The organism is Nostoc sp. ChiVER01, assembly GCF_034531155.1.
In the GTDB taxonomy this organism is placed as follows: domain Bacteria; phylum Cyanobacteriota; class Cyanobacteriia; order Cyanobacteriales; family Nostocaceae; genus Nostoc.
Window position 1 is genome coordinate 362,310 of the sequence record NZ_JAVRBS010000004.1, and the last position, 44,918, is coordinate 407,227.

Annotated in this window: 36 protein-coding genes, 2 tRNA genes and 1 pseudogene; 20 read left to right on the forward strand and 19 right to left on the reverse strand. The window is 42.3% G+C overall.

Translation table 11 applies throughout. The annotated features are described in order from the left end of the window. Nucleotides 1–934, reverse strand: a 934-nt coding sequence (locus RMY00_RS08395; RefSeq protein ID WP_322647096.1) for a FecR family protein, incomplete at its 3' end; no start/stop codon positions are given. A gap of 555 nt (nucleotides 935–1,489) precedes the next feature. Here RMY00_RS08395 and RMY00_RS08400 point away from each other — a divergent pair. Continuing rightward, nucleotides 1,490–2,959 (forward strand): hypothetical protein, encoded by a 1,470-nt coding sequence (locus RMY00_RS08400; protein ID WP_322647097.1) that lies wholly within the window; start codon nucleotides 1,490–1,492, stop codon nucleotides 2,957–2,959. Nucleotides 2,960–3,000: 41 nt separating this feature from the next. On the opposite strand, the gene RMY00_RS08405 is transcribed toward RMY00_RS08400, so the two are convergent. After that, nucleotides 3,001–3,819 (reverse strand): sulfurtransferase, encoded by an 819-nt coding sequence (locus RMY00_RS08405; RefSeq protein ID WP_322647098.1) that lies wholly within the window; start codon nucleotides 3,817–3,819, stop codon nucleotides 3,001–3,003. 153 nt (nucleotides 3,820–3,972) lie between these two features. Here RMY00_RS08405 and RMY00_RS08410 point away from each other — a divergent pair, with 153 nt between their 5' ends. The 4 genes from RMY00_RS08410 (at nucleotide 3,973) to RMY00_RS08425 (ending at nucleotide 8,863) form a co-directional block, all read left to right on the forward strand. Next, a complete protein-coding gene (locus RMY00_RS08410) occupies nucleotides 3,973–4,887 on the forward strand; it encodes a tRNA (5-methylaminomethyl-2-thiouridine)(34)-methyltransferase MnmD (RefSeq protein ID WP_322647099.1) in 915 nt (304 codons plus the stop codon). A 599-nt stretch (nucleotides 4,888–5,486) separates the two neighbouring features. Then, on the forward strand, nucleotides 5,487–6,725 hold the full coding sequence (locus RMY00_RS08415; RefSeq protein WP_322647100.1) for a two-component system response regulator: 1,239 nt from the start codon (nucleotides 5,487–5,489) through the stop codon (nucleotides 6,723–6,725). A gap of 159 nt (nucleotides 6,726–6,884) precedes the next feature. Next, the gene (glmU, locus tag RMY00_RS08420; RefSeq protein ID WP_322647101.1) at nucleotides 6,885–8,237 is read left to right on the forward strand and encodes a bifunctional UDP-N-acetylglucosamine diphosphorylase/glucosamine-1-phosphate N-acetyltransferase GlmU; all 1,353 of its coding nucleotides are present in this window, start codon (nucleotides 6,885–6,887) and stop codon (nucleotides 8,235–8,237) included. A gap of 203 nt (nucleotides 8,238–8,440) precedes the next feature. Beyond that, on the forward strand, nucleotides 8,441–8,863 hold the full coding sequence (locus RMY00_RS08425) for a DUF29 family protein (RefSeq protein ID WP_322647102.1): 423 nt from the start codon (nucleotides 8,441–8,443) through the stop codon (nucleotides 8,861–8,863). Here RMY00_RS08425 and RMY00_RS08430 read toward each other — a convergent pair. From RMY00_RS08430 to RMY00_RS08440, 3 genes are all read right to left on the reverse strand, one after another. Continuing rightward, on the reverse strand, nucleotides 8,854–9,807 hold the full coding sequence (locus tag RMY00_RS08430; protein WP_322647103.1) for an isoaspartyl peptidase/L-asparaginase: 954 nt from the start codon (nucleotides 9,805–9,807) through the stop codon (nucleotides 8,854–8,856). The genes RMY00_RS08425 and RMY00_RS08430 overlap by 10 nt on opposite strands. Then, on the reverse strand, nucleotides 9,807–10,001 hold the full coding sequence (locus RMY00_RS08435) for a DUF2256 domain-containing protein (protein ID WP_322647104.1): 195 nt from the start codon (nucleotides 9,999–10,001) through the stop codon (nucleotides 9,807–9,809). The genes RMY00_RS08430 and RMY00_RS08435 overlap by 1 nt, the downstream gene beginning before the upstream one ends. Nucleotides 10,002–10,465: 464 nt before the next feature. Then, entirely contained in the window at nucleotides 10,466–13,387 is a 2,922-nt protein-coding gene (locus RMY00_RS08440) for a GAF domain-containing protein (RefSeq protein ID WP_322647105.1), read from the reverse strand. Nucleotides 13,388–13,745: 358 nt separating this feature from the next. Here RMY00_RS08440 and RMY00_RS08445 point away from each other — a divergent pair, with 358 nt between their 5' ends. Together RMY00_RS08445 and RMY00_RS08450 are read left to right on the forward strand one after the other, a co-directional pair. Beyond that, nucleotides 13,746–14,471: a PEP-CTERM sorting domain-containing protein gene (locus tag RMY00_RS08445; RefSeq protein ID WP_322647106.1), complete on the forward strand. Its 726-nt coding sequence runs from the start codon at nucleotides 13,746–13,748 to the stop codon at nucleotides 14,469–14,471. A gap of 269 nt (nucleotides 14,472–14,740) precedes the next feature. Then, a complete protein-coding gene (locus RMY00_RS08450) occupies nucleotides 14,741–15,874 on the forward strand; it encodes a quinone-dependent dihydroorotate dehydrogenase (RefSeq protein WP_322647107.1) in 1,134 nt (377 codons plus the stop codon). Between the two features lie 26 nt (nucleotides 15,875–15,900). Here the strand turns inward: RMY00_RS08450 and RMY00_RS08455 are convergent, their stop codons facing one another. Beyond that, a complete protein-coding gene (locus RMY00_RS08455; protein ID WP_322647108.1) occupies nucleotides 15,901–16,629 on the reverse strand; it encodes a hypothetical protein in 729 nt (242 codons plus the stop codon). 323 nt (nucleotides 16,630–16,952) lie between these two features. On the opposite strand from RMY00_RS08455, the gene RMY00_RS08460 reads away from it, so the two are divergent. The 8 genes from RMY00_RS08460 (at nucleotide 16,953) to gorA (ending at nucleotide 23,135) form a co-directional block, all read left to right on the forward strand. Further along, nucleotides 16,953–17,082 (forward strand) — tRNA-OTHER (locus RMY00_RS08460). Nucleotides 17,083–17,142: 60 nt separating this feature from the next. After that, nucleotides 17,143–17,264 (forward strand) — tRNA-OTHER (locus RMY00_RS08465). Between the two features lie 37 nt (nucleotides 17,265–17,301). Next, nucleotides 17,302–18,903 carry a TROVE domain-containing protein gene (locus RMY00_RS08470; RefSeq protein WP_322647109.1) on the forward strand — a complete coding sequence of 534 codons (1,602 nt, stop codon included), beginning with the start codon at nucleotides 17,302–17,304 and terminating at the stop codon, nucleotides 18,901–18,903. Nucleotides 18,904–18,923: 20 nt separating this feature from the next. After that, a complete protein-coding gene (locus tag RMY00_RS08475) occupies nucleotides 18,924–19,139 on the forward strand; it encodes a hypothetical protein (protein WP_322647110.1) in 216 nt (71 codons plus the stop codon). Further along, nucleotides 19,132–19,257 carry a hypothetical protein gene (locus RMY00_RS08480; RefSeq protein WP_322647111.1) on the forward strand — a complete coding sequence of 42 codons (126 nt, stop codon included), beginning with the start codon at nucleotides 19,132–19,134 and terminating at the stop codon, nucleotides 19,255–19,257. Before RMY00_RS08475 ends, RMY00_RS08480 begins: the two co-directional genes overlap by 8 nt. A gap of 498 nt (nucleotides 19,258–19,755) precedes the next feature. After that, nucleotides 19,756–20,058: a LysM peptidoglycan-binding domain-containing protein gene (locus RMY00_RS08485; protein WP_322647112.1), complete on the forward strand. Its 303-nt coding sequence runs from the start codon at nucleotides 19,756–19,758 to the stop codon at nucleotides 20,056–20,058. Nucleotides 20,059–20,480: 422 nt separating this feature from the next. Next, nucleotides 20,481–21,149: a DUF3105 domain-containing protein gene (locus RMY00_RS08490; RefSeq protein WP_322647113.1), complete on the forward strand. Its 669-nt coding sequence runs from the start codon at nucleotides 20,481–20,483 to the stop codon at nucleotides 21,147–21,149. Between the two features lie 639 nt (nucleotides 21,150–21,788). Further along, nucleotides 21,789–23,135, forward strand: coding sequence for a glutathione-disulfide reductase (gene gorA, locus RMY00_RS08495; RefSeq protein ID WP_322647114.1), 1,347 nt, complete (start codon nucleotides 21,789–21,791; stop codon nucleotides 23,133–23,135). A gap of 171 nt (nucleotides 23,136–23,306) precedes the next feature. Here the strand turns inward: gorA and RMY00_RS08500 are convergent, their stop codons facing one another. Both RMY00_RS08500 and RMY00_RS08505 read right to left on the reverse strand, forming a co-directional pair. Then, complete coding sequence (locus RMY00_RS08500) at nucleotides 23,307–24,911, reverse strand: 2-isopropylmalate synthase (protein ID WP_322647115.1); 1,605 nt, start codon at nucleotides 24,909–24,911, stop codon at nucleotides 23,307–23,309. Between the two features lie 95 nt (nucleotides 24,912–25,006). Next, on the reverse strand, nucleotides 25,007–25,528 hold the full coding sequence (locus RMY00_RS08505) for an NYN domain-containing protein (RefSeq protein WP_041565194.1): 522 nt from the start codon (nucleotides 25,526–25,528) through the stop codon (nucleotides 25,007–25,009). 739 nt (nucleotides 25,529–26,267) lie between these two features. Between RMY00_RS08505 and RMY00_RS08510 the strand changes: the two genes are divergently transcribed. Further along, entirely contained in the window at nucleotides 26,268–28,628 is a 2,361-nt protein-coding gene (locus RMY00_RS08510; protein WP_322647116.1) for a serine/threonine-protein kinase, read from the forward strand. A gap of 114 nt (nucleotides 28,629–28,742) precedes the next feature. On the opposite strand, the gene RMY00_RS08515 is transcribed toward RMY00_RS08510, so the two are convergent. The 8 genes from RMY00_RS08515 to RMY00_RS08550 form a co-directional block, all read right to left on the reverse strand. Continuing rightward, nucleotides 28,743–29,201, reverse strand: a complete 459-nt coding sequence (locus RMY00_RS08515; RefSeq protein ID WP_322647117.1) for an aspartyl protease — start codon at nucleotides 29,199–29,201, stop codon at nucleotides 28,743–28,745. Nucleotides 29,202–29,306: 105 nt separating this feature from the next. Continuing rightward, the gene (gene secA, locus RMY00_RS08520; RefSeq protein WP_322647118.1) at nucleotides 29,307–32,099 is read right to left on the reverse strand and encodes a preprotein translocase subunit SecA; all 2,793 of its coding nucleotides are present in this window, start codon (nucleotides 32,097–32,099) and stop codon (nucleotides 29,307–29,309) included. Between the two features lie 288 nt (nucleotides 32,100–32,387). Then, nucleotides 32,388–32,963: a cytochrome C gene (locus RMY00_RS08525; RefSeq protein ID WP_322647119.1), complete on the reverse strand. Its 576-nt coding sequence runs from the start codon at nucleotides 32,961–32,963 to the stop codon at nucleotides 32,388–32,390. Nucleotides 32,964–33,276: 313 nt separating this feature from the next. Beyond that, nucleotides 33,277–34,185, reverse strand: a complete 909-nt coding sequence (locus tag RMY00_RS08530) for a MoxR family ATPase (RefSeq protein ID WP_322647136.1) — start codon at nucleotides 34,183–34,185, stop codon at nucleotides 33,277–33,279. 73 nt (nucleotides 34,186–34,258) lie between these two features. Continuing rightward, on the reverse strand, nucleotides 34,259–35,338 hold the full coding sequence (locus RMY00_RS08535) for a bifunctional riboflavin kinase/FAD synthetase (protein WP_322647120.1): 1,080 nt from the start codon (nucleotides 35,336–35,338) through the stop codon (nucleotides 34,259–34,261). Nucleotides 35,339–35,925: 587 nt separating this feature from the next. Next, nucleotides 35,926–36,822 (reverse strand): MBL fold metallo-hydrolase, encoded by an 897-nt coding sequence (locus RMY00_RS08540; RefSeq protein ID WP_322647121.1) that lies wholly within the window; start codon nucleotides 36,820–36,822, stop codon nucleotides 35,926–35,928. 287 nt (nucleotides 36,823–37,109) lie between these two features. After that, on the reverse strand, nucleotides 37,110–37,907 hold the full coding sequence (gene surE / locus RMY00_RS08545) for a 5'/3'-nucleotidase SurE (protein ID WP_322647137.1): 798 nt from the start codon (nucleotides 37,905–37,907) through the stop codon (nucleotides 37,110–37,112). Between the two features lie 265 nt (nucleotides 37,908–38,172). Continuing rightward, nucleotides 38,173–38,325: a hypothetical protein gene (locus RMY00_RS08550; RefSeq protein WP_322647122.1), complete on the reverse strand. Its 153-nt coding sequence runs from the start codon at nucleotides 38,323–38,325 to the stop codon at nucleotides 38,173–38,175. A gap of 77 nt (nucleotides 38,326–38,402) precedes the next feature. On the opposite strand from RMY00_RS08550, the gene pheS reads away from it, so the two are divergent. The 4 genes from pheS (at nucleotide 38,403) to RMY00_RS08565 (ending at nucleotide 40,892) form a co-directional block, all read left to right on the forward strand. Beyond that, a complete protein-coding gene (gene pheS, locus RMY00_RS08555) occupies nucleotides 38,403–39,395 on the forward strand; it encodes a phenylalanine--tRNA ligase subunit alpha (protein WP_322647123.1) in 993 nt (330 codons plus the stop codon). Nucleotides 39,396–39,560: 165 nt separating this feature from the next. Further along, on the forward strand, nucleotides 39,561–40,178 hold the full coding sequence (locus tag RMY00_RS08560) for a Uma2 family endonuclease (protein WP_322647124.1): 618 nt from the start codon (nucleotides 39,561–39,563) through the stop codon (nucleotides 40,176–40,178). A gap of 175 nt (nucleotides 40,179–40,353) precedes the next feature. Next, entirely contained in the window at nucleotides 40,354–40,551 is a 198-nt protein-coding gene (locus RMY00_RS36115; protein WP_416212052.1) for a DUF6883 domain-containing protein, read from the forward strand. Beyond that, nucleotides 40,551–40,892 (forward strand): DUF4926 domain-containing protein, encoded by a 342-nt coding sequence (locus RMY00_RS08565; RefSeq protein ID WP_322647125.1) that lies wholly within the window; start codon nucleotides 40,551–40,553, stop codon nucleotides 40,890–40,892. The genes RMY00_RS36115 and RMY00_RS08565 overlap by 1 nt, the downstream gene beginning before the upstream one ends. 154 nt (nucleotides 40,893–41,046) lie before the next feature. Here RMY00_RS08565 and RMY00_RS08570 read toward each other — a convergent pair whose 3' ends face one another. The 3 genes and pseudogenes from RMY00_RS08570 to RMY00_RS08580 form a co-directional block, all read right to left on the reverse strand. Further along, complete coding sequence (locus RMY00_RS08570; protein WP_322647126.1) at nucleotides 41,047–42,261, reverse strand: chromate transporter; 1,215 nt, start codon at nucleotides 42,259–42,261, stop codon at nucleotides 41,047–41,049. 277 nt (nucleotides 42,262–42,538) lie between these two features. Beyond that, nucleotides 42,539–44,425 (reverse strand): S9 family peptidase, encoded by a 1,887-nt coding sequence (locus RMY00_RS08575; protein WP_322647127.1) that lies wholly within the window; start codon nucleotides 44,423–44,425, stop codon nucleotides 42,539–42,541. A 312-nt stretch (nucleotides 44,426–44,737) separates the two neighbouring features. Continuing rightward, a pseudogene (locus tag RMY00_RS08580) lies at nucleotides 44,738–44,918 on the reverse strand (hypothetical protein); the annotation flags it as partial.

Sequence of the window (44,918 nt, forward strand, 5' to 3'; positions counted from 1 at the left end):
GAGTTGAAGTGTTGGGTGATTTTTCAGTTGAGGTTACAGATGTTGTCTGAGTTGAGGTGTTGGGTGATTTCTCAGTTGAGGTTACAGATGTTGTCTGAGTTGAAGTGTTGGGTGATTTTTCAGTTGAGGTTACAGATGTTGTCTGAGTTGAAGTGTTGGGTGATTTCTCAATTGGGCTATTAGGACGAGTTAGCTGCATTTCAATTACTCCCTCGCCTTTTACCGATGGCTGTGCTTTCAAAGCCGCAGTAGTTTCAGCTTGAACACTAATGATTGCTGGATCATGATGTATAGGCACAGGACTTTGCCTGTTCAAATCAAGTTCTCGAACCAGTTGGCTCGTTTCATAAAAATTTCTCAGATCAAAATCATATAAGTTTTGAAATTCCCCTTTAATTAGAATTATCATCTGTCCTGCTTCTAGCACCTTAGTTTTAGAACCTTCCTTGTTAGAAACTTCAATGCCGCTATTTGTAAGCGCACCCACAATTGTGGTGTCTGTTCGTTGGTCGTAGCGTACAAATAATGCTGAACCACGAATTGCTGCTGCTGCACTTGGCGTTTGTATACGTGTTTGTCCCCTTCCTGGCGGGATGAGTAGCAACACAGTTCCATTTGAAAGTTTAAAGTCACGAGTCTTCGGCAAAAATTGAAATAATGCCTGTTCTCCAACTCGTGCCAAAGAGCCATCATTGAAACGCAAATCTGCTAGGGAAGCTCGACCAGTTGACAGCCCGTCTCCAGGAATCATTGCATCTAATTTGCGTGCAGGACGTTTCTTGAGTTTATCTTTGGGTATCAGTTGTACGATATTCTGGAGGTTTTGAATCTCTGCTCGTGTTAAAGGGGTTATAGCATTTACTTTATTTGGCAAAGGCAGTACCATAACTCCCCATAAACCAATCACTAACAATGGAAACGATTTATAAAACATAGTTTGATAACTTGTAATTTTCAACTATTACCAAAAAAATTAAAGTCCGAGCTTTTGATAATTTTTATAATATTTTTTTATTTAATAAACTTATCTGTACTTTAGTTTAAATTTAATAGATAAAAAATAGATAATAAATAAAATATGTGTTTAGTTGATTTAAGTTTTTTTCATGAAACTAGCATTAGATACAAGAAAGCCTGCGGCAGATTTAAAGGTTAGTACTTGCTTGATATTAACAATTAGATAGGAGTACAATCCATTTTAATCATACAGATCAGCTACAGGGACAAAAAGTTGTTAAAGATTTGTTGTAAATGACTCACTGTCTGTATTTCACTAAATTTGAGCATCAGTTGTAACTGTATCCGATCATCTCAGTTTTGCAAAAGAATCTGGGGAAAAATCCGAAAAGCAGCAATTCCAATTTGTAGTTTCAGTATATACCTACAAAGCTAAGATAGATGTACTCAATTGTATATTATGAGTTGGAACTTCTGATACAGCTTGTGGGTCTACATACATTTGCTTAATGCGATCAACGCAATCTAACAGATGCGACTCAAAAACTGGAATAATTTGTTTTTTTGTATTTTGTTAGTTTCCAGTGCTGGAAGCTGGCGTTGCATTAGAGTAGATGCGGCAGAATCTGCAAATACAGATATTTGGCATTCTAAAAATTTAGCAAGCACACAGGTAAATTATCAGCCATGTCAGAATTGGAAGCAAGAAGTAATTAACTCTTTGTGCAAGCAGTCCAGTGAGCCACATCCTTCAAACTCGCAGATGCCGTTGAACAAGAGGCAAGGGAGCAGAGAGCAGAAAGCAGGAGAGATAGTAAGTATTGGGATTCGACCCTACCTGTTGCGCCAGCTTCCCGTAGGGTACGATAACCAATTAAGAGAAGTGGGGGATTCAGACTCATGTTCCCTTGTCCCCTGCCCCCTTGCCCCTGCGTCTTTGTTAAAGCTAGCGCAGCAAAGACCCGAAACTACTCAACCCCCAGACACAACCAAAGAACCAGAAGATACTCAAAAGCAAAATGACCCGCCACAGTTAGAATCGCAGCCAGGTAATTTGCCTACATCTCCTCCAGACTCAAAAGAGGAACTTTTGAATGCACCTGAGATAAATCAGTCTCAAAGGCTAGAGAGGCTAATGCAGCTGCTACAGTTGTCAAAACAGCCACCTGAATCTGATAGCGATCGCGAATTGGGGTTGCGGGTGCGGTTACGACCCTTAGAACAGCCTACTTTTCCACCAATAGAACAACCCGTAATTAAGTTTAAACCTATAGGCTATCTACAAGGGCATATAGCCTACTTTCAAACGAGTAATATTTTTTCTTCAAAGGATATTCCCATAGAAGATGGCTTAATTTTTTCTGGACTGACGTTAGCCTCTGCATATTTCCCTTTAGGAGCTAAAACTTTTTTAAATGGCTCAATTGATGGAAATCTCATTCGTTATATCAATCAGTCACAATACGATTACAACCAGTTGAGATTTAATCTCGGTATTTACCAGCAGCTATCGCAGCGAATGTATGGAGAAGTTAGTTGGAGCAATCAACAGTTATTTTATGCCAACAACAGCGATCGCCTGGATAGCTTCAAAGCAGGCGATCGCTTTCTAAATGAGAATTCCTTTCAAGTATCTCTAGGACGGCGAGATCCTTTAACTTCAAAATTAGTACTAAATAGCTTTTACGAATTGAGTGTAAATTTTGCTGATCCCCAAAGTCGCGATCGGATAATCAATTCGTTTTGGGTGTCTTTGAACTACTACTTGCAAAATCCCCTCCAGGTTGGTATTGATTACCAGGTGAACTTTTCGGACTTTACACAGCGCGATCGAGAAGACCAATTTCATCGGCTATTCGGACACTTAAATTACCGAATATCTGATACCAGCAATATGAGTGTGCAGGCTGGAGTGAGTCTAGGTAGTTCAACCGCCGAAAACATTGATTTTGATGGCTGGTTTTTCACTATTAATTACAGTTTGCAATTAGGTCAGTTTTGAAATTTGTCATTTGTTATTTGTCCTTTGTCAAAAACCAATGACTAATAACTAATCCAATCACTCCAGCTGCCAGCATAAAGTTTACCCTTGCTAATACCAGCTAATTCTAAAGAAAGTAAATTTACGCAAGCAGTAACGCCAGAACCGCAATAAACTAAGATTTCTTCAGCTGTTTCTAGCTGTTCCCAGCGACGGCGTTGTTCTGGTTGAGACAGTAGGTAGCCGGAAGAGTCTGTAACTTCTTGCCAAGGATAGTTGACTGCACCGGGAATATGTCCAGCAATTTTATCAATTGGCTCTCGTTCGCCTCGGTAGCGATCGCTTTCTCTTGAATCTACTAATACTACCTCATGGCTATCTTTCCGGCTTTTTACCTCTGTAATATCTACCACCTTTTCTGTTTGTACTTCAGCTATAAATGTACCCATTCGAGGTTGAGGAATAACATCTGTAACAGGATAGCCAGCTTTTTGCCATCCAGCAAAGCCTCCATCCAGTACTGCTACTTGTTCATGCCCTAGATAGCGCAAAAGCCACCATAGACGAGCTGCGAAGGCAAAGCGCGAATCATCATAAGCTATAACTAAACTTTTTTGGAAATTTACCCCAATCGCGGCTAATTTGTTAGCGATATCATTGGGGTTAGGCAAAGGATGTCTTCCACCATGTTTACCCACTGGACTGGAAAGATCCTGATTCAAATCTAGGTAATACGATCCGTTTATATGAATTGTTTGGTACTGTTGTTGCCCTAGTTGGGGATCGGCTAGAGAAAAGCGACAATCCACAATAACAACTTGCGGATCTTCTAGATGTTCAAACAGCCAAGCTGGAGAAACAACAAATTGAGGGTTGGGCATAGGGTATTGGGAATTGGGTAAAATAGTTCTTCTTTTGGCGGTTCTGAGTAAATAAGTTAGATTTCACACTCAGCACTGGCTCAACGCCCAGCTACCGCTAACAGCACTCATTACTCCTGAAAGGCATTGGTCATTATCTAGTTTTTTTATAAAATGTCAGACTTAGAAAATTTTACACCTAAGTTAACAGCAGATGGCTCTTTCACCTTTGTCTCTCAAGAGTTTGGTGAATCCTTTCACAGCCACTATGGTGCGAAGCAGGAGAGTTTTTTCAAGTTTGTAGAACCTACTAAACTGACTACAGCCGCCCAAAAACCAGTTTTGCGACTATTAGATATTTGTTATGGTCTAGGATATAACACAGCTGCTGCTTTACAGACAATTTGGGCAGTGAATCCTAGCTGTTTTGTGGAAGTAATCGGTTTAGAACTGAATCCAGCAGTGCCACAAGCTGCGATCGCTCATCACTTGTTCGACAATTGGAACTATAACTATATTGAAATTTTGTCCCAGCTAGCAAATGATCATCAAGTGCAAACACCTCGTCTAAAAGCAAAGCTATTGATTGGGGATGCTAGAACTACGATAACCCTACTACGTCAGTCGGGTTTTTGGGCAGATGCAATTTTCCTCGATCCCTTTTCACCACCTCAATGTCCTCAATTATGGACTGTTGAATTTATTAAACAACTGTCATTGTGTTTACATCAAGATGGTTTATTAGCCACCTATTCTTGTGCTGCTGCTGTACGCACAGCACTTTTGTCTGCTGGTTTGGCAATTAGTTCTACCCCACCAGTGGGAAGGCGATCGCCTGGTACTGTGGCAGCCCATTCTAAAAGTGCTGAGTCTAAAGACTACTTAGCATTCCCTATATCACAACCTGAAAAAGAACACTTGCTAACCCGTGCTGCTATTCCCTATCGCGATCCTGAATTAAGCGATTCAACGGAAGTCATAGTGATGCGGCGGCAACAAGAGCAACAAGCCTCTTCACTCGAACCTACCTCCCATTGGCGAAAAAGGTGGCTATTGGGAACACAAGGCAGAGATTTTATCGGAACTTAGTTTGTAGTTTGGTTGAGATGTCTAAGACGGGCGTAGCTACGGCAATTGAAATAGAGACAAGGAATCAGCAGGGAGGAAGAGGAATGATTCAGATGAGAATTTGACACTTCTCTTTTTTGGCAAAAATTCTGATTTATTTTCCAGATACTCAGGCAACGCCGTTTTTACAAGCCAATACGCTTAATTTTTTGGTAGCATTCTATACTACATCATATTTGACACTAATAAAATACTGCTATAACTGAGTAAGTAAAAAGCTATACATTTAATGATTACTATAAAGACTCAACATTCAAAACCGGGTATCTCGAGAAAAAACAAGGAATTACAAGGATTTTTAGCGCCGCTAAATGAAAAAATATCCGTAAAAAACCTGATTTAAAATTTCTGTTAATTAATCATACTGGAATTAGAAGCAAAAAAATTGACAGCAAGATCCCCCTTGTTTGTAATATAAAAGATACATGCTGCGAAAAACTTAGATACGTAGCTTGACATAATGCATAATCCCTATTAAAACTCTGGCTCAGATATAGTTGAATATTAAATTTTTTTGAAATTTAACACTGTTAACTTGTGCAAAAAACTGGAGTGCCTTTGTGATTCAATGGAAATCCAACCATACACGCTTTACAGAAGAAATTGTTAGTGGGCCAAACCCCATTAGCACAGTGAAGAGTATCGGTTCAAATCATGCCGTAGAATCACAAAATAATGTGGAGGCTTATTCTTTAGGCTTATCTCAAGAAGACCTAATGCTTAAAGAAGATAACCAAGCAGTGTCTTCTTGGATAAAAGTTGATGTTAATTGTGGCGATGATTCATTGGTTTCTAGAACACTACAAACTAAAGGTTCTAAAGTGAATGGGCTTGATTTAGATCCGGCAAAGGTTTTAGTAGTTGACGATCATGCCGCCAGTCGTATGACTGCTGTTGCCCTCTTGGGTATGGAAGGATACGAAGTGATTGAGGCGGATAGCGGTTCCACTGTTGTAGGGTTGGTAACTCAAAAACAACCAGATTTGATTTTGCTGGATGTGATGATGCCAGGCATGGATGGATTTGAAGTGTGCCATTTACTCAAACAGGATGAGCAAACTAGGCTAATCCCAGTGATTTTTATTACGGCCCTAAATGACAGGCGATCGCGTATTCGAGGAATTGAAGTTGGGGCAGACGATTTTCTCACCAAACCCTTTGATCGTGTGGAACTGGCGGCGCGTGTAAAGTCTTTAGTGCGGCAAAAGCGTCTGAACGAAGATTTAGAACATGCCGAACAAGTACTATTTTCGATTGCCATGTCGATTGAAAGCCGCGATCCCAATACAGGGAATCATTGTGAACGTTTGGTAGAGTTGGGACAAGCTTTTGGTGAATACCTCAATTTTTCACGCTATCAAATTCGAGATTTGAGGTGGGGTGGTTATCTCCATGATATTGGTAAGGTAGGTATTCCCGATGCTGTGCTGCTGAAAAAAGGCAAACTTACCCCCGAAGATTGGCAGGTCATGCAGCAGCATGTTTTGATTGGAGAAAAAATTTGCCAACCATTACGCAGTATGCGGGGTGTAATTCCGATTATTCGTCATCACCACGAACGCTGGGATGGCTCAGGCTACCCTGATGGACTTAAAGAGAATGATATTCCTTATCTGGCGCAAGTATTTCAGTTAATTGATATTTACGATGCCCTAACCAGCGAAAGACCTTACAAAAAAGCTTTTACTTCAACAGAAGCACTTTTAGTAATGCAACAAGAAACTGATTCCGGTTGGCGTAATCCCAAATTAATGCAGCAATTTACCAAGTTTATTCTCTCGTATTATGAAAACGAGTAGGCAGTAGAACATTTTGTAGCTGCCGTGATGAGCAAAAATTGGTATAATCCTGACTCATTGTATATTTTAGTCTTCTATGATTGGCTGGTATGATTTGAGCCGATATTTTAAAGTACCAACAGCATTAATCATAATTTCACTAATAGCTGATAGCTAATTATGGTAGTTGTAGCAATTTTAGCGGCGGGACGCGGCACACGGATGAAATCACGCTTACCCAAGGTTTTACATTCTTTGGGTGGGCGATCGCTAGTGGAGAGAGTTCTCGAAAGTGTAGAACCACTTTCGCCCTCACGGCGAATCGTAATTGTAGGGTATCAATCTGAGGAAGTGCAAGCCGCCATGCATTCAATTCCCAGCTTGGAGTTTGTTGAACAGACTGTGCAACTAGGGACAGGTCACGCCATCCAGCAATTACTTCCTCACTTGGAAGACTACACTGGTGATTTGTTGATACTTAACGGCGATTTACCGTTGATACGTAGCGAAACCCTCAAGCAGATGTTACAAACTCATGCCCAAAATCAAAATGCTGCCACCATTCTGACCTCCCATCTACCCGACCCTACAGGCTACGGGCGAGTTTTTTGTAACGATGAAAATATTGTGCAGCAAATGGTCGAACATAAGGATTGTACGGCTGCTCAAAGACAAAATCACCGGATTAACGCTGGAGTTTACTGTTTCCGTTGGCCAGATTTGGCAAAGGTGCTTCCCAACCTACAAGCAAACAATGCTCAAAAAGAATACTATCTCACTGATGCCGTGACTCAAGTGGGAAAAGTTATGGCAGTGGATGTAGAAGATTACCAAGAAATTCTCGGCATTAACGATCGCTTGCAACTAGCAACAGCCTACGAGATTTTGCAAAAACGAGTCAAGGAAAAATGGATGCTAGCGGGTGTTACCCTCATCGATCCTACAAGCATTACCATTGATGAAACTGTAGAATTACAGCCGGATGTAATTATTGAACCCCAAACTCATCTGCGGGGAAATACAGTGATTCAAATAGGAAGTCACATCGGGCCAGGAAGTTTAATTGAAAATAGCCAATTGGCTGAAAATGTCACGGTGCAGTATTCAGTGGTGATAGATAGCACCGTACAGGCGGGAAGCCGAATTGGCCCTTATACTCATTTGCGCGGTCAGGTAGAAGTGGGTGCAGGTTGCCGTGTGGGGAATTTTGTGGAATTGAAAAATGCTCAATTAGGCGATCGCACAAATGCAGCACATTTGTCCTATATAGGTGATACCGTTGTCGGCAATCAGGTGAATATTGGTGCCGGTACAATTACTGCCAATTATGACGGCGTGAAAAAACATCGTACTAAAATAGGCGATCGGACAAAAACTGGAGCCAATAGCGTTTTAGTAGCTCCACTCACCTTAGGAGATAATGTCTACGTAGCTGCTGGTTCCACTGTAACAGAAGATGTGCCTAATGATTCTTTGGTAATTGCCCGTAGTCGTCAGGTGGTGAAACCAGCTTGGCGCAAGAAAAGCCAATAAAGCGATAATTAAATCATCAGATTAGCTGATTTAACTAAAGTAGGACTTACGCAAGAGTTACGGAATAAGGAACCCCAGAGGCGCAGAGTACACGGAGAAATCAGATGAGAGATATTTTGCGTAAGTCCTATAAAGGTACTAATGGTTTGTATGGTTTAGCTTGTCCCATTTGAGTCATCAGAGCAAGACAAATACAATTTAGTATGGAAGAACTGCTAGAACTTAGGCAATTTCTAGAACAAGGCAAAATCCATGAGGCGTTGCTGTTGGTGGATGAGTTAGAAGAAATGAGCCTCAGTGACAAAATCAATAAAATTGATAGTTATGGAGTAATTCTGCTCATCCATTTAATTAAACAGAAGGCCGAAAAACGTTCTACTCGCTCTTGGGATGTTTCGATAGAAAATACAGCCCGTGAAATCAACAAAATAAACAAGCGCCGCAAATCTGGTGGTTATTACTTGAATCAAACAGAATTAATGGATATTCTGCAACAAGGATATCAAGTGGCACTGAAAAGAGCGGCGCTAGAAGCTTTTGAAGGGCGTTATGAAGCCCAAGAATTAGCCGCAATGGTTGACCAGGAAGAAATTTTAACTCAGGCGCTAGAATTTATTCAACAATAGCCAATCAATTCACTATCATTCCATTCCAAAGTGTCACCAATTTTTTCGCCGTCGTGGTAGGCGGCGAGTAAGATTTCACTGGTTTTTCCCCAAGCGATCGCTCCACTGGCATCTAAGGCGATCGCTCCCAAATCCCGTTGGTTTTGGTGCGCTTCTGCAAAGGATCGCTGCATGGCCTCCTTCAAGGACATTCCATCAGTGACACGTACTACAATTCGCGGAGCTAAACACTCATCGATGATATCTTCGCCAATGCCAGTACAGCTAACACCTGCATTACTAGTAGCATAATTACCTGCTGGCATCGCAGAATCACTTACCCTGCCAATCCGCTCAAAGCCCTTACCACCAGTAGAAGTGCCAGCAGCCAGTCTACCAGATGCATCTAGAGCTACCACACCGATAGTGCCGCGTCCAGCATTGCTAGTTTCTACTAGTTCGGGTTCTGCTACCACACCAGCCATTGCGCTTTTAAAATTATCCTGGCGCTCTTGTATCCACTCTTGTAACCGTAAATCAGTTAAAGCGTTATAGCTGGGAATTTGCATTTCCCGCGCCAACTCAGCCGAGCCGAAATCTGATAGCACTCGGTCTGGCGAGTTTTGTAAAAATTGTGCCAACTCAATGGGATTTTTCACCCGCGAAATATTAATTACACCACTAAACCGTCCTAATGCGCCATCCATCAAAGAAGCACTCATGCGGATTTGCCCATCAGATTGTAGTACTGAACCAGTACCAGCATTAAAGCGGGGATTATCTTCGAGCATGTGGCAACCATGCACCACTGCCTCTGAGGCAGTTGCTCCGCATAATAGTAGAGAATAGACTTCTTCTATTACTGTATGGAGCGATCGGCGCACCGCTTCCAATCCGCCTTTACCGTGGAGAGAACTACCAGCCCCCCCATGAATAATTAATTTAGGTTGCACCTGTAACTCCATTAATCTCTTGCGCTATTTGCGTCTGTGTTGCGGTTACTTTCATTTTGGGCTTCAGAACGGCGACGACGACAACGTTCTGAGCAGTATTTCACATCGTCCCAACAATCTTGCCACTTTTTACGCCATGTGAAAGGACGTTGACATACCGGACAGATTTTTGTAGGTAGGTCAGATTTAGAACGAACACGTCCCATATAAATGCTGTGTATATGAGTATTTGATTTCTAAGAGAGATGGAAAATAATTATAACCAGTTTGCTACGAAGGGAGGATACTTTCGGTGAACAAATATATTGTCAATCTATCTTTAGAGTTGTTTTTTATCCCTCTCCTACAGAACTCACACACAAGCAACGGAAAAGTCGGCTTCCTATTCGCGTAGCGTCTCCGTCAGGAGAAGAATAAGAGTACTATTTTTATCACTCCATTCATAGCCAAGAAATTGTTTTTGTTCCTTATTATCCGCAGGACTTTTAACAATTAGAACCTTTTGGGGATTATTAAAAGCTAAGATGAAATAATAGAGCTTATTTTTTTCACTGGCTTGCAAATATTCTAAAAAACGCTTATTCAGTTCAGCGTCTTGTTCTAAATATGAAAAATCCTTAAAAGATTTTCTCTTTTTTAAATTAATAATTTCAGTGCTTTGTTACCTACACTAAAAATCATGACCGACTAAGGTCAACAACAAGCGGCTAACTACCCGATTATCTGGTAATTGATAGAAATTCAACTCTCCTCCTAGTTTTTGCATAAGGTTTTGGCAGATGAGCAAATGTAAACCTGGTGGTTGGTCGAGTTTGGAGGGAGCAAGCACATCTTTGCGTGTATTATCATGTAGTTCTGTAAGTAACTGTGGTTCGATCGCACCGTTATATGTAATCGAGAGTTCTAGAGATGTCTGATGATCAGTCCCTCCACTTTCAGAAGAATATTTTGCATTTGAGGGTTTTGACGGATCTAAACGACGACACCAAATATCAATTCTGCCGCCGCTTTGAGAACAGTTGCAGGCATTAACTAATAATTCATGGATAACTAACTCAATTTTGACAATATCACCAGCGATCGCCATTGCAGATTGAGCGCTGGAGGTAGGAATAGCTCTAGCAAGTGAAGAATTATTTGGTGATTGTTCTTCAATTTGTTGTCCCAAGCCATGTACACCAATCCACAGCTTTTGGTGTTTAAGTAAATTTTCAATGCGTTCAAGCGATCGCTTTAATAAACTGGCTATGGGCATAGTTTCCCAACTTATATGTAGCTGCCATTGCTCGAGTTTTAGCATTCCACTCATGGAGGCAGCTGTATGATCTAATTGTCGCAGCAATAGTTCGTAACGCATCTGAGTCAATTCATTAGCAGGAATACCCAAAGCATGTATTTGTTTAAGAGATAGCGCCGTTATTCTTTGAATTTCCTCTAAGCGGCGATGTTTATACCAGTTAAGTTGTCGTAATTCTTCTGTTGTGGATTCTAAAAGTTGGGTAATTTGCTTTTCACGACGCCACCAGGCTAATTGAGTAATCAGAGTTGCAGTTGCACTGAGATTTTGTTCTGACCAGCGACGCTCTTGATAGTCTGCTAATAACACTACACCCGTGATTTCATAATCAGCATTAGTACGTAATGCCATCACCAAAATTTGACCTTTATTTGGAGTATTCAACCATTTTCTAGTTTTGGGGGGTAAATCATCTACCTTCAAAGTCAGGTAACTCTCTGTAGCAAGTGCCCATTGAATTAAGGTTTCAGCTTCAATAGAAATAGATGCATCAGAAAAAAGGCCGAATAGGCTATTACCTACCACTCCAGGGATAATTTCTGCCCAACTTTCACCAGGCGACCAGGATAGCAGTACCGCTAAGGGACAACCCAGAATCGATGCTATTTGTTCGAGTGCTGTACGTTCTAAATATTTTTTTCCTACCTCGATTTTGCTATTTTGGGATTGTGTCAGGATGCGTAGGCATTGCTCAAATGCCTGGGAAGTTTTTTGCTGCTGGGTTGTGCGGTTATGTAATTGCCACTGGCGAACAATTACACCAATTTGTTGACTAACGGCCCATAGTAATTCTTTTTCAAGAGTTGTCCAAGAACGATAGCTGTCGTGAGTGATGACTAGAAGCGCTGCTGGTATATGATCGTGAGTGCATTTACAAATAAGTAGCGATCGCACTCCACTTTCTAACAACAAGGGACGCCAATTAAAAAAGCGTAAATCTTCTTCTAAATTTTCAATTTCCACCGCTTGGTTTGAACGTTGCAAAAGCTGTCCATCTAAGTCTTTGAGAGTATTAAGGGCAAATGCTAACGGTCGGCGATTATGGGGCTGACTTTGGTAAATAATTTGATAATTATTTTGTTCAGGATCATACTGCAATAGCAAAAATCGCGTAGCAGCTAATCGAGCTAAAACTCTTTTAGCACAGCTGTCTAAAGTTTCCTGAAGGTCATGTTCGCTATAGATACCTTGAGCAACTTGGCCAGTCAGTTGGGCATCCTCCTGAATCTGTTTGATAGTGCTTTCCATGCTTTCGGTAGTTGCAACCAAAGAAATTAAGCCAGCAGCACCTTGGACAAAACTTTTGTCTGTCTCCGTCCAGATTCGAGGTTCATTGCTTTCTACCGCCAGAAAACCAAGTAAGTTTTTTTGCCAGATAATCGGAGCTGCTAAGAGCGATCGCACCTTCAGCCGTTGCAGCAATTTTGCCGTAAAATGACTCTTTAAAGAACTCCGTGCATCACCAATCGAGACAATTTGATTTACTGTCAAAGCATAATAAAAGTCGCTCAACTCCTGTACTGTCATTCCCGCAGCTTGCTGAGTGCTAGGATTGCGATCAATTGTCACAAGCTGATTGCTCATCCGACACCAAAAATAGCGCCCTTCCCGTTCAAACCAGTAAACATTTGTTCGGTTGGGAGAGACGAATTTATGAGTTGCTTGCACTGCTGCTTCTAACCTTTGATTAAGGTTAGCAACGGTGCGTAAATTTTCTAGCAATTCTAATAATGGCTCGTCGGTTCGCTTGATTTGCTTTTTTTGCAAATGCATCTCATTTTGATAAAGCACTGCCCCCAATTCGCCTAAAACCATCATTAAACGTGCTTTTGCTTCCCCTGGCAGTAGATAGCCCCAGCGTTCTGAACCCAATAACAGCACACCTAAGCAACGGTCTTTATAACGAATTGGTAGAATAATTGTTCCTTGGATGTGGGATTTTTCGGCAATTTTTCGCCATTCGGGGGCGCGGATTTCAGTTTGCAAATCAGCTATGCCCAAAGGATGCTGTTCAATCACCACTTGCTCTAATAAATCTCCAGGACTAAGAACAAGCCTTTGGCGTAAAAAGCTCGTGTCATGATCGGGTGTGATGCCACCTTTACCAAATAATATGTGATTCAGGCGATCGTAAAGAGCAATCCAAATCAGTTTGTAGTCAAACTGTTCTTTAAGATAAGAAATAGTAGTTTCAATCAGAACGTCAACATCATCTTCTTCTCTGAGACTCTGGAGGACGCGCCCCAATGAGAGGATCTGCTGTTCGGCGGCTATAGGTTTTTGCGGCTGCCCCATCTGATTTATTGGTTTACATAACTTGTAATATATAAGATGCCCAGAAAAGTACCCTGATTAATAAGCGATCGCGCATTTTCCCTTGACAACACTCTTAAATCAGTAAATAGTAAATATTTGTAACTTTAGAAAAACTTTATTTTAAGTAAAGATACTGTAAAAAAAGCTATAAACCTCCTATGAAGCTTAAATGTATTTAATGTCATAAAAAAACAAATTATACATGATGTTGATATTATGTTGATTTGATAAAAAGCTCAATTAACGATTGATACTAAGTATTTTTAGCAGTAATATATCTGTGCTGTCCGACGATGTACGTTAGGACAGGCTAAATTTGAGCTTTTTTGGAGAGCAAATGAGTTTTACTTTCATTTCAAATCCTAACTCTCTCAAACTTGGGCTAACAGGGATGTTAGGATCAGTTGCTTTATTGTTAATTGGGGCAACTTCGGCGCACGCTGTCAATATTACAGCAACCCTGACAGCAGATAATCATTATGGCCTTTACTACGGTCAAGAGGATGGTAGCGGGTTGACATTTGTTGGTAGAAACGAGAAGGGTGAAGCTGGCGATCCTGGCCAATATAACTGGTCTTTGCCTGAAACCTTCAATTTCAACACTAATAACGGAGACTACTTGTACGTTATAGCTTGGGATGATGGCTTCCCACAAAGCTGGATAGGTGAGTTTACATTGCCTGGTGGCGGTTCACTCTTATCAAATACCAGCGATTGGGTATACACAATTGGTAGTGGTGCAAATCCAGGTGTTTTTGGTGATGTTCCTTTATTAACAACTGTCGCTAGCGAAATAGGTAACGCAGCTTGGAGTATTCCACAAGTGTCGGCTCCCCAAGGAACTTCTCCTTGGTTTACCATTCCAGATATATCTTCGCAAGCAGAGTTTATATGGCATGACACGTTGAGCGACGACTCTAGCAGCGATCGCAATTATGCCATTTTCAGAACGAAAGTAGCGATTACCTCTGTTCCTGAACCCAGTACTTTTAGTGCCATAGCAGTTGCTGGTGTCATGGGATGGATGATCAAGCGCAAGCAAAAAGCCTCGCAAGCAGAATAAATTTGTCGTTGTTACACAACTAAAGAACTGTTTTATCCCTGTTTTGTCACTCTCGGTAAAGAGTGGAAGCCCTAAGAAAATAAAGGTTTGAGGCTTTATTTTCTAACATCAACTAAAAATTCTAGACAGGAACTCGAAACTAAACCTCCGTAAACCTTTAGGCTATTACATTCTCCCAAAGTGACAAAACAAGGATATCTCACCCTTACCCGTAAGTGAGGGTATTTTTTATGCAACTATGCCTAAGTGGGTAATTTTTTGAAAAGCTAATGGATATTTATAAATTTGCCATTCGTCCGCTTTTGTTCAATGTGGTAAAAGCCGATTCAGAGTCGTTACACCAACAGACTATTCGCAGTTTTGGCTGGCTATCGCAAACCCCAGCTAGTTGGATAAACCTACGCTTACAAAAATCTTTATGTCTGTACGATTCACGCTTAGAACAAAATTTATTTGGGCTAAACTTCCCAAATCCGGTAGGGTTAGCAGCTGGTTTTGATAAGGATGGAGTAGCTGCTAACATTTGGTCTAACCTGGGTTTTGGCTTTGCGGAATTAGGAACTGTAACTTTTCACGCACAGCCAGGAAATCCGCGTCCCCGTTTGTTTCGCTTGCCGTTGGATAAAGCTGCTCTGAATCGGATGGGCTTTAATAATCGCGGTGCAGCAGCAATGGCGACACGTTTAGCACAGGAAAAACAAAAGTTAACCCAGTCAATACCCATAGGGATAAATTTGGGTAAATCTAAGGTAACTCCTCTAGAAGCAGCTGCACAAGATTATCTCGATAGTTTTCGCTTACTAAAAGATTTGGGAAACTATTTTGTCGTTAATGTCTCTTCTCCCAATACACCGGGGTTGCGATCGCTTCAAGATGCTTCTATGCTCAGTGCCATCTTGAATTTATTGCAACAAGAAAATACTACACAAAAACCAATTTTTGTCAAGATAGCGCCAGATTTATCATGGGAAGCGATCGCTGACATCATAACTCTTGCTAAAACCTACCAACTGGCGGGAATTATCGCCACTAATACCACCATCAGCCGTGATGGACTCAAGACCCAGGTGATTGACCAAACAGGCAAATCACCTCAGGAAGAAGCTGGCGGAATTAGCGGTGAACCATTGCGCGATCGCTCCACTGAGGTAATTCGTTTTATTTGGCAGCAAACTCAAGGAGAAATGCCAATTATTGGCGTTGGTGGTATTTTTTCCCCAGAAGATGCTTGGGAAAAAATTACTGCTGGTGCTAGCTTGATTCAGGTTTATACAGGCTGGATTTACGAAGGGCCAATGATGGTACGCCGAATTCTAGCTGGTTTACTTTCCAAGCTAGAACAAAGCGGATTAAATTCCATCAACGAAGCTGTGGGTTTACAAACAAAAATTCCAAAATTCTAATTACGAATTACGAATTGCGAATTGTTTTACCCTTCTTCCACTGGGAAAAACTCTTTAGTTTTTTCCGAGAATGACCAGGCAATACCATCAGGGTCTCTGCTGCGGCTCCATTCAGGAAACTCTGGATCGTTTCGCCGTTTATAAACCGTGCTGGAATAGACATTGAGCCGTTTGGCAAGTTCAGATTGAATCAGAGAGCCAAACATTAACTGTTTTTCCAGCGATTGTTTAGCTGACTCATGGGTTGGCTGTGGTGGTGATTCGGTTTCTGGTTCCTCCTCCTGTGGGGTTAGTGGGGTTGGTGGTACTAGGAGCGATCGCGCAGTTTTAGTAACTGGTTGAGTAGGAAGTTCTTTAACAGGCTCACTACTATCAAGAATATTACCGAGAATGCTGGCAGTTATAAAGTAATAAGACTGCCCCGCATCTTCGGAGTTCACTATACTAGCGCCAAATTCCGAGGCTTTACTATCCAAGTAGCGTTTTGCCGTCGTTCCAGGAAAATTGCCCCTCATTGCCAAGTCCATTGGCGTAAGTCTGCCTTGATTTTCCCGAACTAACTGATGAAAAATTGGGTTAACTCGATGAGTCCACTGTTGCCATTGATATTCCTGCCAAAGCTTGAAGCCAATTACCAGCACAATTAGCGCCAGTAAAAATCTCCAAGTGGTAACTAGGAAAATAATCAAGAACGAGATGGGCAAAAGTAGAACGAGAAAAGCCTTGCCGTTATCTTCTATGGGTTTCTCACTCATGCCGATTTTTGCCAAGTGAATTTTGGGAAATAATACTATCTATATTGGCAAAAATTGAGACACTTTTTTGTATCTTTTGGCAAAGTTGCAGCAAATTTGTCGGCAAAACTTTTCCATCGTGACTGTTATAACCTTTTGGATCTGCAACTTCTCTAAGATTGGTCTGCGATGCCTACGGCGGTAAACTACGCACAAAAGTTTTTACTAGCAAAAACAAGAGAGTTTTTCACTCAACCAAGAACTCTGTAAAATAACTTGCCAACCCCTTGACAATCTGTAATACGTATATTACATTAATAATACAAGTCAACTTTACTTGATATGTGGTGGGTAGCTCAGTGGTTAGAGCGCCTAAACATCCTTATTCAACCCTTGCCTGAAAAGGCCGACGAATTGAGGGTTATCGCCTGCCAAGCGGGAGGTCGCGGGTTCAACTCCCGCTCCACTACACCAATTAATTTTAGATTCTAAATTCAATCCAAAATCCAAAATCTAAAATCCAAAATTTTCATGTGGCGGGTAGCTCAGAGGTAGAGCGCTAAACATCCTTATTCACCCCTTGCCTGAAAAGGCCGACGAATTAGGGTTATCGAATTGGGTTCGAGAGGTCGCGGGTTCGATTCCCGCTTCGCCACCTTTCATTTTTGCCCGCAAGGGCCGGGAGATGAAACGATGAATTACAATTTTTTCACTAAAAAGAAAACTACAACACCACAAAATCAACCTATCCCCGGACGGGAAGCAGAGATGAGTCAGGGACGTTCCGGCGGCTGGATGTTTGATGCTGGCATTTGGAAGATGTTGCGGCGTTGTCTTTTGGTTGGCACAGCAAAAAGCACTTACTACGCTGGTAAACAAGAATTAACTGAGGATTTTGTGAAAGTTGTAAGACTTGCTGTTGCCGAAAATCCCAGCCGTGTAGCAGAAGAAATTTTGTATGCTAGCGATGGACGCGCCATCAATAACAGTGCGCCTATATTAGCTTTGGTGCTGCTGTCGATGGGTGAAGCACCAGAAGCAAAACAGACATTTGGTGAAATCTTTCCGCAAATTGTCCGCACTGGTAGCCACTTCTACGAATGGTTGAACTACACCAAATCTCTGCGGGGATTTGGCAAAGTAGTGCGGAAAGCTGGTAAAACTTGGCTCTCAAGGGAAGATGTCAAGGGTTTAGCTTATCAACTGTTGAAATATCAACAGCGTCAAGGCTTTTCCCACCGAGATGCGTTGCGGTTGTTCCATGTCAAACCGCCTACAGAAAATCACCGTCAACTATTTGAGTGGGTAGTTAGAGGGTGGGAAGAATTGCCAGCAGACATCCCCTCAGAGGCATTGGCGCAGATTTGGTGGTATGAGTGGCTCAAGCGGAATCCCACCCAAACTCATGAAGCTATTTCCCAAGGACGCTTAACCCACGAAATGGCTGCACCAGTGGGCAAAATGGATCGGCAAGCTTGGCAGCTGCTATTTCAGGAAATGCCGATAGGTGCAATGTTACGTAACTTGGGTTCTTTAACTGAACTGGGTGTGTTACGAACGGATGAAAACGCTAATTTGCTGCAAGTGGAAGCAGTTCTTAATCGCAGAGAACATCTGCGTAAAGGTCGCATCCATCCGATTGATGTTTTGAAAGCACTCAAAACTTATAAATCTGGTGGAACATTAGGACGCAGTAAGAAAACTTGGAATCCAGTTCCTCGGATTGTAGACATTTTAGAAAAGGCGGTTGAACTGTCTTTTGATGTTGTGCAACCCACAGGTAAAGTATTCATGCACGCCGTAGATGTTTCTGGTTCTATGGGTAGCTTGGTTGCAGATATGGGACTAACTTGTTGTGAAATTGCTACCACAATGGCACTGGTGACAGCGAAAGCAGAGAAAAACTACATGATTCGCGGCTTTGCTACCGAATTCAAGGAATTAGGTATCACTGCTAAAGATAGTTTTAGTTCTGCGGTTCGCAAAGCTAGCAACCAAAACTTCGGTGGAACGGATGCATCTGTAGCTTATGACTGGATGATTAAAAATAACTTTAAAGCAGATTTAGTCTGCTTTTGGACTGACTCGGAAAGCTGGGCTGGATATAAACATCCAAGTCAAGCACTGAAGAAGTACCGCAAAAAGGTCAATCCTAACGTCAAGGCGGTGTATGTCACCTTGACACCTTACCAAATTACTTTAGTAGATCCTGAAGATTCGCTGTCTTGGGATTTGGCAGGATTCGACCCGGGTACGCCTCGGATCATCCAGATGCTAGCTACGGATGAGTTGTAGATATTGCTGAAGGGTAAAGGATGACAAACTTTATCCTTCATACTTCATGGCGGGTTATCCTTGTTCGCAACTTGCCTTTCGGGGCCGAAGAATTTAAGGTTATCGGTTACGTCTCCACCATTGTGGGGATTAGCGGGTTCAATCCCCGCACCCGCCTTTGTTTGATTTTTACCTTACGTAAAGAAGAAAGCGATTTAATTTTTGAATGGTCGTTATTCTATTTCAACGATGGGTAAGAGTAGGGTGTCTTCAATGTGCGATCGCACACCCACCCGAACTAGGCGAGCGCAATTTATTAGAAGCACAACACAAAATAAAATAGCGATCGCTCATCAATTATTCGACTACTATTAGTTCACTTTTTGGCCTTAAATCAAAGGAAGTACTGAGCTGGCTTCCCTACAGCTATTTAGCCTATTATAACTAGTAACGGAAACAAGTTTGTTTTGCTCCTTTACAGCTAACCTATGCTTACTTATTGGAAACAAAAGTCATTGAATTCTTTATGTTTTTACAAAGCTTTACATAGCTTGAGCAAACAGCCTATCAAAGCTGAAAACTGGGGATCTACCGCAAAAAATCAAAGAGCGAACAGAGGTAATCAGGTTAAACGCACATGGCTATTACACCCTCCGAAATAAATGCTTTCTGCCGACTTACTTACCTTGAGTTGAAAAAATAAAAAAGGTTGGATTTTATATTATTTTAACAATTAAAAACATAAGTCATTGACTTATGTTATAAAAAGGCGTTGCAACCTCTTGAAAAAACAGATTCAATACCAGAATATTGAAGTGGAATTAGAAAACATACAGCTAATTCCATTTAAAATAAACTTAAGAGGAAAACAAAATGGCTACTATCAAAAGTGCTGATCTGCGTCCTATTGATTCAAAATCATTTTCTGATTTTGAAAACTATATAAGCGAAATCTCTGATGAAGCCCAAGCTTTGATCGTAGGAGGAGGACAGAACGTTAAAGTAAAACGTGGTGACTCATTATCGAAAATAGCTAGCAATTATTGTGGAGATAGTAGAAAGTGGCCCCAAATTTACAAAGCCAATAGAGACAAGATTGGATCAAATCCTAACCTGATAAAACCTGGTCAGGTACTATATGTCCCTTGCGCGCCGAGTAACAGCGTTTTCAAGTAAATGAGGTACACAGGTAGGGGCACAACATTGTTGTGCCTTTACAATAATCTGTACCTCACTAAGTTGCAATCTGCTGTATCCCTCTTCTGTCACTCTCCGAAAACTTTTGCCATTTCTGAATTCTAGAGCTTTTGTATATGAAGTGATCGCGCGATTATTTTCTAATAACAAATACAAGACCAATTTTTTTCTAATAGTATAGCTTGTATTGATTGCCTCATGAGGCTTCTAGCGATCGCCCTCCCGGAAAGTGACAGAAGAGGGGTATTTTATCTAAGTAGTTCACCTTCCTGGTTGTGTTGCAAAAATTTTCTTAAATGCCAGCTATGTTGTACGCATAGTTCAAGCATCCATGTTGCTTCTCAAATTTCTTACAACACAACCGGAATGGTGTTCTAGTAGTACATTTCCAATTTAATTATATGAATATTAAACTTGCTAAATCAGGTTTCTTGGTACTCTGCGTGGTCTGCGCGATCGCCATAACTTTACTATTCGGAAATATGCCTGGGAACACTCATGAATCTCGCCCACAACCGAGTAGCGCATCAACTCCTACTTCAACGATGAATTCCATACGAGAATGGAAGGGCTTAATTGAACCCTTTTCAGTAATAACACCTGAATCACCCTTACCAGGGATATACCCTGGCACAATACTACCAGGAATACGTTTCCCAGATTTGGGACAAGAACATGTGGAAGTAGGTACTTCAATCACTTATAACTCCAATCCACCAACCTCCGGGCCACACTACCCCTACCCAGCAGCGTGGGGTATATACAAAGATCCGCCTGCCGATGGATTTTTAGTACATAATTTGGAACATGGTGGAGTAATTATTAGCTACAACCCTAAGCAAATTAAAGATCAAGAGTTGACCGAGCTACGGCAACAGGCGCGATCTTTGAGCTACTTTAACGGACGTATTGTCTTAACACCACGGCAGAACCTCGACACAGCAATTGCACTTACCGCTTGGAATTACTTGCAGGAGCTTGACCGTTACAACTCTACAGCCGTAAAAGTTTTTTATGATACGCATATTGTTCGCGGCCCTGAGTGCCAAGAAGGGCTATGTCCAGGCTAAGGCAATAAAGGGAATTTATCTATTGAGGTATCCTGTGGAAACTAGAACTTCGATTCACTTATCCCAAAAATCCTTTTTCTAAGCTTGGGAAGACCGAAATTTTGTGACTCAAACCTCAATGAACTCGGTATTGGAGCCGTTAGCCTGTATTATAGGCGATGTGGCTCTTTTTGCTTTGAGCAATTAGTCCACAGGAAGCCTGCCAATTGTCAACTCAAGCTATTAATAGTTTTAAGCACTTGGGAATAAGGCGGGATATAGAGAAAATGCAAGTTTTTTTAATTCCCCATCATCTGCAAACAACGGATCTCCAATTTTTCTACGGATGGCTGTTGCTTCAAGTGCAATGTCTACGACGGGCTACGCCTACGCAAACATCTATCCCTTGTAGAATAGACAAAATGCTTCTTTGACAACATAATGTAATATAAATTAGTAAGAATTGAGCGATGCCTACGGCGGGCTACGCCTACGCTGTTCCTTTTGGATGTAATTGCTATTAATGTGGCAATCTGCTAGATATCAGCCTGGTTTCATCCCAAATTGTCCACCCAAAGACAGTAGATTAAGTTTTGTGTGAATCATTATAAGGTATGAAATAGCTCTGCTTTCCAAAAAGTCAAAAAGGAACAGATTTTTATGACATTTGATTACGATTTGTTTGTCATTGGTGCTGGGCCTGGGGGATTGGCAGCAGCTAAAAAAGCAGCTAGTTACGGTGTACGTGTCGCTGTTGCTGAACAAGAATCCGTCGGTGGGACTTGTGTAAATCGCGGCTGTGTTCCGAAAAAACTGATTGTCTACGCAGCTGACTTCGCCCTGCAAAATCAGATAGCACACAGTTATGGGTGGAGTGACTGTCAAACATACTTTGACTGGACATTATTTATTAAGTCAGTACATCAGCATATTGACAGGGTTAATCAGTCTTATTTTCAGCAATTGCAAAAAGCTGGAATTGAATTAATTTCTCAACATGTCACTTTCATCGATACCCACACGATCGATATTGATGGACGCAAAGTTACAGCCGACAAAATTTTAATTGCTGTGGGAGGGCAACCCCTCAAACCCAAAATCCCAGGTATCGAATACGCTATCACATCCCGTGAGATGTTTCAGCTACCCTATCTGCCGAAACGTCTAGCAATTATTGGCGGCGGCTACATTGGCGTAGAATTTTCTAGCATGATGCACGCTTTCGGCTGCGAAGTGACGATGATTGAAAGAGACGGGACGATTTTATCGGGGTTTGATGATGACATTTGCTCTGCTGTACAACAGGGTTTGACTAAACGCGGAATTAAGATATTCACCAATAAGACGGTTGCTAAAATCAAATACTCAGATGAGTGTTTGTTGTTAACTATTACTGGTGAAAAGCAAGAAATAATTACAGCAGATACCATCTTAGTTGCCACAGGTTACGCTCCAAATACCAAGAATCTTGGTTTAGAAAATGCCCATGTTGAACTTGGCAAAGATGGTGCAATCAAAGTAGATGAATACAGCCGCACCAACCAAGAAAACATTTTTGCTGTGGGTGACTGCACCAGCCGCGTCCAATTGACTCCAGTGGCTAAGGCAGAAGGTATTGCCTTTGCAGATACAGTTTTTGGCAACAAGGCGCAAAAACTAAATTATGATTATGTACCCACTGCTGTTTTTTGCCGTCCAGAAGCGGCTAGTGTGGGAATGACAGAGGCGAAAGCACGGGAAAAATTTGGTGAATCTGTACAATGCTACCGCACCCAGTTCCAACCACTGTTGTATCAGCTAATCGAACAGGATGAGCCAACCACTATCAAGTTAGTGTTAAATGGTGATTCTGGGCAAGTTTTGGGCGCTCACATGGTGGGTGAACATGCAGCAGATATCATTCAAAGTCTGGGTGTAGGAATTCGCAAGGGCATTACCAAGGAAGATTTGGATGAAACGATAGGCATTCATCCCACGACAGGAGAAGAATTTTTGTCGTTAAATTAAAATTAGATGCAGAACTGAGTGAAATCATGTCAGCTTAATTGCTTATTAAACTCGAAGAACCCCACCCCGTCCTTAAGAGCAGGCGAGGTGGGGTTCTTTACTCCTCGCCAAAGTCGAGGAGGAGTTTTTTAGCTGATCCTAAAAACAAGGTGCAGTGCTTGGATTCTGATCTCAGACTTTCTGTGCAGATACTTCTTCTGGCTTTTCTTGAGTGTGCAATGCAGAATACAGGCGATTGAGCGCATTTACATAAGCTTGCGCGGATGCCACGATGATATCTGTGTTCGCTGCATGACCAGAAAACACTTTAGATTCATAACGTAAACGAATCGTTACTTCTCCAATGGCATCAATCCCGGCTGTTACTGACTGCACAGAAAACTCAATCAACTCGTTGGGTACATTCACCACACGGTTGATGGCTTTGTAAACTGCATCCACTGGCCCAGTACCGATCGCAGCATCGGTTAATTCTTCACCTTCTGGGGTGCGGAGGGTGACTGTAGCAGTGGGGCGGGCGTTGCTACCACAGGAAACTTGCACTAACTCTACTCGGAACAAATCGGGTGCTTGTTGGATTTCATCGTTAACGATCGCTTCCAAATCCCAATCAGAAATATCTTTCTTTTTATCTGCTACTTCTTTGAATCTGACGAATGCTTTATTTAACTCAGTATCTGACAGTTCAAAGCCCAATTCTTTCAATCGGGTGCGGAAAGCATTTCTACCTGAATGTTTACCCAAAACTATTTGATTGTCTGTTAAGCCAATCAATTGGGCATCCATAATTTCGTAGGTGAGCTTATTTTTTAGCACTCCATCTTGGTGAATCCCAGACTCATGAGCAAAGGCATTCGCCCCCACGATCGCTTTATTTGGTTGTACCAACATTCCCGTCAAATTGGAAACTAAGCGTGAGGTTTTGTAAATTTGCCGAGTGTCGATATTTGTCAGAGATTCTTGAGATTCTTCTGGTCTTCCCAAAAAGGGATTAAAATATTGTCGCCGTACATGCAACGCCATCACTAATTCTTCTAGCGATGCATTTCCGGCACGTTCGCCAATACCATTGATGGTACATTCTAGTTGGCGTGCGCCATTTTTCACGGCTTCTAAGAAGTTAGCAACTGCTAAACCTAAATCATTATGACCGTGAACGGAAATAATTGCTTGGTCGATGTTGGGGACATTTTCAATAATCCCTTTAATGATTGCGCCAAACTCACTAGGGGTTGTGTAACCAACAGTATCGGGAATGTTAACTGTTGTTGCACCAGCTGCGATCGTTCGCTCTAACACTTGGTAAAGAAATTCTGGATCGGAACGAGCCGCATCCATCGGCGAAAATTCTACATCTGTTACAAAAGACTTGGCATAAGCTACCATTTCTTCGGCGATCGCTAGCACTTCTGCCCGTGACTTCCGCAACTGATATTCCAAATGTATATCAGAAGTGGAAATAAACGTGTGAATTCTGGCGTTAACTGCTGGTTTTAATGCTTCTGCGGCTGCTTCAATATCTGCTTTAATCGCTCTTGCCAAACTACAAATTACCGGGCCATTTTCTGTCCCAACAATTTTGGCAATCTTGCTAACTGCTTCAAAATCTCCAGGGCTAGCAAAGGCGAAGCCTGCCTCAATTATATCCACACCTAGACGTGCCAGTTGCTTGGCAATAACTAGCTTCTCGTCTATATTCAGAGTTGCTCCTGGACACTGCTCTCCATCTCGCAGTGTAGTATCAAAAATGATGATTCGGTCTGTTTTGTTTGTCATTTACGTTTTGTTGTTTAATTTTTACTTGTGTATCAAAATATCTTCAACCTTAGTTTTTCTTTTACTCTTATTTTTGTAAATAATTGCTAAGACTACTAACCTTCTGTTTTTTCTATTTGATCTCTGATATCATTTAAATCTATATATCTGTCAGTAGCATTTCGTAGTTCTCTAGCAATCATTCCCTCTGTCGATACTACTGTAATATGTGTATTTTTTGAACGTAATAGTTCGATTGCTCTTTCAAAATCTCCATCGCCACTGAATAATACTACTCGGTCATATTGGTCTACTGTATTAAACATATCTACAACAATTTCAATATCTAAATTCGCTTTTTGCGAGTAACGACCAGAGGTATCATCATAATATTCTTTAAGAATTTTAGTTCTAACTGTATATCCTAAACTAATTAGAGCATCTCTAAAACCTCGTTGATCTTGAGGGTCTTTTAAGCCAGTGTACCAGAATGCATTAATTAATGTTGTTTCTGATTGCTCATGTTTAAAGTATTCTAAAACTCGTCGAGGGTCAAAAAACCAACCATTTTTTTGTTGAGCATAGAACATATTGTTTCCATCTACAAAAATAGATAGACGATTCATTGGAGAACCCATACAAATTTACACCTAATAATATATATGAATTTAGATGGAACAATAGATTATAGCAATTTTCAAATGCCTTGTTTGCTAATATCTATAAACTAACTCTTCATCTGTAGCTTTTATCCTACCTCTTTCAAGGCATAAAAACGCCTGCAACATTGGAGTTGAGATCCTGGGTGCTAAACCTTATTCACCTCCGGCACTGCAAGAGCCACCCTGTGATCAAAATCTACCAATAAAATTGAAGTAGTAACAGCATTCATAACGGTATAACACTAAATTTTACTCCTAAAGAGGTATGGCATAGGCTTAGGGTAGAATATAAGTTGATCCCTATCTATAGGTTTAGCTTTCAGTATAAGGATACGCTTTGTGGGGAGTACCAATATTGCGCCAAAGACAGAAGACAAGCTTGGGACAGCTTCTGGTAAAACTCTAGTTAAGAGGATACTTGTTGGTTAGGTTAGGGTAAAATCTCGCCCTAACCAACTACAGAAACGAAGTATATCCGGCTATGATCTGTGAGACAATCACTAGTTGTAACTCATTCAACAGAAAAATAATAAGTCAGGTAGTACCTGAGTAGGAATCTTTTGGGGGCTACCTTTGCCAATAAAAGTTTGTTGATAAATAGAAGATACTTTACAAATGTATAAGATTGTCATTTAAGTATTATTTCAATGTGCTTGTACTAAAACGTGGTCTGAATAAATAAAAGTGTTGGACTTAAATCAATCAGTAACATGATATGGCAGAAGAACCTACATCTACCTTAACTAAAAACTATGTCTCTGCTGCCAATAGACTGTCAAGTAAACCGACAAAGGTAACATCAACAGCATCAGCTCGTCAGTCTAGGTGGATGGTTCTCTTAGGTCATCTCCTTGCTGGTGGTTTGGCAATGGGTGCAGCAGTGCTGAGTGCTTCTGGTGGAGAATTAGTTCAATTGATGGAAAATAAGGCGCTTTCTGCCTTTTTTCAAGTGCGCGGCCCGATTTTGCCTCCAGAAGACATCGTAATTTTAGCAATAGACGATCAGTCAATATCAGTTCCCGCACAGTACTATAAAACAAATCCGAAACAGTATGCCTACTTAGAAACACTGAAATCTTATCCTTATAAACGAGCTGCTTATGCTCAGATAATCACAAAGTTAATCAAAGCAGGTGTCCGTTCTGTAGCGGTAGATGTCGTTTTTGACACGCCAAGTAGTTATGGAGCTACTGACGATCGCCAACTCCAGGCAGTATTGCAAAAGTATGGCAGCAAAGTTACTTTAGCAGCCGTCTACGAAAATTCCCAGACGCACCAAGGGTCTTTTATGCAACTGATTGACCCACAAGAGATGTTTCATACAGGGTCAGTGTCCGTTGGCTCAGTTAATTTTCCCTTGGAGGCGGATGGTAAAGTTCATCGATTGGCAAGTGAGTTTTCTAAATTGTTAGCTGAAGATAATTTGGTAGAAAAGCTACCTTCTTTTGATGAAGCAGTAATTAGAGCAGCACAAGTAAATTATCCCCGACCAAAGGGCAATCGCATTCATTTTTGGGGGCCTGCGGGTACATTTGAGCAAATACCCTTTTGGCATGTACTCGACCCGGAAAACTGGAACACCTATTTGCAGCAAGGAAAGGTCTTCAAAGACAAGATAGTGCTGATTGGTGCAACAGATAAGTTACACAATGATTATTATCCAGTCGCTGCTAGCAACAGCGCCAAACCCATGTCGGGCGTAGAAATTCACGCCAATGCGATCGCAACTTTAATGCAAGGTAAAGCGATCGCCTCAGCAATTAATAGTCCACCGTTACGAGGTTTGTTTGTGCTAATTATAGTTGGCAGTACAGCCTTAATGATTAGCAGACGCAAGCGTACTATCAATAGACTTCTCTATAGCTTCGCCCTGTCTAGTACTTGGGCAGGAATTAGTTATGGGTTATTTGTTCATAGTCAGTTAATTTTTCCCACTACTGTACCAATGATTGCGATCGCTATGATTGGATTTTCCTACTTAGGAACCTCATTAGTCAGAGAAAGCATCAAAAAACGCCAATTAGTAGATATTTTTCAAAAATATAAAACTTCCGCCGTTGTCCAAGAAATTATCAGCCAACAAGATGATTTACAAGACCTAATCCAGCAACGAGATTTAGCCTTATCAGGAAAAGTCCTGGCTAGACGCTACAGAATTGTCAAAGTTCTCGGTTCCGGTGGATTTAGTGAAACCTACATTGCCGAAGATACCCAACGTCCTGGAAATCCGCGATGTGTTGTCAAACAACTAAAACCAGCTAACACCAAACCAGAAGCTTTGCAACTTGCCAGACGCCTATTTAATTCAGAGGCGCAAACACTTGAAAAATTAGGAACACACCCCCAAATTCCGCAGCTTTTGGCGTATTTTGAAGAAGATGAAGAATTTTATTTAGTACAAGAACAGATCATTGGTCATCCTTTAAATCAGGAATTGCCACCAGGTAGAGCAATTGAAGAAATTGCAGTGATCAGAATTGTCAGGGATTTATTGCAAACATTAACATTTGTCCATAAAAACAATGTGATTCACCGGGATATTAAGCCCAGTAATATCATCCGCCGACATTCAGACGGTAAACTGATCTTGATTGATTTTGGGGCTGTCAAAGAAGTTAGTACAAAACAGCTCGATCATCAAGAGCAAAGCCCCTTCACCATTGGCATTGGTACTCAGGGTTATGCACCAAGCGAGCAATGTTTTGGGCGTCCCCACTACAGTAGTGATATCTATGCAGTCGGCATGGTTGGAATTAAAGCTTTGACTGGTATGGCACCTCGTGAGCTACCTAGAGATGCTGATGGAGAGATAAAATGGAGCAATGCCTACGACGATAAACTACGCACTCAGGTAAGTCACTCCTTCGCTAAGATTCTCAGTAAAATGGTGCTGGATGACTTCAAACAGCGATATCAGTCTGCATCAGAGGCTCTTGAGGAGCTTAAAGCTTTTGACGATATTTTAAACTTCCCAACCAGATACCCCATGCTACAGAATGACTCATTAATGAATACTTTAGATGACTTAGGCACTTCCACAAAATCTTGCTCAGAAGCATCCTCAGAAACTACTTGATATAATATTCGCCAAATTACCCATAATCCAAGTCTTCAAATTATTCAATGATGGCAAAATACGAGCGATCGCACCACAGACAACCCAAAAACTACGCCAAACATAAGCGATCGCTTACAATACACTCAGATAAGTTTGCTCAGAATTCATCGGCAAAATCCGCAACTTCCGATTTTTAAGGTCTGGCTCTAATCCTAAAACTTCCATTGGCGTCACACCCAAAAGGGCATAAGGTACTTCTGTGAGTTCCAAACAATCAAAGGTTCCTTGACGTTCTTCAATACTAAGTTCCACATCTCGGAAAATCCGCCCTTGCTGCACTCCAGCCGCAGTCTCTACCTGGGCTTCTCCACCTTTAACTAAACCTAGTTGGATAATAATGCTAGCAGGTAAACATAGTAAAGTTGCACCCGTATCAACTAAAACATTATCCAAAATACAAGAGCGAACTTCCTCTGGAGAAATAAAGCCTCGCTGTGCCAAAACTCGATCAATTCGATTCGTGACTGTGAGGGTAACTATTACTTGCCCCATTTGCTTACCCTGAAGATTTGGTAGTACCAGCTTACCCATTTCAGCAAACTCCTGAAAAGAAAATATTTTTGAGAGATGCCTTAAAATACAAAGACGCAAAAGCACTCTCTGCGCCTCTGCGTCTCTGCATGAGATATTCCCTACTTACACCATCTCAGACGAAGCCTGCACCATCTGTTGTGGCTGCGGCTGGAACATGAACAACGAGTACACCACATCTCGGCGGATGTTGACCATCATATCTAAGAAGAGTTCGTAGCCCTCACTCTTATACTCAATTAGTGGATCTTTTTGCCCATAACCACGTAATCCTACTGATTCGCGTAAGGCATCCATTTGTTGCAGGTGTTCCCGCCACAGAGTATCAATGCGTTGCAAGATAAAGAAGCGTTCAGCTTGGCGCATCAGTCCGGGTTGAACTTGGTCAATCTGCGCTTCTTTGAGGTCGTAAGCAATTCGCACCTGTTCATGGAGGAATGCTTTAATCTCGCTGACTGTCATATCTTCTAATTGATTTGACTGCAAATCCGCTAGTAGATAGACGAATTCTTTAACTTTTTCAACCAGCTTTTCTAACTCCCACTCTTCCGAGGGTAAGTCTACGTTGATGTAGTAATCAACGATGTCATCCATCGTTTTTTCGGCGTACTTGATTACTTGTTCTTTTAAGTCTTGACCTTCTAACACCCGGCGACGTTCAGCGTAAATAGCACGACGTTGATTATTCATCACCTCGTCATACTCAAATACCTGCTTACGGATATCGTAGTAGTAGGTTTCTACTTTTTTCTGTGCGCCTTCCAAACTGCGGGTGAGCATCCCAGATTCGATGGGCATATCTTCTTCCACTTGGAAGGCATTCATTAACCCAGCGACGCGATCGCCTCCAAAAATCCGCAGTAGGTTATCCTCTAAACTGAGGAAAAATCTCGTGGTTCCAGGGTCACCTTGTCTTCCTGCACGTCCGCGCAACTGGTTATCAATTCGCCGCGATTCGTGGCGTTCTGTACCAATTACGTGCAAACCGCCGATTTCTACTACCTCATTGTGTTCGCGGGTAGTAAATTGTTCATATTCCTGCTTAACCCGGTTGTATGCTTCCCGCAATTTCTGAATTACAGGGTCGTCGATGGGAGCTTTTTCTGCTGCCACAGCTACCTTGTCTTCAGCTTCTAATTCCGGTAAACTGCGATCGCCATATTCACGCACCGCAATTTCTACTGCATCTTTGAGGAGTTTTTCTGTCTCTTTTGTCAATTGGGTGGGAAAAATTTCTGGTGAAGCCCGCCAAGTTTTGACTTTTTTACCAGGGACAAAGCCTTGACCACCACCGTGTCCCGTAGGCAATCCGGCTGGTCTTTGAACGCCAAAGCTATCTTCATCTTCTGGCATGACGATTCGGGGCATGAAGTATTCCCGCAGCTTCAGACGTGCCATGTATTCGGAGTTACCACCCAGAATGATGTCTGTACCTCTACCAGCCATGTTAGTAGCAATGGTAACAGCACCTTTTCGTCCAGCTTGGGCGACAATTTCCGCCTCACGCTCAACGTTTTCGGGACGGGCATTGAGTAATTCGTGGGGAATCGACAATTCCTTCAGCAGCCGACTTAGAAGTTCTGACTTTTCTACACTAGTGGTTCCCACTAATACAGGTCTACCGAGTTCGTGCATTTCGGCACATTCTCTAGCGATCGCACCCCACTTGCCTGGTTCTGTCTTAAAGACCATATCCGACAAATCTTCCCGTCTGCGATCGCGGTTGGTAGGAATTACCGCAACTTCCAATTTGTAAATTTTTTCAAATTCCGGTTCTTCCGTTTTTGCCGTTCCGGTCATTCCACCCAGTTTTGGATACAGCAAGAACAGATTTTGATAAGTAATTGTCGCTAGAGTTTGAGTTTCTGGCTGAATTTCTACGTGTTCTTTGGCTTCAATAGCCTGGTGTAATCCATCACTCCAACGCCGACCGGGTAGCACTCGACCGGTAAATTCATCCACAATTACCACTTCGCCATTACGGACGATGTAATTTACATCCTTAAGAAAAAGTTCTTTGGCTTTAATTGCATTGAAAATGAAGTGTGCCCAAGGATCTTCTGGGTCAAATAAATCTGTGACTCCCAAAAGATTTTCAGATTCTGCAAATCCTTCATCTGTCAAAAGCACGTTACGAGCTTTTTCATCCACATCATAATGCTCGTCTTTTTTGAGTGTGAATGCGATTTCAGCTGCTTGCAGATACTTTTCTGTAGGTCTTTCCACCTGTCCAGAAATAATTAGCGGTGTCCGCGCCTCATCAATTAAAATCGAGTCTACCTCGTCAATCACGCAATAATTAAACGGGCGTTGCACCACATCTGCCATTGACGTCGCCATGTTATCCCGCAGGTAGTCAAATCCTACCTCGCTGTTGGTAACATAAGTAATATCGCAATCATAGTTTTTCTGGCGTTCACTGGGAGTCATGGTTGACTGGATTAACCCCACACTCAGCCCCAAGAACCGATGCACCTGTCCCATCCATTCAGCATCCCGACGAGCTAGGTAATCGTTCACAGTGACGACGTGTACACCTTTACCAGTAAGGCCATTTAAATAACTCGGTAAGGTTGCTACAAGCGTTTTACCCTCACCAGTTTTCATTTCGGCAATTTGCCCTACATGCAAAATGATACCGCCAAGGAGTTGAACATCAAAGTGCCGCAAGCCCAAGACTCGCCGTCCTGCTTCCCGAACAACGGCGTAAGCTTCGGGCAATAGGTCATCTAGAGTTTCGCCTTTGGCAAACCGTTGTTTAAATTCGACGGTTTTACCTTTTAACTCCTCATCGGAAAGAGCCTTAATTTCTTCCTCTAGAAGGTTAATTTCAGTAACAGAAGGTTGGTATTTTTTAAGCTTACGAGCGTTGGGGTCGCCCAACAAAAGTTTTAGCATGGCAGATTATAGAACTGAATCAAGGGGGATGGGAATTAAAGGTTTGGCATTGATTATAAACATTTAACCCAACCCAACCTTCTTGGTTGTGGATGGGTATCAAATGAGAATTAACTCAAAAACAGGAGAAAAACGAGGCAATCAGTTTACTAAATGATTGGTTTTAACTCTTATCTGATTATTTAGTCTTTCTTCATAGTATCATTTTGCCCCCAGATGGGGCCAGAGAAGGGAGAGTAGGAGGAGATGAGGAAGAAAATACTTCTTTATCCCCCTCATGCCCCCACCTTAATTCGAGTTGTTCCATTCTGCTGTCAGGCTGCGGAAATTATAATCGCTAGCGTCTTGATGACAGCTAACACAGCTGCCAAGCTGGACGGGACGTGGTAATTTAACTCCTGGATGCAAAGCTTTGAAATAACGTGAGTCATTAAGGCGATATGGTATTTCTTCGTCGTCTCGCTTAACACGAGAAAAAGTCGAAAGATATTTCCATACCAAGATGCGTGGAGGATCGACTAAAGGCTTTAGTTGTGCGCCGTAGTGCTGCGAGTCTTGCAGGAGATTTTTCCAAGTTTGGGTGGGGAAAACTGCTGGTGGTAAGCCTATGTGGCATGTGGAGCAGTTTTCCAAATACAGTTCTTGCCCTAATTGATACTGTGCAGGCACTACGTCAACAGTGCCAATTTCGGCGGTGGGAGTAGCACTTTGGGCATTGGTTGCCAATGCTAAAAGCCAACCCATAGCTAGGCTCCAGGTTACAATTACCAGAAGTAAACCGAAAAATTGACGTTTGAATTGGCGTTCGGCGCTTTGCTGTAGTACAAGGCGCTCGCGGATTTTGCGCTTAACAAAAATTGACATTCCTCACATTCCCAGATATTCAGAAGTGGCGCTTGTGCTAATCATAGGACTTCCCCAGCGTTGCCAGTAGTAATATAGCAATGACTATTGGCAAGCCCTTCTGTGTCTGTGCATCTCTCAACATTGCAAGGAAAAATCTCTTATACTAATTCACAATTCGCTTTTTCGCCCATTTTTTTCATTATTGTATTCCCAGTTAATCAAGTTGGGAAAAGCAGCTTTAGCTTGGTCTAGAACTTGTTAGATTTCAGGTTCTGTTAGTAACATTTTCAAGAGAAAGCAATTAGGTAAAGCTTTTTGGCAACAGTTATCTTTAAGGAATAGAAACCGATCGCAATAATCGCTCAACAACAGTTCTTGCATTCCGTCCGCCTCTAGGAATGAGGCGATGGCAAAGAACATGAGGGACGAGAAATTTTACATCATCAGGAATAGCATAATCACGCCCTAATACAAAAGCTAGCGCTTGGGTAGCCCGTTGTAATGCTAATGTGCCACGCGGACTAACACCAAGGGCTATTTCCTCATCTTGCCGTGTTACTCGCACCAATTCCAGAATGTACTGTTGCAAGGAGGGTGCCACTTTTACTTGAGAGCAGAGGTAACGCAATTCCTGTACTTCTGCCAAGGTAATACAAGGCTGCAAATCAGCAACCTTCACACCATTTTGGAGATTTTGCAGCATGAGGAGTTCTTCTGTCTCAGAAGGATAGCCCAAACTCAGCGACAACATGAACCGATCCATCTGCGCTTCCGGTAGTGGAAAAGTACCTTGATACTCAATCGGGTTTTGAGTGGCAATGACAAAAAAAGGCTGAGGAACTGCACGAGAGACACCATCGACTGTTACCTGATGTTCTTCCATGACTTCTAGTAAAGCTGACTGAGTGCGGGGTGTAGCGCGGTTAATTTCGTCAGCTAGGAGGATATTGGTAAAAATAGGCCCAGGAAGATAAGTAAATTCGCCGTTTTTTGGGTTCCAGATGTTAGTGCCAGTAATATCAGTTGGCAGTAAATCGGGGGTACATTGTAGCCGTTGAAACTTACCATCCAGTGAACGAGCTAGAGATTTAGCGAGTAGGGTTTTACCAACACCAGGGACATCTTCTAGCAGAGCATGACCACCACCTAGCAAGGCTACTAGCACTAAACGTATTGCCTCAGCTTTACCAACGATGGTAAAAGCCAGATTTTGTGTTAAAGCGTCAATTTTTTCTCTCATGCGGTGCGGGGAGTAGGGAGTGGGGAATTGGGCATTGGGAAGATGAATTAATAAACTATGCCCCATGCCCTATCTATTGTTCCCACTCAGCACTCAAAATTTCTTTAGCAACAACACAGTCAAGTTGAATTTGTGTTTTCAGGGCTTCTAGAGAAGCAAATTTTTGTTCAGGGCGCAAAAATTTCACTAGTTCTACAGCCAGTTTTTTGCCATACAAATCACCAGACCAGTCGAACAGATGTACTTCCGCAGAAGAATAAGTACCATTTACAGTTGGGCGGTTACCAATATTCATTACGCCCAAGCTTTCACTAGGAGCGACATCTGATATTTCACTGAGAATGAAAACACGGACAGCATAGACTCCTTGGCGGGGCAAAAACTTTTCTTTTGGTAGTTGGAGATTGGCAGTGGGAAAGCCAATTGTTCTGCCCAATTGTTGACCTTGAACGACAACACCAAGAAGAGTGTAGGGGCGTCCTAGTAGTAGATTTGCATTTTCGATGTCGCCTTGATCAAGGGTTTGACGGATCAATGAAGTGCTAATGCGGGCATCTTGAGTCGGATTAGTAGTGACGCAACTGCTTTCGGTGGGCGAGTTACCTGTATAAGTTTGTAAGGGAACGATGGTAACAGGGATATTATGCTTGGCGGCGATTAATTGCAAATCTTTAGCAGTGCCACTGCGCTTTTCGCCAAAACAAAAATCCTGCCCGATGCTAATTTGCTGGCATCGCAGTTGTTGCACAAGAATTTTTTGGACGAATTCTTCAGGGGTCAAAGCAGATAATTCTTTGTCAAAGGGTAGTAATACCAGTTGTTCTACCCCAAGCGATCGCAATTGTTGGACTTTTTCATCCAGTGGCGTTAACAAAGTCCGGGGCTGTCCCGTAAAAAATTCCTGTGGATGGGGGTCAAAGGTGACAACTGTTGAGTAAATATATTCTTGATTTGCTAGTTGTTGATTTTCCTTTGACTGCGGACTACTGGCTATTGATAAGTTAGCACCAGCCTGCAAGACTGGCTGAATTACCCTTTGATGACCAAGATGAACACCATCAAACTTGCCAAGGGCAACAGCAGTCGGCGTTAGCAGCCCTTCGTTTGAAGAAGCAACCCACACAGAACACCCATTTTTAGACAAATTTAGCACGTGGATTCTGAGATTTTAGGTTTATTTTAGCTATCAGCAGGAAGCTACCTTATGGTAAACCGCCTTGAGGAGGACATTCACTAACTGCCCATGAGGTCTTGTGCGATCAGCTAGGGTTTTGATGCTACCCCTTTTACATAGCAGCCAAAAGCTTAACCTAAGGGAAGTTGCCCAAGATGGTATCTTGTGCTATTAGCTTGACTACGAATTTTAGATTTTAGACTTTAGATTTTTTGGTTCATGCCCCGCCATGCTATGGCTGAACAAATCCAAAATCCAAAATTGATTGACAGCTAATTACTAAGTCCAGATTACCCAAATACCAGAGCTAAAAAGGCTCTAGTTCGTTGTTGAGACTGCAACAAAGGTTTTACCCTCCAAATTAGCCCCAATCTTAGGGTGTCTGTGAGGATCTGGACTGTGTTGGTGCTATAAGGTATGTCCTCCTGTTGTCGCCCTTCTCCTGTGGTTGGCGTGACAACTCTGGGCAGTGCTGTCTCACCGTACAGCCAACAGGTACGCTCTCGCGCTGAAAGCTTCTGATCACCAATCTAATCTAAAATCTCCAATTCCTCCGATCGCAATCTCTAGGTAGAAAACTTACTAACAGGAAAAGATTCTGATAAGACAACTGAGGTGGGAATCTGAAGTACCAATCCTTCCCGTGCCATAATCGCCCCAGGAAATTTTGCGGCTACTTCTTTCCCTACACAATCTAAAAAATCGTCATCGTGTGCGGGGTCGTGGTGGTAAATCACCAGAGTTTTGACGTTAGCAGCTTGTGCCACTTTCACCGCTTCTTGCCAGGTAGAATGTCCCCAGCCAATTTTCGGAGATTTGGGCGAATAGTATTCCTCGTCTGTGTAAGTGGAATCGTAAACCAGAATGTCAGCATTCCGAGCTAGCCACAGTACATTATCATCGAGTCGGTCGGGAAAATGTTCGGTATCAGTGATATAAGCCGCAGCACCACCACGCCAGTTGACGCGGTATCCTACAGCTTCACCTGGATGGTTTAAAGGTGCTGTTTCTACAGTAACGTCATCGATGTGAATTGGTTGCCCCGGTCGAATGTCGTAGAAACTTAAATTGGCTTGCATAATTTGCAAGGGTACGGGAAAATTCGGGTGCAACATCTGGTCATTGAGGCGCTGTTCTATGGTAGAACCATCAGGTGCGATCGCGCCGTAGATATGAAAGTCATTCCCCTTCACAAATCCTGGGGTAAAGAAGGGAAAACCCTGCATGTGATCCCAGTGAGAATGGGTAAAAAATATGTGAGCTTCTAACGGCATTTGGCGCAACAAAGATTGCCCCAAAACATGTAGTCCCGTGCCAGCATCGAAAACTAAGCGTTTATCGCCCGCTTGCATTGATATGCAAGGGGTATTACCGCCGTAACGAACGGTGTTTGGCCCTGGGCTGGGGATGCTGCCGCGAACGCCCCAAAATTGTACGGTAAATTGGTTCTCTATCCTAGACATGGGTATTGCTTGCTGGACTGAGCGGGCGATAAGTGGAAAAATTGTTACTGATTTTGTCTAAATTTATGCTGTCTTACCGATTTTGCCAGAGGAAGGATTTCTTGGTAAAACAGCATACCCTGTTTCTGGCTGATTGTGTAAATGTGAATGAAATACTCTCAGGTAAAATTTTCCAGTTTTTTGGGTGGATGTGTATCGGTTATTTCAAGAGTGTCCCTACGTTATAGCCTACATTTTTCTCTGATGCCTTTAAATAATTCTAGTTTTATCCTGATAAATCACATGATTCATGGAAAATTGAATTCCCACTCAGATAATTTATTTAGCCCATCTGCGTGAGTAAGATTGTATTGTAACGGCGTTATACTGATGTAGTTTTTACGTACAACATGCACATCTAACGGTACATTTTGCAGTACATTTAATCCGCTTGGGGGTTCTACATCCTCAATTACCTCTCCGGTTAACCAGTAGTACGTTTTTCCACGAGGATCAACTCGTTTATCAAACACATCAATGTAATGCCGCAGACCTTGACGGGTAAGAGTAACTCCGGCAATTTCTTCCCATTTGACCGCAGGAATATTGACATTGAGCAACATTAAATCTGGCAAAGGTTTTTGGGCTAACTGGTCTACGAGAATTTTGGCAAACTTAGCAGCAGGTTGAAAGTCTTTAGAGGTGTGACTAATAAGACTCAGTGCTACACTGGGAATGCCTTCAATTAAACCTTCCATTGCCGCCGAAACAGTACCGGAATACAATATTTCAGTTCCCAAATTCGCACCTTGATTAATGCCAGAGAGAACCAAATCGGGAGGAGTATCTAGCAAAGCCCAAAGCGCCAATTTGACGCAATCTGAAGGCGTACCATCGCAAGCCCAAGCTTTGACAGCAGGATGAAAAATCCCTTCAACAATTTCGGCGCGAATAGGTTGATGTAAAGTTAACCCGTGTCCAGTTGCCGATCGCTCTCGATCTGGGCAAACTACACTTACATCATGACCTGCCTCTGCCAAGTAGTTAGCTAGGGTACGAATCCCCAAGGCAGAAATGCCGTCATCGTTGCTAATTAGTAATTTCATAGTCATTGGTCATTAGTCATTAGTCATTAGTCATTAGTTATTTGTTATTTGTTATTCGTTATTTGTCAATGTCTAAGGTCACAAGTAGCAAAAAACATTTATACTCATTCATAAACTGTGTCTAAAGTTTGCCTACCTTTAAGACTAGTTGCTTAATCCTTAAATCTTGTAAGTAAGATGTTATGGGAATCCGATTTGATTTCTGAACTTTTTTGAGTAGGTAATGCGGAATTAGCCTTTTCGAGTTGAAGGCGAGTTTTTTCACTCAATCAAATAAGCGCCCTATAGCTGGATTTATGCCAAGCTGTGGTAGCCCAGTCGTCTCTAATTGATAAACAAAGGTTTGGTTTTGACTTTTGACTTCCCTGTTCGCGCAGCGTCCCCAAGGGTTGGGGCTGACTCTCGATGTTAATGGCATAGCTGTAAGTTGATTTATCGAGCAGCTTACAGCTTTTGAATATAGACTAATGACTAATGATCAATGACTAATAACTAATGACTAGCAATTTAGAAGCTCAACTTTTAGCACTGCGGCAAGAAGGAGAAAAAGCGATCGCAGCCGCCGACAGCCTAGAACGTCTGGAGGAACTCAGAGTTAACTATCTGGGTAAAAAAGGGGAACTAGGGGCACTGTTGCGAAGTATGGGGCAGATGAGTGCAGAGGAACGGCCAAAAATTGGAGCGATCGCCAATACAGTCAAAGAATCCTTGCAAACTAGTCTAGACCAGCAACGCCTCTCCCTGGAAGCCGCGCAAATTCAGCTACAGCTAGAGGCTGAAACTCTCGATGTTACTATGCCGGGAATTTACAGCCCTCAAGGTCGTATTCATCCCCTCAATGGTATTATCGACCGGGCGCTAGATATTTTTGTTGGTATGGGCTACACCGTGGCTCAAGGGCCAGAGATGGAAACAGATTACTATAATTTCGAGGCTCTTAATACCCCGCCTGACCACCCCGCCCGTGATATGCAGGATACCTTCTACCTGCCAGATGGTAATCTTTTACGCACTCATACCTCGTCAGTACAAATTCGTTACATGGAAAGAGAAGACCCACCGATTCGGGTTGTAGCTCCAGGGCGAGTTTATCGGCGAGATAATGTAGACGCGACTCACTCAGCAGTTTTCCATCAAATAGAACTTTTAGCCATTGACGAGGGACTAACTTTTACAGACCTCAAAGGCACAATTAAAGTATTTTTACAAACAATATTTGGTGATTTACCTATTCGCTTCCGCGCCAGTTATTTCCCGTTTACTGAACCTTCGGCTGAAGTAGATTTGCAGTGGAATGGTCGCTGGCTGGAGGTGATGGGCTGCGGTATGGTCGATCCAAATGTACTTAAGTCTGTGGGTTATGACCCAGAAATTTATACAGGGTTTGCTGCGGGTTTTGGTGTAGAACGCTTTGCAATGGTGTTACACCAAATCGATGATATTCGTCGGTTATATGCTAGTGATTTGCGATTTTTGCGGCAATTTTAGGGAAGCGATCGCTTTAAATAATCAAGCGTTTACTAAATTTGCAAAAGTCAATTTGATGAAAAGATAACCACAGATAAATACCCATGAATTATCTGTGGTTTTAAATAATAGATCAGGATTGATGAATTTGGTAAACTATTAGTACGTAACTTCTCTTGACCTGATATGACTGCGATCGCTGGCAAACATCTAACGCTTGAGGAATATTTGAAGTATGACGATCGCACGGATAGCCAGTATGAACTGGTAGCAGGTGAGTTAGTTTCCATGCCACCTGAAAGCCCAAAAAATGTCCAGATATCTCTATTTTTGCTAGTAAATTTCCTCAAGTTCGTTCCAGTTAATCGGTTAAGTAACAAAGTTGAAATTGTTGTTGCTGGTTCTCGTGCAACAACTCGCATTCCTGACTTAGTTGTGCTGACGGATGAACTTGCAACAGCCTTAGAAGGTGCAACGCGATCCACAATTACCCTGGATATGCCACCTCCAGCATTAGTTGTGGAAGTTGTTTCTCCTGGCAAAGCTAACGAAGATCGGGACTATCGCTACAAACGTTCCGAGTATGCCGCAAGGGGAATTGCTGAATATTGGATTGTTGATCCACAAAGAAATGCAGTTACCGTACTGATATTAGTTGACGGGTTTTATGAAGAAACCAAATTTATAGGAAACAGTGCGATCGCTTCTACTATTTTCCCAGAATTACAGCTAACCGCAGATCAATTACTCAACCCTGGAGAAAGCAATATCTCAAATACGCAGACAATCAGCGTCCCACAGTAAAATGTAGTCAATAAATCCTACCTAAAATTCATGCCATGAGCCGATGGTCTTTTTACCGCAGGATGCAATAATTGCAGAAGAAAAGCTAACCAAGTATCTGCTTGTGCCGTTGCCAAAAGACGATAAATCTAAATTTCTGGCTATGGCTGGGTACACATTAGACAACTGGCAATAACTGGAACAGGATCTACGCGCTCAAGTTTTAACGCAACCTGCCGAGGCGATCGAAACAACTCGTTATGGGCAGAAGTATGCCATTCGTGCGTGTCTGCAAGGGCTTAATGGCGTTGAACTAAATATCTTAACCATTTGGATGGTTGCAAACGATACAACCAAATTTGTCACCTTAGTGCCAGATCAAGGAGCGAATTAATGAAGCTACAGTACCCCTTATTCTCTCAAGTTGCCTTAGCGCAAGACTTACCAAAATACAACCTGAAGCGAGGGAATGTTGCAACAATTGTGGAACATTACCCTATGCCTGAAGGGGAAGAGGACGGGTATAGTCTAGAAGGGTTTGATTTGCCCCATGTGACAGTCGAAGTCGCAGCATCTCAAATTATTCCCATTGCCCAGTGGCAGCAAGAAGAAATGATTTTAGCTAAGTTACGTCAGCTATCTGGAGCGAGGCTATTACAATTACAAGATTATCTCGATTTTCTGTTGCAAAAAGAAGAGTCTGAGCATCAAAGTAGGTTGCAATCTCCTATCTAAGGATTTGGCGAGAAAGTTTTTTGCGTCGCTTCTACTATTTTCCCAGAATTACAGCTAAACGCAGAGCAAGTACTCAACCCTGGAGAAAGCAATATCTCAAATACGCAGATAATCAGCGTCCCACAGTAAAATGTAGTCAATTTTATCGCTATCTTTAACCTAATAATATGTGTGAAGCAAATCCGAGCGCTCCTCCTGCCAGTACTAACCAGGCAGAATTTATTTTAAATTTAAACACAGCGATCGCACTCACAATTGCTACGATAATTGTCAACCAATCCACTAGCGCGGTTCGTCCTAATGTGTAAGTTACTCCTACCATTAATCCGAGAGAAGCCGCATTCACACCATCCAGAAATCCACTTGCCCAAGGAGATTGACGCAACTTATAAACCCAAGGATTAACCACCCAAACCAGCGCAAAAGCTGGCAAGAAAATGCCAATTGTAGCAGCGATCGCCCCAGTATTTCCTGCTAGCAAATACCCAATAAAGGTTGCGGTGGTAAAAACAGGCCCCGGTGTAAACTGCCCGATCGCTACGGCATCTAAAAGCTGTTGTGATGTCAGCCACTGGTTACGCTCGACCAAATCCCGTTGCAGAAATGCCAGCAATACATAACCACTGCCATAGAGAACACATCCAATTTTGAGAAAAAAGACAAAGACGCTAATCCAACTGACTGATGTAACTGCTGCTGTTGTACTACTAACCTGCGCCAGAATACCTGAAATAGGTAACAGGAATGCTCCACTTGTGTGTCCTCTAGCTTGCCAATTCTTCACTAGCATGACAGCGATACCTAGTAAAATCAGCACCAAAATTTCGTTCAATCCAGCTAAATACGCTGCAATTCCTACCATCCCTGCAATGATCGTCGGCACATCTTTAGCTGCCTTTTTCCCTAGATTCCACACAGCCTGAATCACGATCGCAATTATTACAGGTTTAATTCCATAGAGCAGCCATTCCACTTGCGGGACTGTTTGATAGCGAGCATAAATGGCGGCTAATGCCCAAACTATCAGCATCGCCGGGAGAATAAAACAGCTACCCGCAACCAGTAAACCACGCCATCCGGCTCGTTCGTAGCCAATATGGATCGCTAATTCCGTCGAGTTGGGGCCTGGAATCAAATTCGTAATTCCTAGCAAATCTAGCAGTTTCTCCCGGCTCATCCACTGACGGTGATTCACCACTTCATTGTCCATCATGGCGATATGGGCAGCAGGGCCACCAAAAGCGATCGTCCCCAATCGTAAAAACACTGTTGCCAGTTCTGTTAATCGCTGCTTCTGTTGTCTGGGAGTCAAAATGTTATAGGAAACCGCTTCTTCCTCTTTCTGGATATCCTCAGCTTCTTGTGTCACTATAGTTTTCCTGATTATGGATAAAGTACAGAAAAATATTTAACCACAGATGAACACAGAGGTTTGTAGAGACACGGCATTACCCAATACTTGTCGGGTTTTGGGGAAAAGGGGAAGGGGGAAGGGGAAAGAAAAAACCTTTACCCTTTAACCTTTTCCCCAAACCCAATGCCGAGTTGAAAATGCACAAAGCGTGCAGTATTGCGGCATTGCCTATATGTCTCAACTTCAGCCAAAAGGTGGTCAGTGAATGACACTAACCACCATGCGTGAAAGTTTATTTAACAATTCCTGAATGACCGGGGATATCTGCCAAAGGTTCAAATCTGCCACCTAAGTATTTGGCGAGAAACTCTTCTGCGATCGCAAAAAAGTGCAACCGATTTTCTGGTCTGGCAAAACCGTGTCCTTCATCAGTGTAAAGTGCATATTGTACTGGCAAACCAGCCTGCTGCATTGCATTGACAATTTGATCGCTTTCTGATTGTTTGACTCGCGGATCATTTGCACCTTGACCGATAAGTAAAGGTTTTTGAATTCGATCAGCAAAAAATAAAGGCGATCGCGATTTCAAAAATTCCTCTTCTGTCTCTAAGTTACCGACACGATGATAAAGCATTGCCTTCAATGGTTCCCAATAAGGCGGTATAGTTTCTATCAAAGTAATTAGGTTACTTGGCCCCACAATATCCACACCAGCCGCAAAGATTTCTGGTGTAAAAGTTAACCCCACTAAGGTGGCGTAACCACCATAAGAACCGCCCATAATCGCAATCTTTTGCGGGTCGGAAATACCTTTTTCTACTAACCAGTTCACGCTGTCAATCAAGTCATCGTGCATTTTGCCAGCCCATTCTCGATTCCCAGCATTCAAAAATGCTTTACCGTAACCAGTAGAACCGCGAAAGTTCACTTGCAGAACAGCATAACCCCGGTTAGCTAACCATTGCGTTGTGGCAGAAAAACCCCAAGTATCCCGTGCCCAAGGGCCACCATGAACCAGGAGTACTGTTGGTAGATTCTGGCTAGGTATTCCTACAGGGGTTGTCAGGTAACTGTGGATAGTTAAACCATCCCGTGCTTCGTAAGAAATCGGTTGCATTGAAGCTAACTGCAACGTTTCGAGTTTGGGTTGGTTGCTAAAGAGGAAAGTGCTAGTTTTGGACTCTCGGTTGTAGGCATAGTAATAAACTGGGCCATCGTCAGTTCTATAAGCTAAAGCCCAAGTTTTATCTTCCAAATCGCGGCTAATTATAGAGAATTCACCAGGACGTACCTTGGCAATTTCCTCAAAATCTGCGGCGATACTCTGGTCAATTACTTGCCATTCTTGTTTATCTTTGTAGAAAGAAACTGCTTGGATAACTCGCGTCAGTGGTTGAATGATTATCCCGACAACATCATACTGCTCATCTTCAGCAATGACAGTTTCTTGACGAGTGTCTAAGTCAACAGCTAGCAGACGTTTGGCGTTAGCATCGTGATTCCCTTGAATATAAAGGGTTTTACCATCAGCCGAGAAACTTACAGAATTCCCTTCTTCTTCTGGCCCCCAGTGGCGAAGAATTTCCCACTGTTTATCGGGTTTCTGCAATAAGAGGTCGTAACCACCACCGGCTGTGCTAGCTGTTGCTGCACGTATTTGGAAATCAGCGTCAGATGTCCAACTGATAATGTTACCGGGGTTGTCAGTGTCGAACTCCACAGCACCATTTTTTAGATTGATGCGGTAAACGTCAAACTTTTGGGGATTGTTCAAGTTCAAAGCTACCAGCATTTGATCTGGAAATTTGGGTTCAAGTTCCACAAGTTCGGCTTTTACACCCTGGAATGGCGTTAAGTCACGCACAATCTTGGAGTGAATATTAACCAAGTGGAGGTGAAAGTTCTCGTCGCCATCCGAGTCCTGCATATAAATCAACTGGTCGGCGTTATAAGTCCAGAAGAAAATGCGGATACCGCGCTTTTTATCGGCAGTTAGTATTTGGTCGTCTTCTTGTCCTACAGTTCGCAACCAAACCTGCAAGACATTTTTCTCATCAGGGGCAATATATGCCAAGTACTTGCCATCAGGCGAGAGTTGTGGGCTAGTCTTTTCGGGATTCCCAAACAGAATTTCGCGCGGAATCAGTGGTGGTAGGGAGAGTGCTTGAGCAGATGCCATATTTTCATCCTCTACTTAACTACCTTATTGTTACTTGGTTATCAAAATGACAATTCATCCTATTGGATGAACCTAGAATAAGTAGGGGAATGCCTGAAGGTAAAAGAGCGCCCCATGTAAAGACACAATTTATCGCGTCTAAAACACAGGCACATTAGAGAGCAATACGCTTGGGTTAAGGAAATTTATCTGTTAAGGCAGGCAGGGGGAGCAGGGGATGCAGAGGAGGCAGGGGGGGAGAAAAAAGCTTAACTCAACGGTATTGCATTAGAGAGACGCGATAAATCCCCGTCTTTATAGAGAATTTACTCATCAATTATTCTTAGTGATGAGTCTTTTATATTCGTGAATGAGTCTTTTATACTCGCTGACGAGTCTTTGATACTCGTGAATGAGTCTTTGATACTCGCTGACGAGTCTTTGATACTCGTGAATGAGTCTTTTATACTCGCTGACGAGTCTTTGATACTCGTGAATGAGTCTTTGATACTCG

Excerpts from the sequence above, each read along its gene's own strand:
- RMY00_RS08400 (WP_322647097.1), top strand. The coding sequence starts at position 1,490 with ATGCGACTCAAAAACTGGAATAATTTGTTTTTTTGTATTTTGTTAGTT.
- RMY00_RS08405 (WP_322647098.1), bottom strand. The coding sequence starts at position 3,819 with ATGCCCAACCCTCAATTTGTTGTTTCTCCAGCTTGGCTGTTTGAACAT.
- RMY00_RS08410 (WP_322647099.1), top strand. The coding sequence starts at position 3,973 with ATGTCAGACTTAGAAAATTTTACACCTAAGTTAACAGCAGATGGCTCT.
- glmU (WP_322647101.1), top strand. The coding sequence starts at position 6,885 with ATGGTAGTTGTAGCAATTTTAGCGGCGGGACGCGGCACACGGATGAAA.
- RMY00_RS08425 (WP_322647102.1), top strand. The coding sequence starts at position 8,441 with ATGGAAGAACTGCTAGAACTTAGGCAATTTCTAGAACAAGGCAAAATC.
- RMY00_RS08430 (WP_322647103.1), bottom strand. The coding sequence starts at position 9,807 with ATGGAGTTACAGGTGCAACCTAAATTAATTATTCATGGGGGGGCTGGT.
- RMY00_RS08435 (WP_322647104.1), bottom strand. The coding sequence starts at position 10,001 with ATGGGACGTGTTCGTTCTAAATCTGACCTACCTACAAAAATCTGTCCG.
- RMY00_RS08440 (WP_322647105.1), bottom strand. The coding sequence starts at position 13,387 with ATGGGGCAGCCGCAAAAACCTATAGCCGCCGAACAGCAGATCCTCTCA.
- RMY00_RS08445 (WP_322647106.1), top strand. The coding sequence starts at position 13,746 with ATGAGTTTTACTTTCATTTCAAATCCTAACTCTCTCAAACTTGGGCTA.
- RMY00_RS08450 (WP_322647107.1), top strand. The coding sequence starts at position 14,741 with ATGGATATTTATAAATTTGCCATTCGTCCGCTTTTGTTCAATGTGGTA.
- RMY00_RS08455 (WP_322647108.1), bottom strand. The coding sequence starts at position 16,629 with ATGAGTGAGAAACCCATAGAAGATAACGGCAAGGCTTTTCTCGTTCTA.
- RMY00_RS08470 (WP_322647109.1), top strand. The coding sequence starts at position 17,302 with ATGAATTACAATTTTTTCACTAAAAAGAAAACTACAACACCACAAAAT.
- RMY00_RS08475 (WP_322647110.1), top strand. The coding sequence starts at position 18,924 with ATGACAAACTTTATCCTTCATACTTCATGGCGGGTTATCCTTGTTCGC.
- RMY00_RS08480 (WP_322647111.1), top strand. The coding sequence starts at position 19,132 with ATGGGTAAGAGTAGGGTGTCTTCAATGTGCGATCGCACACCCACCCGA.
- RMY00_RS08485 (WP_322647112.1), top strand. The coding sequence starts at position 19,756 with ATGGCTACTATCAAAAGTGCTGATCTGCGTCCTATTGATTCAAAATCA.
- RMY00_RS08490 (WP_322647113.1), top strand. The coding sequence starts at position 20,481 with ATGAATATTAAACTTGCTAAATCAGGTTTCTTGGTACTCTGCGTGGTC.
- gorA (WP_322647114.1), top strand. The coding sequence starts at position 21,789 with ATGACATTTGATTACGATTTGTTTGTCATTGGTGCTGGGCCTGGGGGA.
- RMY00_RS08500 (WP_322647115.1), bottom strand. The coding sequence starts at position 24,911 with ATGACAAACAAAACAGACCGAATCATCATTTTTGATACTACACTGCGA.
- RMY00_RS08505 (WP_041565194.1), bottom strand. The coding sequence starts at position 25,528 with ATGGGTTCTCCAATGAATCGTCTATCTATTTTTGTAGATGGAAACAAT.
- RMY00_RS08510 (WP_322647116.1), top strand. The coding sequence starts at position 26,268 with ATGGCAGAAGAACCTACATCTACCTTAACTAAAAACTATGTCTCTGCT.
- RMY00_RS08515 (WP_322647117.1), bottom strand. The coding sequence starts at position 29,201 with ATGGGTAAGCTGGTACTACCAAATCTTCAGGGTAAGCAAATGGGGCAA.
- secA (WP_322647118.1), bottom strand. The coding sequence starts at position 32,099 with ATGCTAAAACTTTTGTTGGGCGACCCCAACGCTCGTAAGCTTAAAAAA.
- RMY00_RS08525 (WP_322647119.1), bottom strand. The coding sequence starts at position 32,963 with ATGTCAATTTTTGTTAAGCGCAAAATCCGCGAGCGCCTTGTACTACAG.
- RMY00_RS08530 (WP_322647136.1), bottom strand. The coding sequence starts at position 34,185 with ATGAGAGAAAAAATTGACGCTTTAACACAAAATCTGGCTTTTACCATC.
- RMY00_RS08540 (WP_322647121.1), bottom strand. The coding sequence starts at position 36,822 with ATGTCTAGGATAGAGAACCAATTTACCGTACAATTTTGGGGCGTTCGC.
- surE (WP_322647137.1), bottom strand. The coding sequence starts at position 37,907 with ATGAAATTACTAATTAGCAACGATGACGGCATTTCTGCCTTGGGGATT.
- RMY00_RS08550 (WP_322647122.1), bottom strand. The coding sequence starts at position 38,325 with ATGCCATTAACATCGAGAGTCAGCCCCAACCCTTGGGGACGCTGCGCG.
- pheS (WP_322647123.1), top strand. The coding sequence starts at position 38,403 with ATGACTAGCAATTTAGAAGCTCAACTTTTAGCACTGCGGCAAGAAGGA.
- RMY00_RS08560 (WP_322647124.1), top strand. The coding sequence starts at position 39,561 with ATGACTGCGATCGCTGGCAAACATCTAACGCTTGAGGAATATTTGAAG.
- RMY00_RS08565 (WP_322647125.1), top strand. The coding sequence starts at position 40,551 with ATGAAGCTACAGTACCCCTTATTCTCTCAAGTTGCCTTAGCGCAAGAC.
- RMY00_RS08575 (WP_322647127.1), bottom strand. The coding sequence starts at position 44,425 with ATGGCATCTGCTCAAGCACTCTCCCTACCACCACTGATTCCGCGCGAA.